Genomic DNA, 57,671 nt, shown 5'->3' with positions numbered 1-57,671 from the left:
AGCTTGGCCCGGTCGGTGTTCCACGAGTCGAAGACGGCCCGTACGGCGAGGTCCATCTGCTCGCGCGGGTCCTGCGGGAAGTCGCGGCCGGTCTCCTTGGCCACGATGCCCTTGAACTCGTCCACCAGCTTCTTCAGGTCGCCGGCGTCGAGGTCCACGTCGACGGTGACGCCCTTGGCGTGCTTGGCGCCCTCCAGCGCCTCCTCGAAGAGCTCGCCGTCCACGCCGAGGACGGTCTTGCCGAACATCTGGATGAGGCGGCGGTAGGAGTCCCACGCGAACCGCTCGTCACCGGCTTGGCCTGCGAGGCCGGTCACCGAGGCGTCGGAGAGCCCGATGTTGAGGACGGTGTCCATCATGCCGGGCATGGAGAACTTGGCGCCGGAGCGCACCGAGACCAGCAGCGGGTCGTCCGCCTGGCCGAGCTTCTTGCCCATGGTGGCTTCGAGGGCGGAGAGGTGCGCACTCACCTCGTCCCGCAGCGCCGACGGCTCCTCGCCACTGTCGAGGTAGACCTTGCACGCCTCGGTGGTGATGGTGAACCCGGGAGGGACGGGCAGACCGAGGTTGGTCATCTCGGCCAGGTTCGCGCCCTTGCCGCCCAGCAGATCCTTCAGGTCCTTGTTGCCCTCGGTGAAGTCGTAGACGAACTTCTGGGACTCAGGCTGTACGTGGGGATCGTTGTTTTCCGACACGGTTCTCGACACCTCGCTGAGGTACCCCCGGACGTGGGTCCGGGGGACGGCTGCCCTGACGGCGGGGAGCGTACCCAGATCGAAGGTTCATGGGTATGTCCACTCTCCGGTCATTCGGCCGTAACTGGGTGGCCGCCACGAGATCGAAAGTGATCCACACCACGAGACCTGTGATCCATCGATAAGTTGACGTTCCGGAACGCGCCTTCAGACTCCGAAGACACGGTGTCCGTATGGCCCGATTTTCGGCACGTACGGCGACGCCCCGCAAGCGGAGCGCAGCCACGCGTACGACTGTCGAACCCATCAAGGGTGGCACTGAGTGCCACGCATTGGAGAGGTGTGAGCGCTCAGAAGCACAACTGGATCAACAAATGAGCGTGCTCATTTGAGCAAACCATCGATCACACGTGGCGAGAATCACGCCCCTGGCGGACCGGAAATCACCCGCCAGACGTATCCAGCTCGGCCTCGGCACCCACGAAGGCAGCGTCGTAGGGATCATTGAGCCAGCCGTCGGGCAGAACCACGCGGTTTCGGCCAGATGTCCGACCGCGCGGGCCGTCAGCACCCGCAGGCCAGGGCTGGTCGAGGTCCAGATCGCTCATCAGAGCGGCCAGTTCGTCCAGCGATGAGGCGACCGCGAGCCGCTTCCGCATCTCTGAACCCACCGCAAAGCCCTTGGTGTACCAGGCGACGTGCTTACGGAAGTCGATGACGCCCCGCGCCTCGTCCTCAAGCCACTCGCCGAGCAGCTCGGCGTGGCGCAGCATCACCCGCGTGACCTGGCGCAATGTGGGCGCGGCGAACCCGGTGGGGCCGCTCGGGAGCGCCTCCCAGGCACGGCCTGCACCGGCTCCGGAAGCCGGCCGCACCCCGCCGTCGCCGCCCTGGGTGGCACCGGGTGTCGCCTGCTGGCCGAAGGCGGCCACCAGATCGCCGAACAGCCAGGGCCGGCCGAGGCAGCCGCGCCCCACCACGACCCCGTCGCAGCCGGTCTTGCGCACCATCCGCAGGGCGTCCTCGGCCGACCAGATGTCCCCGTTGCCGAGCACGGGAATCTCCGGTACGGCCTCCTTCAGCCGGGCGATCGCCGACCAGTCGGCCTCGCCCCCGTAGTGCTGGGCGGCGGTCCGACCGTGCAGCGCGATGGCCCGTACGCCCTCCTCGACCGCGATCCGCCCGGCATCCAGGTAGGTGAGGTGGTCGTCGTCGATGCCCTTGCGCATCTTCATGGTCACCGGCAGCTCACCGGCGCCGGCGACCGCCTCGCGCAGGATCGCGCGCAGCAGGTGCCGCTTGTACGGCAGCGCGGAGCCGCCGCCCTTACGCGTCACCTTCGGCACCGGGCAGCCGAAGTTGAGGTCGATGTGGTCGGCCAGGTCCTCTTCCACGATCATGCGGACGGCCTTGCCGACGGTGACCGGGTCCACGCCGTACAACTGGAGGGAGCGGGGCTTCTCCGTACCGTCGAAGTGGATCAGCCGCATCGTCTTGGCGTCCCGCTCCACCAGCGCCCTGGTCGTGATCATCTCGCTGACGAACAGGCCCTGCCCACCGGAGAACTCCCGGCACAGGGTGCGGAAGGGCGCATTGGTGATGCCCGCCATGGGGGCGAGGATCACCGGGGGCACCACCGCGTGCGTACCGATGTACAGCGGCTGGGTCTCGACGGTCATCTGGGACGCGTCCCTTCCGAGTGTCAGGGGTGGGGGCAGACCTCCCATTGTCCCCCATCCGCGTGACGCGCTGCGGCGAGCGCGCCCGCCGCGACCGACGCCGCCCACCCGGCGGGGCTCGGCCGTACCGACTTCCGCCCTGTTCGCCTCCACCCCGCCCCGCTTCCGCCCCGCGCCGCTCCCGTGCCGCCTGCTTCCGTGCCTCGTGCCCGCGCCTCGGCCCCGTCTGCCTCCGTGTCGCACGTTGTCGCCGTGTTCGCGGCGGCTCGCTGGCGGCGCTGCTCGGCGGCGCTCTCCGGCGCGGCGCCGCTCCCCGCGTGCGTACGGCGCGATCGACCCGGCAGGCGCTCGGTAGGTACGGGTTACGCGTGCTGGTCGACCTCGGTACGGGTACGCGTCCTGGTCTACGCGGCCACGGGGCGGCGGGGCGGGGGTGGGGCTGGGGCTGGTTTGGGGTCAGGTGGGGTCGCGAGCCGGTGACGTACGGCAGCGGGGCCGGCGGGACGGGGCCACAGAGCGGTGGGGTGAATCGCGGGGTCGCGAGACGGTGAGGCGGGCGGGCTCGCGGGCGGGGCCGCGAGGTCGGCGGTCTGGTGGTGCGGGGTACGGGCAGCGCTCACACTCCGGCCGGCTCGGCGGGGGCGCCCGCGGTGATCATTTCCTGGAGTCGTTCGAGGCGGTGCCTGGACTCATCGTCCGAAGGCACGTAGACGATCATGCGCGGCCCGGGGCGTGGGCCGAGCCAGGACACCTGGTAGTCGAGGTGCAGCAGCCCGACGTGGGTATTGAGGAAGCGCTTGGTGCGCTCGGGCGCCACCCGCATCACCTCGTGCCGGTCCCAGATCTCGCGGAACTCCGGCGACGCCTGCTGGAGCCGGCCCAGCATGTGCTTCCACGCCGGCTCCGTGATGTGCTCGGCCATCGCGGAACGGAACTTGGCCGCCATCGCCCGAATCACCTTGTCCCGGTCGACCAGCCCCCTCTTCCACTCCGGATGGGTGAAGGCCAACCACATGCAGTTGCGTTCGTGCAGCTCCAGGGCGTCCATGTCGCACAGCAGGTTGCCGTAGGTGCTGTTGTACGCCAGCAGGTCGTACCGGCTGTTCTGGACGCAGGCCGGGAACGGCTCCAACTGCCGCATCATCACCCGGACCGGCTCGGTGACCGTCGAGCAGCGCGCGCCGGGCGCCGGATCGACCACCCCGGCGAGCGTGAACAGATGGGTGCGCTCGTTGCGGTCCAGGAGCAGCGCCCGTGCAATCGCGTCGAGCACCTGCGCCGACACGTGGATGTCCCGCGCCTGCTCCAACCACGTGTACCAGGTGACGCCGACCGCCGAGAGCTGCGCGACCTCCTCACGGCGCAGCCCGGGCGTACGCCGCCGGACGCCGCGCGGCAGGCCCACCTGCTCAGGCGCTATGCGCTCGCGCCGGCTACGCAGGAACGCAGCCAGCTCGTTGCGTCGCACAGCACTCTCGGGCCCATAGGTGGTCATCGTCATGCTCCTAGAGTGCGCGATGCGCCATCCCGTTTCCAGGTACTCCTGATACCAGGATAAGAAGACTCTGGTACCCCTCTGCGCCACGCAGGATCGTCAACCACGTGAACCAGACCCGAGTGCGATCCACCACCACACGCCCCTCATCCCCCGCAGCCCCCCGGCCCGCCGCCGACGGCCCCGCCGCCACCGCGTCCGAGCCCGCGACCACCGGCGCCCCACCCGGCGCCGCCGCCTCCGCGCTCAGCGGACTCGGGCTGTTCACCGTCCTGCTCGGCGCGGCCCTGCCGCTGATCGACTTCTTCATCGTCAACGTCGCCCTGTCAGCGATGGACCGCGACCTCCACGCCGGCCCCGCCGTCCTGGAACTGGTCGTCGCCGGGTACGGGGTGGCCTACGCCGTCCTGCTGGTGCTCGGCGGCCGACTCGGCGACATGCTCGGCCGCCGCAGGCTCTTCCTGATCGGCATGGCCGCCTTCGGACTGACGTCGCTGGCCTGCGGCCTCGCCCCGACCGCCTGGACCCTGGTGGCCGCCCGCGTCACCCAGGGCGCCGCCGCCGCGTTCATGCTGCCGCAGGTCCTCGCCACCATCCACGCCACCACCACCGGCCCCCGCCGCGCCCGCGCCATCGGCCTGTACGGGGCGACGGCGGGCCTGTCCATGGTCGCCGGGCAGATCCTGGGCGGCGTCCTGGTCGCCGCCGACCTCTGGGGCACCGGCTGGCGCTCCGTTTTCCTCGTCAACGTGCCGGTCGCACTGATCGGCCTCCTGCTGGCGCTGCGCACCGTCCCCGAGACCCGTTCCGACCGCCCCACCGACGTGGACATACCCGGCACCCTGCTGCTGGCCGTCTCACTGATCACGCTGCTCCTCCCGCTGACCGAGGGTCGAGCCGCCGGCTGGCCGCTGTGGACCTGGCTGCTGCTGGGCGCGTTCCCGATCGCAACCATCGCCTTCTACCTCGTGGAACACCGCGCGGAACGGGCCGGCCGCGTGCCGCTGGTGCCGCCGAGCCTGTTCGCCCTGATCGGCCTGCGCCGCGGCCTGCTCCTGGTGCTGCCGTTCTCCATCGGCTTCGGCGGCTTCATGTTCGTCATCGCCGTCGCCCTCCAACAGGGCATGGACTACGGGCCCGTCGCCGCCGGCCTGGCCCTCGTCCCCATGGCCGTGGCGTTCTTCCTGGTGTCCCTGGCCGGCCCGCGGATCGTGGCCAAGTTCGGCAGCCGGGTCGTCGCGGTGGGCGCCCTGATCCAGGGCGTCGGCATGACGATCGTGCTGCTGACCGTGGTCCACGGCTGGCCCGACCTCGGCGTACCGGCCCTGGCCCCCGGCGTGGCCCTCGCCGGCATAGGCCAGGCCCTGCAACTGCCGGTCCTCTACCGGATCGTCCTCGCCGACGTCCCCGCCGACCGAGCCGGCGTCGGCAGCGGCGTCATGGTCACCACCCAACAATCAGCCCTGGCCCTGGGCGTGGCCACCCTCGGCACGCTCTTCCTCTCCCGCACCACGGCGGTGGGCATGCGCGAAGCACTGATCACCACCCTGGCAGCCCAACTCGCCATCATCGCCCTCACCGGCCTACTGAGCCTGCGACTGCCCCGCACGGTGCGGTGAGGGAGTGCGTGGGTTGGCGGGTCAGTGGGCGGGGTGGGGTGGCTGTGTGAGGTGGTTGGGGGGGGTGGGGCGGGTGAGTGGCGCGTGGGTGGGGCGAGCGGGCATGGGGGGACTGTGTGGAGTGGCTGGGGGTGGGGTGGGTGTGCATGGGGCGGCTGCGTGGAGGGGTGGCGGTGGGGGGCGGGGAGGGAGGGGAGTGGAGTGGAGTGCCTGTGGGTGGTTTGTACGTGGGACGGGCGGTCCGTGTGCTGAATGGCAGGGGTGAAGGGGTGAGTTGAGAAAGGTGGGGTGGGGGGTGGAGGGGGAGGGGGGCAGGGGGCGGGGCGGGGGCAGGGGGGACAAGTAGGGAGAGGTGTAAGGGCAGGCCCGCGCGGTGGGGCGCGGTATCTGAAGTGACGCGGCGCACTGAGGCGCGGCGCGACGAGAAGCAGCGGGAGGGCGGGGGCCAGGGGGGCTGAGTTGAGGCTGGGGATGAGGAGAGGGGGGTGAGGGAGGCTCGTGCGCGTAGAGGGGACAGCGCGGCAGGCGGCAGCGCGAGCGTGACCGACCCTCCCCGCTACTCCGCGGGCACACAGGCACACGGGCAACACGAATTCATTGGGCGCGCAGACAAGCGGGCTCCCGGAGCCGCCGAGCGCGCGGAATCGTCAGCCGCGTCGGCAGACTGCGCGGGGCAATGCAACGCCCCAGGTCCCCCTCGCCCCCACCCCATCGAGTGACAGATATTGAAATCTGTCATCTCGCTATGCATACTCGATAGCAATGGCAAGCCGCCGCCCCTCCCCTGGGGCCGTCGAGCTTTCCGATCTCTCCTGCCTCCCTCGAACCTCCCCTGGAGTAGCGCCATGCGTTCCACCTCCCTCGGCACCGCCGGCCCTCAGGTCTCCGCGCTCGGTCTCGGCTGCATGGGCATGTCCGCCCTGTACGGCGGCCCCGTCGACCGCACCGAGGCCATCAGCACCATCCACGCCGCCTTAGAGGCAGGCATCAACCTGCTCGACACCGGCGACTTCTACGGCATGGGCCACAACGAGCTGCTGATCCGCGACGCCCTCGCCGCCCGCCCCGGCTCCCGCGAACAGGCAGTGCTGAGCGTGAAGTTCGGCGCCCTACTGGGCCCGGACGGCGCGTTCCTGAGCCAGGACGGCCGCCCCGACGCTGTCCGTAACTTCCTGACCTACTCGCTCCAACGCCTCGGCACCGACCACATCGACGTCTACCGCATCGCCCGACTCGACCCGAACGTCCCCATCGAGGAGACCGTGGGGGCCATCGCCGAGTTGGTCAAGGAGGGGTACGTACGCCACATCGGGCTGTCCGAGGTCGGCGCGGACACCCTCCGCCGCGCCGCGGCCGTCGCCCCCATCAGTGACCTTCAGATCGAGTACTCGCTGCTCTCCCGCGGCATCGAGGACGCCATCCTGCCCACCTGTAGCGAGCTGGGCATTGGCATCACGGCGTACGGGGTCCTCTCCCGCGGCCTCATCAGCGGCCACTGGCAGCAGGACCGCAAGCTGTCCGCCAAAGACTTCCGCGCCACCAACCCCCGCTTCACCGGGGCCAACCTCGCCCGCAACCTGCACCTCGTCGAAGCACTGCGCGCCCTCGCCCGGGCCAAGGGCGTGAGCGTGGCCCAGATCGCCATCGCCTGGGTGCTCGCCCAGGCCCCGCGGCACGGCGCGCACATCGTCCCCCTGATCGGGGCGCGCAGCAGGGCACGACTCGCAGAATCGCTGGGGGCTCTAGACGTTAGGCTCAGCCCTGACGATCTGAGCGCCATCGAGCAGGCCATACCCGCCGGAGCCGCTGCCGGCGAACGCTACTCGGCCCACCAGATGGCGTACCTCGACAGCGAAAAGTAGGGACCCCATGCCGCCAGCCCCGCGCGAGCAGGAGCCGCTGACTCCGGACCGCATCCTCGCCGCCGCCGAGGACGTGCTGCGTCGCTACGGGCCGGCGAAAGCCACGGTGGTGGACGTGGCACGGGCTCTCGGCGTCAGCCACGGCAGTGTCTACCGGCACTTCCCGAGCAAGGCGGCACTCCGCGAGGCGGTCACGCAACGCTGGCTGAACCGGGCCACCGCAACGCTGGACTCCATCGCCAACGAAGGGGGCCCGGCCAGGACCCGGCTGGAGCGGTGGCTGGAGACCCTGTTCGAGGCGAAGCGGCACAAGGCGGGGGACGATCCGGAGCTCTTCGCCACGTACATGGTGCTGACCGGCGAGAACAGCAATGTGGTGGACCAACACGTCGACGACCTGGTGGGCCAGCTCTCCAAGATCCTCCAAGCGGGTCACGACCAGGGCGAGTTCGCACCCCCCGAGACGGACTACTCAATAACGGCCCGAGCGGTCTTCCACGCCACCGACCGCTTCCACAACCCGTCGTACGCCGCCGAGTGGGCCCGCCCCGGCATCGATGCGGACTTCGCGGCGGTCAGGGATCTGGTGGTGCGGGGGTTGGCGCCGTAGACGTCAGACGGGCAGTGGCAACGCCAGTCCACTCTCACTCTTGCGCGACGCGGCAAGAGCAAGCCCACGGAGACAGGCTGGCTGCCCCAAGTTTCTGGGGCAGCAGACGGTCAGGCGCCTTGTAGCGGAACTGTGTTCCCTCTACGCGACCGCCACCAAGGCAATCACTGTAGGTTTTGGGCGCCAAGGCTTATCGCTACCTCACATGTGCGTTGAGGAGTGATAAGCCGCCCAATCCTGCTTGAAGCCCCTGCAACATGGGCGATCTCAGGAATGCTTCCTCTCGGACGTACATCGGGATGAAGGCCGCCTGCCGCATGACCTCACGATCCACCGCAGACCACAGAACACTCGCTTCCTCGACGGTCTTTGCGCTTATGGCGGCGTCGATCGCCGTATCGACATCGGCGCTGCGGAGCTGCGCCATATTCATCACAAATGGCGGCCCTCGGCGACCATCAAAGAGATGGTAGAAGCTGGCAGAGGAGACGGGCAGAAAATATCCACCGATAGGCATGGCAAACATATCGAAGTCACCATCTTGCGGAAATGGAAGCTCACTACCGTTGAACCGCTTCACAAGCACCTGGAATCCGGCATTTTCCAGACTGTTCTTGACAACCTCTTCGACCGGGCCGATATCGACACTTCCAAGGGAAATCCGGAAACCAACCTTTCCGGCATCCCGAAGAATCCCTCGCGCCTTTTCCGGATCGCCTCGAAGGCCAGCCCCGTAGATGTCGAATGGCCGACTTCCCTTTAGTCCGGGCGGCATGAGATGGTGGGCGACTTTCCCACGCTCCCCGCTCGCCTGGAGCACCTCCTGTGCGGGCATCGCAGTGGCGATGGCCCTACGAACGGCTACGTCCTGGACTCGATCCGTATTGATCACATAGGACTCCACACGCGCAGCCGGAACCTCAGGGGTCCAGACGAGCGAGCCCAACTCCCCATCTGTTGCTTGTTGAGCAAACGGGGTACTGGGGGCCGCAATCGCCTCCCGCTCGGCAGCATTCGCCACGCGAGAGCGCACATCGTTCGAACTCACGCCCTCTTCGATCTCGAAGCGGTCAGGATACGCGGTACGCAATGGATCGGAGTCGGCTCGCCACTCTCGGTTGCGGACGAGGGAGACCCCTTCGGGATGTCGCGCGGCAATCTTGTACGGTCCGGTCGCCGGAACCTCTCTCCCGTTCCGCACTTCCGGAAGAGGGCTCAGATCCGACATGAGGACATTGAAGTCGGCACAAGGGTACTCAAGGTGAAACGTGATAGTCAGACTGTCGGAAGATTCGAAGGTTCCCGCATCAAGCGCACCATCGAACTCCACTCCAAGCAACCTGTTGAGAATTCCTTGGCTCCCCCTATTGTCCGCCTGTAGCGCCTTCTCCACTGCCAGCCGAAAATCAGCCGGGCGCACCGCGGAGCCATCTTCGTACGTAAGATTCGGCTTGAGCTTAAACGTCCACGTTCGGCCGCTATCGGACGAACTACCGGAGTCCCGGGCCATGTCGCCGACGAGTTTTACAGTGCCGTCAGGTTCGGTCTTGAGCCCCGTGAGTGTTCGGTAGACGAGCCGCGTAGTCGAACTCAGAGTTTCCCCGAACGGCCTACCCCTCCCTAACAGGAACGGTTCCCACTTCTCCAATACCCGCACCACTCCCCCGGCGCGGGCATCGGTGACCGGGCGGGCTGGGCCCTGGGAGTCGGTGGCGTTGCCTATCGTGAAGGAGGACGTTTTGGCTACGTCGGCCACCGGTGCCGGCTTCTGGCGGCTCTTTCGATCGGCGGGTGCTCCCTGGCCCGCCCCGCCGCCCCCGGTGCCGCTGTCGTCGCCGAAGGGGTCAAGGACCATCAGGGCGGCGATCAGGGCCGCGACGGCCGTGACCGCGACGGCCCCGAACCACCAGCGGCGCCGCGGGCGTTCGACGGCCGCCGGGGCGGCTGCGATGACCGGCGCAGCGCCCGGCCCAGCAATGGGTGCGCCGATCGGCTCAGCAGGCGCGACGGCCGGGGTTTCTGCCGAGGTCGGCGCGGCAGCCGCCGGTGTAGCTACCGGCGGCGCAGGAACGGCCGGCGCGGGGACGGGCGGTACAGGGGCCGGCGGCTGGCCCCACGCCCCAGCCCTGGCCTCAGCCACAGTCCCAGCCGGCGAAGCCGAAGGCGAGGGGGGCTCCCGGTCAGCGGCCGACGGTTCGGCCGCCGCATCGGCGCCGGGGTCCGAGGTGGGTGCCACCGACGGCACCGTCGATGGCGGTGCCGAACATGGCGCCGAAGACGGCGGCGGTGGCAGCGGCGGACGGGGCGGAGTGGTGCCGGGTGCCGGTTCGACGGGCGCCGATGGTTCCGTCAGCGCCTCGAACGCCCGGCACGCCTCCTCGGCAGTGGGGCGGAGTTCCGGAGGTTTCGCCAGCATGTGGGCCACCAGTTCGTCCCACTGCGCGCCGGTGCGGGGGCGGCGCCCGGAGAGGGGTGGCGCGGGTTCGTACACGTGGTCGTGCATGAGGGCGACGGCGGACGCCGCGTCGAACGGGGGCGCGCCGGTGAGCATCTCGTACACCATGCAGCCCAGCGAGTACACGTCCGCCGGCCGGTCGTCGCCGCGGCGGGTGAAGCGTTCCGGGGCCATGTACTGGAGGGTGCCGACGGGTGAGTCGGAGGTTCCGGTGAGGTATCCGCCGTCGGTCGCGGCGCCGATGAACTTGGCGATGCCGAAGTCCAGGACCTTGACGGTGCCCTCGGTGGTCAGCATGACGTTGGCGGGTTTGATGTCGCGGTGGATGATTCCGGCGCGGTGGGCGAAGGCGAGGGCGCGGCAGATCTGGCCGGCGATGTCCGCGGTGCGCCGCGGCGGTAGCGGCCCTTCGGCGGCGAGGAGTTCCCGCACCGTCCGCCCGGCGAGCAGCGGCATCACCAGGTACGGGGCGTCGTCCGCCCGGCCGTGGTCGAAGACCGGAACGATGTACGAGCTGTCGAGGGACGCCGCGGCGCGCGCCTCGCGGAGGAACATGGCGAGCAGCCGTTCCCGCTGGGGGCCGCTCGCGCTGGTGGGCAGGGTCAGGAGCTTGACGGCGACGTCGCGGGCGAGCCGTTCGTCCCGGGCCCGCCAGACCTCGCCCATGCCGCCCGCGCCGATGCGCCCGATGAGTGTGTACCGGCCGTCAAGGACCGCACCCAGCATCCTCGGGTCCTCCTATTGGACGTCAGGACGTTCAGGGGCTCAACGTACCGGGATCGGGGGCGGGTTGGTCGTACGATGCGGCCGGCCGCCCGAGTCACCCCGTTTCGCCGGTGATGCGCACCCCCTGCACGGGGCTGCCCACCCCCGCGGGGTCGCCCCCACCCCACGGGCCGGGAGCGCGCGCCATCCGGGTGGCCCGGCACCGTCGACACGGCCGTACCACCGGATGCGAAGGCGCCACCGGACGCAGCGGCGCCGCCGGCTGCGAAGGCACGGCGGATGCGGGGGGGGAGGCGTAGCAACGCAGGCGCGGCGGGGGCAAGGGTGGCGGGGCGCCCCACCGGGTGCAATGCCCCACCGGGCAGCGCCTCCCGGAATGCGAAACGCCGGGCCGATGCGCCATCGGCCCGGCGTCTCCTAGCCGGGAATCAGGTGGTGCCGGTGGGCCACTAGCAGCCCAGCAGGCGCCCGCCCAGGTAGCTCTGGATCTGGTCCAGGGAGACCCGTTCCTGCTTCATCGTGTCGCGCTCGCGCACGGTCACCGCGTTGTCTTCGAGGGTGTCGAAGTCGACGGTGACGCAGAACGGGGTGCCGATCTCGTCCTGGCGGCGGTAGCGGCGACCGATGGCGCCGGCGTCGTCGAACTCGATGTTCCAGTTCTTACGCAGGTCGGTGGCGAGCCCCTTGGCCTTCGGGGAGAGCTGCGGGTTGCGGGACAGCGGCAGGACCGCGACCTTGACCGGCGCGAGACGCGGGTCGAGCCGCATCACGGTGCGCTTCTCCAGTTTGCCCTTGGCGTTGGGCGCCTCGTCCTCCACGTACGCGTCGAGCATGAAGGCGAGCATGGCGCGGTTGACACCGGCCGCCGGCTCGATGACGTACGGGGTCCAGCGCTCGCCGGCCTCCTGGTCGAAGTACGACAGGTCCTGGCCGGACGCCTTCGAGTGGGCCTTGAGGTCGTAGTCGGTGCGGTTGGCCACGCCCTCAAGCTCGGAGAACTCGGTGCCACCGAAGTTGAACCGGTACTCGATGTCAGCGGTGCGCTTCGAGTAGTGGGAAAGCTTCTCCGCCGGGTGCTCGAACCACCGAATGTTCTCCTCGCGAATACCGAGGTCGGTGTACCAGTTCCAGCGCTGCTCCATCCAGTATTCCTGCCACTGCTCGTCCTCGCCCGGCTTGACGAAGAACTCCATCTCCATCTGCTCGAACTCACGCGTACGGAAGATGAAGTTTCCGGGCGTGATCTCGTTGCGGAAGGACTTGCCGAGCTGGGCGATGCCGAACGGCGGCTTCTTGCGCGAAGTCTGCTGCACGGCGGCGAAGTTGGTGAAGATGCCCTGCGCGGTCTCGGGGCGCAGGTAGGCGAGGGAGCCCGCGTCCTGGGTGGGGCCGAGGTGGGTGGAGAGCAGGCCGGAGAAGAGCTTGGGCTCGGTGAAGCCGCCCTTGTTGCCGCAGTGCGGGCAGTTGATGTCGGCGAGGCCGTTCGCCGGCAGGTGGCCGTGCTTGGCCTCGTACGCCTCCTCCAGGTGGTCCGCGCGGAAGCGCTTGTGGCAGGAGGTGCACTCGGTCAGCGGGTCGGTGAAGGTGGCGACGTGACCCGACGCCTCCCAGACCTCACGGGCGAGGATCACGGACGAGTCGAGACCAACGACGTCGTCGCGCGAGGTGACCATCGAGCGCCACCACTGGCGCTTGATGTTCTCCTTCAGCTCCACGCCGAGCGGTCCGTAGTCCCAGGCGGCTCGCTGGCCGCCGTAGATCTCGCTGCACGGATAGACGAAGCCACGGCGCTTGCTCAGGCTGACGATGGTGTCGATCTTGTCGGCGGCCACGGTGCTCTCTTCATTACGACGACGAAGCGGTCAGTGTGGGGTCCGCCGGGTACTCGCCCGCGCGGCCCTGCGAATGCCCCAGATTACCGGCGGCGGCACCCCTGGGATCAAATCGGTTCCAGTGATGACAGCCTTCAACCAACCTTGTTGACAATCGTTTCCACTTTAGTTGAAAATGACTGTCATGAACGTACGACGCCTCATACCCGCCACCGCGATGGTCGGGGCCACCGCGCTCGCGCTGGTCACGCTCTCCGCCTGCTCCGACAAAGCCAGCAAGGACGGAAAGCCGCAGGTCGTGGCGTCGTTCTATCCGATGGAGTTCCTGGCCAAGCAGATCGGTGGCGAGCATGTGCACGTCAGCACCCTCACCAAGCCGGGCGTCGAACCGCACGACCTGGAGCTCAAACCGCGCCAGGTGGCCGAACTGAGCGAGGCCGACCTCGTCGTCTACCTGAAGGGGCTCCAACCCTCCGTCGACAAGGCCGTCAGCCAGTCCGAGGCCAAGCACAAGGTCGACGCGGCCGAGCTGACCTCGCTGGAGAAGCACGGCGCCGGCGGGCATGACCACGACCACGGCACCGAGGAGCACGACCACGAGGGCGGACACGACCACGGCGACGAGGCCGGCGGCGACCCGCACATTTGGCTCGACCCGACGAAGTACGCCGAGGTCGCCAAGGGCCTCGGCAAGAAGCTCGCCGAGGCCGACCCGGACCACAAGGCCGACTACCAGAAGAACACCGACGCGCTGGTCGGCAAGCTCACGGCGCTCGACAAGGAGTTTTCGGCCGGCCTGAAGAACCGCACCACGGACACCTTCATCACCACCCACTCGGCGTTCGGCTACCTGGCCGAGCGGTACGGACTGGACCAGGAGGGGATCTCCGGCATCTCCCCCGAGGCCGAGGCCAGCCCGGCCCGGATCAAGGACATCCAGCAGATCGCCAAGAAGGAGAAGGTGAGCACGGTCTTCTTCGAGACCCTGGCCAGCAACAAGGGGGCGAAGACCGTCGCCGAGGACACCGGCCTCAAGACCGGCGTCCTCGACCCGCTGGAGGGCATCACCGACAAGTCCAAGGGCGACGACTACTTCGCGGTGATGCGGGCCAACCTCGCCGCGCTGCAAGAGGCGCTCGGTGCCAAGTGACTCGCCGTGAGTGACCACCTCGGGTGATCCGAGGCGGGTGGCCCACCTCGGGTGATCCGGCACCGGGTATCGGTCCGAGCGGTGAACCCCGGCCGACCGGCCTCCGGCGGTCAGGTCCGCACGACCCGCCCGGGGCCCGTGCCCGAGCGATCGTTTTCGGTCACCGGCGGGCCCGCTCGGCGGCGAGACGGTGGCCGGGAAGGGGAACCGGGTTCCGGGAGTTGTCCTCGGTGGCGGCCAGGCGTCTCGCTCGGCGCGCCGGCGCCCGCGGGGCGTACGGGACGGTGGCCGGCGCCCCTGCCCAACCGTTGAGGCGGCCTGCGGCACCACCGCCCCGACGGCTCTGCCCCCCACGGCAGTCAGAGCAGGTCAGAGCAGGCCACAACACTTCACAGCAGTTCTCAGCACCCGTAACACCCACAGCACTCACAACACCCGAAACAACAGGCGAGAAGACCAGCGAGCATGGCGGAGGCAGGCGTGGCGAGCGAGCGAAGCGAGGGGCCCGCCGGGGGCATACCCGACGCGTCCGGACGAGGTACGGCCAAGGCCCCGGAGCCGGACGTGGTGGCACCCGACGCGCCCGAAGCGGCCTCCACCGGACCCGCACCCGCGAGCGACGCCGCCCCCCAAGGGGCGGCCAAGCAGGAGAAGCCAGTCCTGGTGGTGCGCGGGGCGCGCGCCTCGCTGGGCTCACGCCCGGTGTTGCGCGGGGTGGACCTCACGGTGCGTAGCGGCGAGGTGGTGGCACTGCTCGGAGCGAACGGTTCCGGGAAGTCCACGCTGGTCCGCGCGCTGGTCGGGCAGGTGCCGCTGACCGGCGGTGAGCTGGAGCTCTTCGGGACGCCGCGGCGCAAGTTCCGCCAGTGGGCACGCGTCGGGTACATGCCGCAGCGCACCACGGCCGCCAGTGGCGTGCCGGCGACGGTGCGCGAGGTGGTCTCGGCCGGCCGACTGGCCCGTACGAAGCTGCGGTGGCCGGGGCGGGAGGACCGGGCGGCCGTGCACCGGGCGTTGGAGCTGGTGGGCATGGCCGACCGGGCCAAGGACTCGGTCAACGCGCTCTCCGGCGGCCAGCACCAGCGGGTGCTGATCGCCCGGGCGCTCGCCGGCGAGCCGGAGCTGTTGATCATGGATGAGCCGATGGCCGGCGTGGACCTGACCAGTCAGCAGGTGCTCGCGGACGCGCTGCGGCAGCAGGTCGCGCGGGGCGTGACGGTGCTGCTCGTGCTGCACGAGCTCGGCCCCCTCGAACCGCTCATCGACCGGGCGGTGGTGCTCCGCGACGGCTGCGTGCTGCACGACGGGCCGCCGCCGCAGGCCGTCGGCCAGCACGCGCTGCCGGGCCACGACCACATCCACCCGCATGCCGCGGACGCCGCGGAGCCGATCCGGACGGGGCTGTTGATCTGATGGAAATGCTCGACTACGCCTTCATGCAGCGGGCGCTGCTCGCTGCCGTGCTCGTGGGCATCACGGCCCCCGCGGTCGGCATCTACCTCGTCCAGCGCCGCCAGGCGATCATGGGTGACGGCATCGGCCACGTCGCACTGACCGGCGTCGCGCTGGGCTTTCTGACCGGCAACAACCCGGTGTGGACCGCGGTGGGCGTGGCGGCGCTCGGTGCGGTGCTGATGGAGCTGATCCGCTGGTACGGGAAGGCCCGCGGGGACCTCGCGCTGGCGATGCTGTTCTACGGCGGCATGGCGGGTGGCGTGTTGCTGATCAACATGTCGGACACCGGTTCCAACGCCAACCTCACCTCGTACCTCTTCGGGTCGATCACCACGGTCTCGGAGGAGGACGTGCGGACGATCTGCGTGCTGGCCGCCTTCGTCGTACTGATCACGCTGGGCCTGCGCCGGCAGTTGTTCGCCATCTGCCAGGACGAGGAGTTCGCCCGGGTGACGGGGCTGCCGGTCCGCTTCCTGAACCTGCTGTTGGCCGTCACGGCGGCGGTCACCGTCACGGTGGCGATGCGGGTGGTCGGGTTGCTGCTGGTGAGTGCGTTGATGGTGGTGCCGGTCGCGGCGGCGCAGCAGGCCACCCGCAGCTTCGGGATGACGATGGCGCTTTCGGTCACGATCGGGGTGCTGGTGACGCTCTCCGGAACCAGCTATTCCTACTACCAGGACGTGCCGCCCGGCGCCAGTATCGTCGTCCTGGCGATCGCCGTCTTCGCCGTGATCACGGTGCTGGCAACGCCCCTTGCACGCCGCCGGGCGCGGCGGTTGGCACAGGCGGAGGAAGGGTGCTCTTTGGAGGGCCCCACCAGTCCCGTACCGGTCAGCAGCGAGGCGCGGGTGTGACGAGCGGGGCGGGAAGGCATCTTCGTGTCGGCCACGTCACCTGGCAGACTGGCACGAGGTCCGGCCGGACGCCGGGCGGGTGACGAGCAGGCAACCGAGGAGGAAGCTGTGGCGACCGCGGGTCCCCCAGTACGCGGCCGGGCTACCAAGCAACGCGCCGCGGTGGCGGCGGCGCTGGACGAGGTGGACGAGTTCCGCAGTGCGCAGGAGCTGCACGACATGCTCAAGCACCGCGGCGACTCGGTCGGCCTGACCACGGTCTACCGCACCCTCCAGTCGCTCGCCGACGCCGGCGAGGTCGACGTGTTGCGCACCGACGAGGGCGAGTCGGTCTACCGCCGGTGCAGCACCGACGACCACCATCACCATCTGGTCTGCCGCACCTGCGGCAAGGCCGTCGAGGTCGAGGGCCCGGCCGTGGAGAAGTGGGCGGACTCGATCGCCACGGAGCACGGGTTCGTGGACGTGGCGCACACGATCGAGATCTTCGGTACGTGCGGCGAGTGCGCCGCCGCGAAGGGCTGACCTGGGCGTACGGGCCCGGTCCGGCCCCGGGGTGAGTCCAGCTCCTCTCCCCGGGGGCCCAGTGTGGCCCCGGACCGACCTGGCCGCGGCCGGGCCGGTGCTGACCCGTTCGGCACCGGCCTGATCGGTTCGGCATCGCCATCGCCGCCAGACCCGCTGGAATCTGCCGGGTTCTGCCGGCTCCTGCCGGGTTCTGCACGGTTTACGAATGGGTCGATTCCCGTTCGACGGCGTGGGCGCCGACCGGCCGAAAGTGGCCGGCCGGCGCCCACGTTCCGTACGCGACGAGGGCTGGTCGGAGCGGCGACGGGAGCGGGGCGCAGACGGGGCTTCGGGCGGGCCGGGGCCCTGCCGGGGGTCAGGCGCTCGGTTCGCCCGTGGTGGTGGGCGCGTCCTTGGCCGGTAGGTTCGGCAGTGCGCCGCCGAAGCGCCGGTCGCGCTGGGCGAACTCCAGGCAGGCGCGCCATAGGTCACGCCGGTCGAAGTCGGGCCACAGGACGTCCTGGAAGACCATTTCCGCGTACGCGCTCTGCCAGATGAGGTAGTTGGAGGTGCGCTGCTCGCCCGACGGCCGTACGAACAGGTCGACGTCCGGCATGTCCGGGTAGTACAGGTACTTCGCGAGCGTCTTCTCGTTCACCTTCGACGGGTCGAGCCGGCCGGCGGCCACGTCGGCCGCCAGCGCCGCGGCGGCGTCGGCGATCTCCGCACGCCCCCCGTAGTTCAGGCAGAAGTACATGGTCATGGCGTCGTTGTCCTTGGTCTGCTCCTGCGCGACCTGGAGCTCCTTGGCCACCGACTTCCACAGCTTGGGCATGCGTCCGGCCCATCGGATGCGGATGCCCAGCTCGTCCATCTCGTCGCGGCGGCGGCGGATGACCTCGCGGTTGAAGTTCATCAGGAACCGCACCTCGTCGGGCGAGCGCTTCCAGTTCTCGGTGGAGAAGGCGTACAGGGAGAGGTTCTTGACGCCCATCTCCAGGCATCCCTTGAGCACGTCGAGGACCACGCCCTCGCCGACCTTGTGCCCCTCGGTGCGCGGCAGTCCGCGCTCCTTGGCCCAGCGGCCGTTGCCGTCCATGACGATGGCGACGTGCTTGGGGACCAGCTCACCGGGGATCTTCGGCGGCTGCGCACCGGACGGATGCGGGTCCGGAGTCCGGTACTCGCGCCGTGCCCGGCCCATGAATCCGCGTCGTGCCATGCCTGCCACGTCTTCCCCATCTCGCTCTGGACGGCGCCGTTGCGCCGTCGTTCTCACTCTGCGGCGCCGGTGCTGGACGCCGTGTTCGGCCGCTGCCGGGTGCGGCCGAACGTGTTTCGGCAGCTTTCGGCAGTGTCTTCGGTCAGGCATGTCGCTGACGTATGCCGTTGAAATTTTCGGCCACCGGGGCGCCGCGTCCTGCGCCGCACCCGGCCGGCGCGACGCCCCTGGTGGGGCCCGTGTCCGGGGCTCACTTCTCCACGTACCGCAGCGAGCGCAGCCCCCGCTCCAGGTGCCAGTGCAGGTACGCGGCGACCAGGCCGCTGCCCTCGCGCACATGGCGTGCCTCGCAGGCGTCGGCAGTGGCCCAGTCGCCGGTCAGCAGCGCCCCGAGGAGCGTCAGCGACTCCGGCGAGGGTACGACGCTGCCCGGCACCCGGCAGTCCGCGCAGACCACGCCGCCGGCGCCGACCGAAAAGAATCGGTTGGGACCGGGCATGCCGCACTTGGCGCAGTTCTCGAAGCTGGGTGCGTAGCCGTTGACGGCGAGCGAGCGCAGCAGGAAGGCGTCGAGCACCAGGTGCGGTTCGTGTTCGCCGGCGGCGAGCGTGCGCAGACCGCCGACGAGCAGCAGGTACTGCTGTACGGCGGGCTCGCCCTCGTGGTCGGTGAACCGCTCGGCGGTCTCCAGCATCGCGGTGCCTGCGGTGTACCGCGCGTAGTCGGTGACGATGCCGCTGCCGTACGGGGCGATGGTCTCGCTCTGCGTGCACAGCGGCAGGCCGCGGCCGATCAGCTCGCTGCCACGGGCGAAGAACTGCACGTCGACGTGGGAGAACGGCTCCAGCCTGGCGCCGAACTTCGACTTCGTCCGCCGCACCCCGCGGGCCACCGCCCGCACCCGGCCGTGGCCCCGGGTCAGCAGGGTGATGATCCGGTCCGCCTCTCCCAGCTTCTGGGTGCGCAGCACGATGCCGTCGTCGCGGAACAGACTCATGTGTCCATTGTCCCGTACGTGTGAGGCCCGCCGATCCGGGGTACGCGCCCCGCGCCCCACCCCGCGCGAGCGGCCCGGAGCCGCCCTCGATGCCGCAGGTCGCGGGGGTGCGGGCCGGGGCCGGGCCGGCCCCGGCCCAGTGCAGCGCCGCGGACGGTGACGAAGTGGGCACCGAGCGCGTCGGTGGCGATCGCCCCCACGCCGCCGGCCTCGACGGGGCGGCCGGCCGGGAGCGCTGGCGTGCAGGGTCGGACAGCCGGCCGGCTCGACGGCGACGGCCCGTACGCCGTGCACGGGGCCCGTACGCCGTGCACGGGTGCGGCAGCGGCCACCCGGCGAACAGCCCACCACCGCCGCAGGCGACGATCACGGTGTCCAGGTCCGGCCCGGCGCGGCGGAACTCCTCGAAGGGGGTCGCCGGTCGCCCGTCACGCTGATCAGTCGCCGTACACACCACCCAGCAGCGCCAGTACGGCGGTCAACAGGCCGAGCGTCGCACCGAAGGCGGCCCCTGCGCGGGCCGTCGCCGCGGGCAAGGTCGCGCCGTCCACGGACGCCAGGACCCCGGCGACGGCCGCCACCAGCAGCGACAACAGCGCCGCCGCCACGAATCCGACGGCGAGCAGGGTCAGTTTCGTGCTTCCCGTCACGGTCAACACCCTTTCGGTCGACGATGGTCCGGTGCCCGCGTGGGAGCACCGCGCCCGACTGATCGGGCGGTGTCCACCGTGGGCGGCCGGCTGTTCGGCGGCGTTCGGGTGGACGGAACTGAACGACGACGAACGCGGCGAACACCATGAACACGCTGAGCACGACGCAGACGACGGAGCGGGTGTACGGGCGGCGATGACCACGGACAACGAGACGACCGACGCCGCGGGAGCGGGACCCGCGCGGGAGATGACGCCCGGCGCCGGGGGCGCACCACTGGAGCGGCTGGTCGACACCCTGCGCACGGCGCGCCTGCGGCGTCGGATGACCATGGCCGCGGTGACGACGCGCTCCGGGCTCGGCCGTACCACGGTCAGCCAGGCGTTCAACGGCCGTTCCCTGCCCAGTGCGGAGACGCTGGTGGCGCTGGCGGGCGCGCTGGGGCTGGCGGCGGACGGACTGCTCGACCTGCGCTCGGCGTGCCTACGGCGCCCCGCCGCGGACCCGCACGCCCCTCCTCACCTCCCTGCCACTGGCCGCGTACGGAACGCGGAACTCCGCCCCCCTGAGCCTGAGCCCGAAGCCGGCTCCGCCGACCTCACCTTCGAGTCCCGCTACCGCAGCTACCTGCGCGAACGCCACGGCCACCTCACCGTCGTCGGACTCGACCTGCGCGGCGCCGCCCAGGCGTGGTGGCCGCTGGACGCCGCCTATCTCAGCCTGGAGCTGGCCGATCGCCGCGCCGTACGCGTCAGCGAGGGTTTGGGCAGCGGGCAGCAGCGTACGGAGCGGGCCGAGGTGGCGCTCGCCGGCCGGCAGCGCGTACTGGTCCGCGGGCTCGCCGGTAGCGGCAAGACCACCCTGGTGCAGTGGCTCGCCTGCGCCAGCGCCAGCGGTGACCTGCCCGAACCGCTGCGAGAGCTGCACGGGAAGGTCGCCTTCGTCCTGCCCATGCGGACGATCTCGCGGCGCGGCGAACTGCCCCGTCCGGCGGACTTCCTGGCCGCCGTCGGCTGCCCACTGGCCGAGGCCCAGCCGGACGGGTGGGCCGATCGCGTCCTGTCGTCCGGTCGCGGGCTGGTCCTGGTGGACGGCTTGGACGAGGTGCCGCGGGCGTTCCGCGACCGGGCCGGCGACTGGTTGCGGGAATTGACGGCGGCGTACGGCACGGCACGTGTGGTGGCCACCACACGGCCGACCGCGGTTCCCGAACGCTGGCTCCAGGAGGCGTCATTCAGCGAACTGGCGGTCCGCCCGATGACCGGCGCCGATGTGAGCGTCTTCATCTCCCGCTGGCACACGGCGGCGCGCGAGGGGGCGCCGAGCGCGGAGGCGCGCGCCCGGCTCGACGTACTGGAACGGGAACTACGCGAGAAGGTCCGGGCCAAGCGGGACCTCGCGCTGCTCACCACCACCCCACTGCTGTGCGCTCTGGTGTGCGCCCTGCACCGGGACCGCAGGGGCCAACTCCCGCACGATCGGGTGGAGATCTACGAGGCCGCGCTCTCCATGCTGCTGTACCGGCGCGACCAGGAACGCGAGGTGCACCGGCCGGAAGGGATCGCGCTCAGCGAGAAGGAGAGCATCCAACTCCTCCAGAAACTCGCCTACTGGCTGACGCTCAACGGCCAGACCGAACTGGTCGCGACGACGGCCACCTGGCTGATCGACGACGCGCTCAGCAGCATGGTGCCGGTGGCGGAACAGGGCGACGCGGCGGCGGTCCTCAACCACCTGGTCGGGCGGACCGGGCTGCTGCGCGCCCCGACGACGGACACGATCGACTTCGTACACCGCACGTTCCAGGACTTCCTGGGCGCGAAGGCGGCCGTCGAGGGCTACCACCTGCCGTTGATCGTCAAGAACGCCCATGACGAACAGTGGGAGGACGTGGTGCGCATGGCGGTCGCCCACGCGCGCCCCGACGAACGCGCCACGCTGCTGCGCGGCATCGTCGAACGCGCCGACCGCGAACAGCAGCACCGCACCCGGTTACGACTCCTCGCCCTCGCCTGCCTCCAGCACGCGACGGAGCTGGACGCCACGATCCGCTCCGAGATCGAGGCCGGTGCAGCCGCGCTGATACCGCCGCGTTCCGTGCACGAGGCGGACGCGCTGGCTCAAGTGGGACCCGTCGTTCTCGACTTGTTGCCACATCCGTCGGAGCTGGCGGAGGACGAGAAGGTGGCGGCCATCCGTACGGCACAAATGATCGCGGGTGACGCGGCCTTGGCCTATCTGGCGTCGTTCGCGGGGCCGCAGAGCGAGATCGTGTATGAGGCTCTCGCCGACAACTGGAGGAGTTTTGATGCTGAGCAGTACGTGACGGAGGTGCTGGCGCCGGTCCCCGGTCAGGTGTACGTCACCCTCGTTGACGCGCGGCAACTGGCGGCCATCAGCAGCTTGGATGTGAACGGAATCTCCTACCTAGGCGACCTGACCGGCACCCAGTTGGCGCGTCTTCCCCAGGCACCCGACCTGCGCGAAATGTCCTTGATCGGCAACGCCGCCATCACCGACCTGGGGTGGGCCACCGCGTTCCCCGCGCTGAAGTCCCTGTCCCTCATCGATTGCACGAGGCTCCGCAGCCTGGACGGGCTCCAGCGCACCGAGGTCAGTCACCTCATCCTGGAGATTCTCGACGACAACCTCGACGTGGGAGCCCTGGAGCACCTGCCCACCCTGCATCACCTCGAACTGGCCACCGAGTTGCCCGACCGGGGACTCATCGAACTTCCCGCCTGCGATGAGCTCGCGAACCTATGGCTGGACCCGATCTTCTTCGAGAGTGCGGATCTCAACGGGCTGGCGCGCTGGCGCAAGTTGACCACACTGGCGCTGCCGAGCCAGCCCTTCGTGGAGGAGTTCGTCGAGGTCTGGGACCTGCCAAGGCTGACGACCCTGTGCATCTGGGACGTCAATCTCACCCCCGGCACACCGCTGGCCGAGGTTCCGCCGCTGCCGGGCATCACTGCGGCAAGGCTGACGACCGCTTCCCGGAACTGCGACCTGGCTCAGGTCGCACGACTCTTCCCGGGAGCCCGCACCATCTCACTGACCTCGTTCACCAGTGGCGCATCGATCGACCTCACTCCCCTGTCCACCCTGCCCCACCTGCAACGCCTGGCGCTCACCGACTTCACCACCATCACCGGGGCCGAGCACTTCGGCCCCGACGTGGTCCAGATCTCGCCACGCCCCCGACACTGACCCACCGCCCCGCGCGCCCACACCTCGCTGGCTCCTCTCCCGGCTCCCACCTGCACATCCCACCCCATCGGGCCACCAGTCGACCACGCCCACCCCCAAGACGGAACCGATTGGTACCATCTGAAGGTCGCAGGTGCTCAACGGGTGCCCATCCGCGCCCTGAACGAGGGGACTTCACGATGAGCCGCTACGCGCATCTGGCCTACACCGGCAGCGTTCTGCGCATGCAGCGGGAGGAGGGGAGCGCCGCCAGCGGGGCCCGCGCCCTGGCGCACGGCGATACGCCGGAGCCCATCGGAACCCGCGAAGCGGCCTTCATCGCCTCACGGGACGGCTTCTACCTGGGCTCGGTCAGCGAGACGGGCTGGCCCTACGTGCAGTACCGCGGCGGCCCGCCCGGCTTCCTGCACGTCCTGGACGAGTGGACCCTCGGGTACGCCGACGTACGGGGCAACCGGCAGTACATCTCCACCGGCAACGTGCGGGCCGACGGGCGCGTCGCGCTGTTCCTGATGGACTACGCGCGACAGGCCAGGCTCAAGTTCTTCGGGCGCGCCGAGGTCAAGTCGCTCGGCGACCACCCGGAGTTGGCCGAACGGCTCGACCGGATACGGACCGACGGTCGGGTGGAACGACTCGTGACGATCCGGATCGAAGGGTTCAACTGGAACTGCCCCCAGCACATCACCCCGCGGTTCACCCAGTACGAACTGTCCGCCGCCCTGCCCGCGGTGCGCGCCCACATCGCCGAGGTGGAGTCGGAGAACGCGCGACTGCGCTCGTCCCGGGCCGAACTGGCCGACCGCAACACCACCCAGGAACAGCGGCTGGCCGCGCTCACGCGACACACCACCGACCTGGAACAGGCCAATGTGGCGTTGGAGGAGGAGGTTCGTCGCCTCCGCACGCTGGTGGCGGCCGGCGGCTGACCCCTACGGCCGACGGGCCCGCTCCCGCTCCGCCACGCTCCCGCCCCCGTCACCGTCACCGTCACCGTCACCCTGCCGATGATGTGCCAAGCCGCGACGGCGGGGCGCCCGGCTGGGCAGCGGATCGAAAAGGGCGCGGGTTGGTGGCCCGGCAGGGTGGCGGCCGGCCAGGGCAGTGGGTGGACAGGGTGGTAGTGGGCGCACAAGGTGGCGGGCCGGGGGCAGCCGATCGTCGGTCGGCGCGCGTTCACCCCAGCAGTCGCCGTGCGATCTCCCGGGCCCGGAGGGCCGCCGCCGGGGTGCGTTCGTACATCGTGGTGACCGTCGCCCCGTCCATCAGCAGGACGAACTGTTCCGCCAGCGTCTCGTGCCGCTCGTACCCTGCTTCCTCGATCAACTGCCCGACGTAGCTGATGAGCCGGCGCTTGTGGGCCTCGGCCAACCGGTACACCTCGCTGGTCGGATCGGCCGTCTCGGCCATCGCGTTGATGAACGCACAGCCGTGGAACCCCTGGTCCTGCGCCCGGTCCGCCAGTGCGTCGAACACGGCGAGCGGCCCGCCCCCGTGCGCGGCCACGGCGCCCTTCAACCATGCCGTCCAGTGCTCGCCGCGGCGCACCAACACGGCCGCGACCAGTGCGTCCTTGCCGACGAAGTGCCGGTAGAAGGAGGCCCGCCCCACCCCGGAGACCGTCAGCAACCGCTCCACGCCGACCGCCTGGATGCCCTCGGTGTAGAACAGTTCCTCGGCGGTCTCCAACAGGCGGTCACGGGCACGCGTGGGCATGCCGCAACGTTAACCGATGCCGCTCCACCCCCTACTTCGCCACCTCCGTACGACCCGGCCGGCCCCTGGCCCATCTGCCCCGGCGCCCGCCGGCCCGTTCCACCCAACGCGCCCCGCGCCGGCCACTCCCCGAAACTCCCCGCGCTACCCCGTCGCGGCCCCCGTCCTGGTCGGTGTCACCAGGCCCGACTCGTACGCCAAAATCACGAGCTGTGCCCGGTCGCGGGCCATCAGCTTGCCCATGATGCGGCTGACGTGCGTCTTGGCGGTGAACGGGCTCAGGCCCAGCGCCTCGGCGATCTCCGCGTTGTTCAGGCCCCGGCCCACCAGGGTCAGGACCTGGCACTCGCGGTCGGAGAGCGCGGTCAGCGCCTCGGGTGGGGCGGCCGGTGAAGGGGTCGCCGGGAGGCGGAGGACCCGGGCGATGAGCCGGGCCGTGGGTCCCGGCGACAACAGGGCGTCGCCCGCCGCCACCGTACGGATCGCCTCCAGCAGCTCGGCCGGCTTGGTGTCCTTCACCAGGAACCCGGAGGCCCCGGCGCGCAGCGCGTCCACGATGTACTCGTCGGTGTCGTACGTGGTGAGCACCAGCACCTTCACGCCGGCCAGGTCGGCGTCGGCCGCGATGCGCCGGGTCGCTTCGATGCCGTCCAGCTCCGGCATGCGGATGTCCATCACCACCAGATCGGCGCCGACCGTACGGGCCAGTTCGACGGCCTCCCTGCCGTTCCCCGCCTGGCCGACCACCTCCATGTCGCGAGCCGACTCGACCAGCATCGCGAACGCGGCCCGCACCAGCGTCTGGTCATCGGCAAGCAGCACCCTGATGGGCTGCGGCGCACTCATCACGCGTCCCCCTCTCGTCCGTCCCGTGCCCCGGGCACATCCGCCCCCGCGGCACCGGGTCCCCCCTCGGCCGCCCCCGCGGCTTCGGCCACTTCGGCTATCTCGCCCTCTTCGGCTATGTCGCCCTCGCCCACCGGTCCACTCCTCGTCTCGCTGTCCGTCCGGTTCCTCACTCCGCACCGGTCCCCAGGCCGCCCTCCGGCCGCCGACTTCCCCGCGGCGACCGGCCGGCCCGCGGTCGGCGTCCCCTCTCCCACAGCAGTTGCCGTTCCTCCGGCCGGCTCGGCCGGCGGCGGTCCTGCCGCCGGTGGCTCGGCGGCGTCTTCGCGCTTCGGTGGCGCCCCGAGGCCACCGCGCGGGGCGGTGCCGAGTGGCAGGACCGCCCGTACGACGAAGCCCGGGCCGTCCGCACGCCAGCCGGCCGACACCGAACCGCCCACGCTCCGGGCGCGTTCGCGCATGCCGGCGATGCCGAAGCCGTCGACGTCACGCGGGCTCGCCACGATCGCCCCGCCCGGCAGGCCCAAGCCAGCACCCCCCGTACCCGAGCCGACAGCGCCCGTCCCCCCAGCACCCCGCCCGTACCCGCCACGCCCCGGCACGGGCCGCGGCGGCGCCGCCTGGCCACGGGGCGCACGGCTGCTGGCCGTACGGTCAGTGGCCGTACGGTCGTTGGTCGTACGGTCATTGGTTGGGCGGCCACTGGTCGCGCGGCCAGTGCTCAGGCGGTCGCCGGCGCCGCGGCCGGATGGGTCGGCACCGGCGCCGCGGCCGTCGGGCCCGGGCGCCGTGGGGCCGCGGCCCCCCCCCCCCACGCCGGCACCGACGCTCTGCCAGGCAGCCTCGCCGTCCGCCTCCGGCGGGGCCCCCGTGCAGTAGTGCTCGACGGCGGCTGCCGACGCGCCCGGTCGGCCGTCGCCCCCTGCCGGATGATCCCGGCTGTCGGCGACCCGGCCGTCCCACGCCGGCACTCCGACGGGCCCGGTGGGCCAGCACGCCACGGCATGTCCGAACTCCTCGCCCCCGCCCGGGGGTTCAGCAGTCCGGTCACGGCGGACGGCGGACGGCCTCGCCGGGCCGGCCGCAAGGGCCGGGCCGTCGTCGCATACCGTGACGTTCAACGCCTCGCCTTCCGCCCAGGGGAGTGACACCCGGCGGACCGTGGCGACCGTGCGGACGTCGGGGCCCGCGTGCCGGACCGCGTTGGTCAGCGCCTCCTGGACGATCCGGTAGGCCGCGGCCCCGACCGCCGGGGCTATCTCGGCGGCCGTCTCCGGGGTCAGGTCGAGCTCCAGGGTGACCCGGGCGCCCGCCATCTCAGCCGACCTGGCCAGGTCGGGCAGACCGGCCAGGCCCGGGGGCGGTCGGGTGGCGTCCGGGGCCGGCTCGGCCTCCCCGGCGCGCAACACCTGGAGCGTGGTGCGGAGTTCGGCCCGGGCGGCCCGGCAGGTGTCGGCTATCGAGTCCAACGCCTTGGACACCGCGTCCCGGTCAAGCCGGTCCGGGTCGGCGACCAGCACATGGGCGGCCACCGAGGTCTGCACACCGATCAACGTGATGCTGTGGGCCAACAGGTCATGCAGGTCCCGGGCGATCCGCAGCCGCTCTTCGGCCACCCGGCGCGCAGCCTCCTCCTCCCTGGTGCGCTCGGCCCGCTCGGCCCGCTCGACGATGGCGGCCACGTAGTTGCGGTGCGTACGCAGCGCTATTCCGATCACCACCACGGCCAGCAGCCAGCCCGAACTGCGCAGCATCTCCCCCAGCGCCTGGTGGTCCGGGGAGTTGGACATCACCACCGCCATCACCGCCACGATGATGGCGAGCGCCCACAGCGACCGTCGGGCCGGAGCACCGACCGCCAGGGCGTACAGCGCCACTATCCCGGCGGGCACCGTGGCGAGGTGGGCGTAGTCGAGCGAGTGGTATGGGCCCACGGCGAGGACCACCACGACCGTCGTGGCCGTGGGGGCCGTACGGCGGGAGACCAGGGCCAGGGCGCTGATGACGAGCAGGATCCAGCCGAGGAGGTCGGGCCGGCTTCCGTCGTTCGTGACGCTGATGGCCAGCGCAGTCTGCACGGCGAGCACCACCAGGGCGAGCGCGACGTCGAGCCCCGTGGGCCGGGGCGGCGCGGCCACCGTGGGTGGATGCCGTACGCCGCGCAACGCGGCGGTGAATTCGCTCATCTGCACGGTCCCATCGTGCGCTACGGCTCTGACTTTCGGGCAGGGCCGCCCGCGCCCTGTGGATAACTATCCAGCGGCGCCGCCCTGGCTGCCCGGTACTTGTCCCCGGGGCCCTGGGGCCCTCCCCCTTCCCCCCTCCCCCTCCTCCCGCCCCGCCCTCTCCCACACCCCGGCCCCCGGCCCCTCCTCCGCACCCGCACAGGCACCCGCACAGGCACCAGCACCGGCACCGGCACCAGGTTCATACCGGTTCAAGCCGGATTCTTCGGCCCGTACCACGCCGGGTTCGCCCGTCGCGCGGCTGCCCGCCACGGCAGCCTCACCCCGCGCCCGCGGCAACCCACGACAGCGGCTCGCCCTGCCCCAGCGGCAGCGACCTGCCTCCCCGGGCGAACGGCCTCCCATCAAGCAAGCCGCACCGCAACGTGCCGCACCGGCAGAAGCTCCGTTCTGCCCCGGCCAGCGGCTCGCGCCCCGCGCGCCGGCCGGCGCCGTGGTGGGCGCGAGGTCGGCGGGCGGGGCGCCCAGCGGTGGGCTTCGGTCACCCCACGCGCTCGGCCGTCGTCAGCTCGCCCGCGCTGGCCGGGCCGGTCGGTATCTGTGCGGACTGGCGGCGGAAGAGCTTGCCCGGCCACCAGACCCAGCGGTTGAGGAGCAGGCTCGCCGAGGTCACCAGGTAGGTGCGGACCAGGAAGGTGTCGAGCAGGACGCCCACCGCGATGATGAAGCCCAACTCCAGCATCATCGCCATCGGCATGGTTGCGAGCACCGCGAAGGTCGCGGCGAGTACCAGGCCCGCGGAGGCGATGACGCCTCCCGTGGTGTGCAGTGCGGTCAGGGCCGCCTGCGGCGTGCTCGCCCCCTTGACTGCCTCCTCACGCATGCGGTGCATCAGGAAGATGCCGTAGTCGACGCCCAGTGCGACCAGGAAGACGAAAGTGATCAGTGGCAGCCCGGGGTCGATGCCCTCCAGCCCGAAGGCCGATTCGAAGAGAAGCCCGCCCAGGCCCGTGGCCGCTCCCCAGACCGCGACCACGGCGCCCACCAGCATCGCCGAGGCGACCAGGCTGCGCAGCAGTGCTATCAGGATCAGCAACACCGCCAGCATCACCAGCGGGATGACCACCTTGCGGTCGTCGGCGTTGGTCTTCTCCAGGTCGATCTGTTCCGCGCTGGCGCCGCCGACCAGGGCCTCGCCACCGTCGAGGTCGGTGAGTGCGGAGCGCAGTCGCTTGATGGTGCGGACCTCGCCGGACGACTCGGGGGCGTCCTTGGCGAAGGCGCTGATCTCGGTCCAGCCTGCTCCGGTTCGGCCACGCTCCGCGCTGGCTATCCCCTCCTGAGACCGCACGGTGCTCAGTACGGCGTCCGCGCTGCCCGTGGGGGCCATGATGGTCAGAGGCTGGGCGCCCTGCTCGGGGTACTTCTCGGCGAGGGTCTCCATCGCCGAGACCGATTCGGGCTTGTTGGTGAAGGTGTCCTCCTGCTTGAGGTCACCGGGGGCGTTCAACGTGCCGAGGGCCAGCGCCCCGAGCAGCACCAGGCCGCCCACCAGGAAGGTGACCGGGCGGCGGCTGACCGAACCACCCATCGCCGCGAAGACGTTGCGCCGACCGCTCTGGGTGCTGCCGTACGCGGGGATCAGCGGCCAGAACACGCGGCGGCCGAGCAGCACCAGGATGGCGGGCAACAGCGTCATCATCGCCGCCAGGGCACACACCACGCCCGCCGCGCCCACCGGGCCGAGCCCCTTGCTGCTGCTCAGGTCGGCCGCGAGCAGGCACAGCAGGCCGGCCGCCACCGTCCCGGACGAGGCCAGCACCGCGGGGCCGCAGCCACGCACGGCGGCCACCATCGCGTCGTACGGGCGCGGGTGTCGGCGTAGTTCCTCGCGGTATCGGGCGACGAGGAGCAGGGCGTAGTCCGTGCCGGCGCCGAAGACCAGGACCGTCATGACGGCCGAGCTCATCCCGGTGATGGTCACGTCGAACGCCTGCGACAGCCCGTACACCACGGCCATCGCGGTGACCGTGGCGGCGCCGACGACGATCAGCGGCACCAGCCACAGGAAGGGGCTGCGGTAGGTGAGGATCAGCAGGACGGCGACGACCCCAGCGGTGGCGAACATCAGCGTGCCGTCCACGGTCTCGAAGACCTTGTTGGCGTCGGCGCCGAGGCCGCCGGAGCCGCCGACGTCCACGCTCAGCCCCTCGGGGTGGTCGTCGACGGCCTCCCTGATGTCGTCGACCGCCTTGTTCTGGTCCTCCTCGTCGGGCATGCCGCTGAGCGACACCCCGTACATCACCGTCGTGCCGTCCTTGGAGTCCACCGCCCGGGGCTGCTGGCCGCCACTGAACTCGTAGTCGTCGGCCAGCTTCGCCACGTGCGACCGGGCGCTGGCCCGGTCGGCTTCGGTGAGGCCGCTCTCGCGGTGGTAGACGAGGATCAGATCGGTGGTGTCGCCACCGGGCATCGCCGCCTGGAGCTCGGCCACGCGGGTCGAATCAGCGCTGGCGGGGAGGTAGTTGACCGCGGTGTCGTCCTGGACGCCGCTGAGCTTGCCGGCGAAGGGCATGGCCACTGCGAGGACGGCGATCCACAGGCCGATCAGGGACCACGGCACGCCCCGCCGCTGTCTCTTGCTCGCCACGGGGCCGGGCGCTCCCCTGGGCGCCATGTCGCCGCCGGCACCGTCTGGTCCGTCGCCGGCACCGCCCGGGCCATCGCCCGGCACCCCGCCCCCTCGTACGCCGTCCGATTCCCGCGCGGCCCCTGCGCCCGCGTCGCCCCTGGTGGTCCGTGTGACCGCCATGCGGGCCCCCCTTCTCTGCCTGGTGTGCTGACACATCCAGGTTTCCGGGCTCGGGGGTGGGAATCGTCGGCGCGGGGAGGGAGATGGGCGGTACTTCGACGGGGCTTAGTGGCCTGGTGTTACTCCCTGGGGAGTACTCCGTGCAGCGTCCTCGGCGGCTGGGGAGCCGGGAGCCGCAAGCCGCGCACCGGGAGTCCGGAGTCTGAAGCCGCAGGTCCAGGAGCCGGTCACGGCATCAGCTACCAGGGGGAGTACGCACCGCCCCGCCCGGCCGGACGGCCCAGCGGCCCAACGAAGAACTCCCCCGCCCCCGTAAGAACGCCCCCACTCCCCCCGTAAAAGCGCCACCCCCCGCACGTCCACCGGCCCGATCGCCCCGCCGGCCACCCACCAAACCACCCCCGTCGCACCACGCACCAGCCACCAGCCACGGCCACGGCCACGGCCAACGAGCAACGAGACTCCCCCAGCCGGGAAGCCACAGACAGACAGTCCCGTACGGGCAGTCACAGATGAGCAGGCGCAACCAGGAAGCCACGCGCGGAAGCCCCAAACGGGCAGCCACAGGCAGGAGTCCGCAACAGACGGCCGCGAAGCAGGGATCGTGTGCTTGCGGCCGGTCAGGACGCCGCGTGGGAGGCGGCGAGCAGCAGTCGTGCCGTGTCGTCGGGGTCGAGTGAGAGGGCGCGGCCGACCGTCTCCAGGACGGCGCGCTCGGCCGGGCAGTAGGTGCCGTCGGCCAGGGCGATGCGGGCGCCCTGGAGCAGGATGCTCTCGCGGCCCGCGGGGGCCAGGTGGGGGGCTAACGGCTCCAGCGCCTCGTGCAGTTCGATGGCGAGCGCCGTGCTCGGGTCGCCCAGGCCGAAGGCGAGGGCGTCCTCGTCGCCCGCGATGCCGGGCAGTCGCCCGGTGTCGGCGACCAACGCGGCGATCAGATCGAGCAGTTGCTCTTCGTCGCAGTCCGCGTACCCGGCGGCGCGCACCGCGCCGACCGCAGCCTGGCGCACGGGGCGCGCCTCGGTGCCGCCGGCGGCGAGTACGGCGAGTGCGACGGTGTGGACGGCGTCCCTGAGCATGGCCGACAGCCGGGTGGTGGTGGGGTGGTCGAGGGCTTCGGTGCCGTAGCGGGAGCGGCAGGCCGAGCATTCGACGACCGGTGCCACGGGCCCGCGCGGCAGCAGGGGCAGGCCGAGCACGACGACTCTGCGACGCCCCGTCCGCCGCCGGTAGTTGCGGTCGCCGCCGCATCCGGTGCAGAAGAACTCGCCGTCGCCGACCGTGCGCCAGCTCGTGCGTACGCCGATGACGCACAGGCTCCGTTCGCGTGTCTCTCGCGCGTACATCGCGTGGCACCTCCCTGACGCTTCGCATCGCTCCGTTGCGTTGCTTCACCACGCCTCTGCACTTTTGTTACCCATCTGCAAGCAGAGCCGCCGCCTCGACGTGATGTTAGCCACATCTGAGACGCGGCGTCAGTACCCCGTACGGAGACAACTGTTGTTACTCCCCGGAGCGTCCTGCGGGCGTGGCGTCATCCTCGGGTGCCTCGCCTGCCGAAACGGCGGGGCGGGCTCCGTCGCGGTGCGGGCCGCGGGTGCCGGGAATCGACCGAGAATCCCACGTGCCGGCGGGGGCGGTGGGCCGTGCGCCCCTGCCGGCCAGGCCAACCCCACCCAGCCGCGCTCCGCCCCGCGCCGGCGCACGCACCCCAAGCCGCCCCGCTTCAAGTCGCCCCGCTCCAACGCCCCGTCCTAAGCCCGCACCACGCCACGCTCACCACGCGCCACCACGCGACGCGTCCCCCGATGACGTGCCGACCGAAAACAACGCGTCCCCGGCCGGAGTCCAGCCCGGCCGGGGACGCGGAGTCGTGGTCAGCGGGCCGCGCGGTTGACGGCCGAGACGACCGCCTTGAGCGAGGCGCGCGTGGTGTTGGCGTCGATGCCGATGCCCCACAGCACCTTTCCGTCGATGGCGCACTCGATGTAGGAGGCGGCCTGGGCGCTGGCGCCCTCACTCATCGTGTGCTCCTGGTAGTCCAGCAGGCGTACGTCGATGCCGATGGACTGGAGCGCGTGGAAGAACGCGGAGATGGGGCCGTTGCCCGAGCCGGTGAGCGCGGTCGGGGTGCCGTCCACGACCGCCTCGACGGTCAGCGTGTCGGTGCCGTCCTTGTCGGTCGTGCTCTGGCCGTTGCGGAGTTGGATGCGGCCCCACGGGCGCTGGTCGGAGCCGGGCTCGGTGGGCAGGTACTCGTCCTGGAAGACGGCCCAGATCTGGTCCGGGGTGACCTCGCCGCCCTCGGCGTCGGTCTTGGTCTGGATGATCTTCGAGAACTCGATCTGCATCCGGCGCGGCAGGTCCAGTTTGTGGTCGTTCTTCAGGACGTAAGCGACGCCGCCCTTGCCGGACTGCGAGTTGACCCGGATGACCGCCTCGTACGAGCGGCCCACGTCCTTGGGGTCGATGGGCAGGTACGGGACCTCCCAGACCAGGTCGTCCACCGTGGTGCCGCGCTCGGCCGCGGTGGCTTCCATGGCCTCGAAGCCCTTCTTGATGGCGTCCTGGTGGGAGCCGGAGAAGGCGGTGTAGACGAGGTCGCCCGCGTACGGGTGGCGGGGGTGGACCTCCATCTGGTTGCAGTACTCGGCGGTCCTGCGGACCTCGTCGATCTGCGAGAAGTCGATCTGCGGGTCCACGCCCTGGCTGAACAGGTTCATGCCCAGGGTCACCAGGTCCACGTTGCCGGTCCGCTCGCCCTGGCCGAACAGGCAGCCCTCCACCCGGTCCGCGCCCGCCATGACGGCCAGTTCGGCGGCGGCGACGGCGGTGCCGCGGTCGTTGTGCGGATGGGTGGACAGGCAGATGTACGCGCGCCGGGACAGGTGGCGGCTCATCCACTCGAAGCGGTCGGCGTGCGTGCTGGGCGTGGAGCGTTCGACCGTGGCGGGCAGGTTGAGGATGATCTCGCGGCCGTCCTCGGGCTGCCAGACGTCCATGACGCCCTCGCAGACCTCCAGCGCGAAGTCCAGTTCGGTGTCGGTGAAGATCTCCGGGCTGTACTGGTAGCCGAAGACGGTGTCGTCGCCGAGGATCTTCTCGGCGTACTCGACGACCAGCCGGGTGCCGTCCACCGCGATCTGCTTGACCTGCTCGCGGCTGCCGCGGAAGACCACCCGGCGGAAGACCGGCGCGGTCGCGTTGTACAGGTGCACGGTGGCGCGGCGGGCGCCGCGCAGCGACTCCACGGTGCGTTCGATCAGCTCTTCGCGGCCCTGGGTGAGGACGGAGATCGTCACGTCGTCGGGGATCGCGTCCTCTTCGATGATCGAGCGGACGAAGTCGAAGTCGGTCTGTCCGGAAGAGGGGAAGCCGACCTCGATCTCCTTGTAGCCCATGCGGACCAGCAGGTCGAACATCTCCCGCTTGCGGGCCGGCGACATGGGGTCGATCAGCGCCTGGTTGCCGTCCCTCAGGTCGGTGGAGAGCCAGCGGGGGGCGGTCGTGATGCGCCGCTCGGGCCAGGTCCGGTCGGGGATGTCCACGGCCTCGTACGGGCGGTAGCGGTGCACGGGCAGGGCGGACGGCTGCTGGGTGCGGGTGGCGGCGGTGAGCGGGGTGGGGCGGCCGACGGGGCGCGGGGCGCCGGCGGGCCGGTCGCCCGCTGCGGTGCTGGAGGGTGCGGTGCTGGTCGCGGCGTGCGGCGGGTTCGATGCGTTCGACATGGTGCGCGGGGCTCCTCGGGGTCCGCTGGGGCCGGCCGACGGGGCGGAACGTCCGCATCACCGAACTCCGCGGGGAGGGGGTCGGCCTACGACTACAGGCCCTCGCCGCGGCAGCTAAGGAGAAGCAGCCCAAAACGCATGATGTGGAGCAGCGTAACCGAGCAGCGAGAGAATGCCGTACCCCGTATCACTATGCGGGATGGGGGGCCGTCACGCGCCTGCCGGGGTCAACCACTCGTTTTTGGTAATCCCCTCGGCCAGTCATGACAGGTCCCGGGGCCGGTGCCACATTGCCTCCCATGGACGACTCACGCACCCACCAGCACCGGTCCCCCGCCGCACCGGCGGGCGCACCCCCCACCGACCGTCCGGCCGCGCAGCGGCCCGACCGACCGGCCGCAGCTCGGGCCGGCGTCTTCTGCACCATCGTCCCGCCGCACGTCCTGGACAAGCTGGCCAGGGCGGAGGACCCGGCGCTCCACGAGCCGGCCCGCCGCACCCTGGAGCGGGACGCGCTCCAGCGGACCAGGCGGCGCATCACCACGGTGCGCGGCGTGCGCGCCACGGCTGCCGGCCGGCAGCCGTCCGACCAGCCGCAGCGCACCATCTACGACGCCGGCAACCGGGAGGAGCTGCCCGGCGAGCAGGTCCGCGCCGAGGGCGAGGAGCCCGGCAGGGACGCCAGCGTCAACCGCGCCTACGCGGGGCTCGGCGCCACCTTCGACCTGTACCTGAAGGTTTACGGCCGCAGCTCGATCGACGGCAGCGGGCTGCCGCTGGACGCCACCGTGCACTACGGCCAGGACTACGGGAACGCGTTCTGGGACGGCGAACGCATGGTCTTCGGCGACGGTGACGACGAGGTCTTCCGCGATTTCACGCTGCCGCTCGACGTCATCGGCCACGAGCTCACGCACGGCGTCACCCAGTACACGGCCAACCTGGAGTACTTCAGCCAGTCGGGCGCGCTCAACGAGTCGATCTCGGACGTCTTCGGCTCGCTGATCAAGCAGTACGCGCTGGGGCAGACCGCCGACCAGGCCGACTGGCTGATCGGGGCCGAGCTGCTGACCGACCGGGTCACCGGGGTGGCGCTGCGTTCGATGAAGGCGCCGGGCACCGCGTACGACGACGACGTGCTGGGCAAGGACCCGCAGCCGGCGACGATGGACGACTACGTGCGCACCGGCGACGACAACGGCGGTGTGCACATCAACTCGGGCATCCCCAACCACGCCTTCTACCTGGCCGCGACCGATCTCGGCGGCCCGGCCTGGGAGCGTGCGGGGCAGGTCTGGTACGACGTGCTGACCGGCGGTGAGCTCGCCTCGGACGCCAATTTCGCGGACTTCGCGCGGCTGACCCTGGCCGCCGCCGAGTCCCGGTTCGGGGTCGGCGACGAACATCGGGCGCTGGAGAAGGCGTGGTCGCGGGTGGGCGTGCCGACCGGCGCCTGAAGCACTCGGGCGCGGGCGGACCCGGGCCGGTGGCGCCGGCTCGGACCCGCCCGCTCCTCGGCGCGGGTAGCCAGCCGGGCCGCCGGCCCGGTAGAGAGGGACCATGCGGATTACCGTCACCAGGACCGGCGGTTTCGCCGGCATCACGCGCCGGGCCGAGCTGGAGAGCGCCGGTCGGCCCGATGCGGCGCGCCTTGAGGAGTTGGCCCGTGCGGCGCTCGGCGAGGGGTCGCGGTCCGCCCCGGTGGGCGTCGCCGACGGCTTCCAGTACCGGATCGAGGTCGACGGCGCCCCGGTGTACTGCGCCGATCCGAAACTCACCGAGGGGTTGCGGGAGCTGATCCGTACGGTGCTCAAGGAAGGGGCGTGAGGGCGCGCGGGGCGGCTGCCGGCGGTATCGGCTGAGGCGCCGGGGCTCGCCGGCGCCCCCTCAAAACCCAGTGGCCCGGCGCACCGACGTGTTGCTTGGATCGCAGCATGACCCCTCACCGCCCCCTGCTGGCCCGCCTGGAACGGTTCTATGACGCGGTGTCACGTCCCGTCGCCCGGGCCGAGGACATCGGGCCGCTGACCTTGTTCGTACGCGAGGGGACCGGCTGGCCGCTGTACGCGCGGCCCGCGCTCGGGTCGACCGGGCCGGTGCGCGCGGACGACGTGGACCGGGTGCGGGAGCGGCAGCGGGCGCTCGGGCTGCCGGAGAGCTTCGAATGGGTGGCGGAGACCACGCCGACCCTGCGGGCGGCCGTGGAACGCTCGGGCCTCGCGGTGCGCGAACACCCCCTGTTGGTGCTGGGGCCCGGCGCGCTGCTGCCGATGGTGCGGCACCGGCCCGACGGCATCACCGTACGGATGGTCGCGCCGGCCGATCCCGCGCTGCCCGGTGCGTTGACGGTGCCGCACCTGGCCTTCGCCGACCCCGGCACCCGGGTCGGCTCAGCGGGCCCGGCGGAACTGGTGGCGGCGCTCCCCCGGTACGGCACGCCGGATGCGGTACGGGCCGCCGCCGACGGCATCCGGGCGGGGCGGACGGCGGTGGCGGCTGCCGTGGACGACGCCAGCGGGCTGGCGCTCTGTGCGGGGCAGCGGCTGGTCGTCGCCGACGTCAGCGAGATCGTCGGGGTGGGCACGCTGCCCGCGGCCCGGCGCCGCGGGCTCGCCCTGGCAGTGACCGCGGCCCTGGCCGCCGACGCCCGCACGCGCGGGGTACGCACCGTCTTCCTGTCCGCGTCGGACGAGGAGGTGGCGCGCCTGTACGGGCAGATCGGCTTCGTCCGGGTGGGGACGGCGCTGATCGCGGGGGCGGTGGAGTAGGGGCTGGTGGGGCGGCTGAGCGGCCCCACCCGGCCCGGGTGGTACGAACCTGCCCCGGGGCCGGGTCCGGCTGCTCGGCCCACCCGGCGGTAGGCGCCGCTGGCAGGGCACCGGCGGTACGCGGCGCTGTCAGGCCACCGGGCGGTACGCGCCGTCGTCGGCCCGGGCGGTGAGACGCGGGGCCGCCCGCCCGGTCTGGGTCAGAAGCCGAGCTTGCGGAGTTGCTTCGGGTCGCGCTGCCAGTCCTTGGCGACCTTGACGTGCAGGTCGAGGAAGACGGGGGTGCCGAGCAGCGCCTCGATGTGCTTGCGCGACTTCATGCCGACCTCCTTCAGCCGGGCGCCCTTCGGGCCGATGATGATGCCCTTCTGGCTCGGCCGCTCGATGTAGACGTTGGCGTGCACGTCGAGCAGTGGCTTGTCCTTGGGGCGGTCGGCCCGCGGGATCATCTCCTCGACCACGACCGCGATGGAGTGCGGCAGTTCGTCGCGTACGCCCTCCAGGGCCGCCTCGCGGATCAGCTCGGCCACCATGACCTGCTCGGGCTCGTCGGTGAGGTCGCCCTCGGGGTAGAGCGGGGGGCTGGTCGGGAGCAGCGGGACGAGCAGGTCGGCCAGCAGGTGCACCTGGGTGTCGGCCACCGCGGACACCGGGACGATCTCGGCCCACTCGATGCCCAGGTCGCGGCCGAGGCGGTCGATGGCGATGAGTTGCTCGGCCAGTTGCTTGGAGTCCACCAGGTCGGTCTTGGTGACGACCGCGACCTTGGGCGTCTTCTTGATCTCGGCCAGTTCGGCGGCGATGTACCGGTCGCCGGGGCCCAGCTTCTGATCGGCGGGCAGGCAGAAACCGATCACGTCGACCTCGGCCCAGGTGGTGCGCACCACGTCGTTGAGCCGCTCGCCGAGCAGGGTGCGCGGCTTGTGCAGGCCGGGGGTGTCCACCAGGACGAGTTGCGCGTCGGGGCGGTGCACGATGCCGCGCACGGTGTGGCGGGTGGTCTGCGGCCGGTTGGAGGTGATGGCCACCTTGGTGCCGACCAGAGCGTTCGTCAGGGTGGACTTGCCCGCGTTGGGGCGACCGACGAAGCAGGCGAAGCCCGCGCGATGGGGGGCATCGGTGGAGGGGGTACGAGCGCTCATGTGCTCATTCTCCCCGATCGGGGCGGCGACCCGGACCATCCGGGGGTGCCACGGCGGCCCACCGGCTTCGGACCGGCCCGGGGGCGGGCGCCGCGTACGGGGTGGCTGGTGCGGGGCTGGCGACCCCGTACGGTGGCTGACGTGCGGCCCGACGGCCGGGGGCGGGGGGCGGTGCGCGCGGACGACGTGGACCGGGTACGGCGGGCCCAGCCGGTCGCAGTCGGTGTGGCGGTGGCGGTGGCGGGCCCGGTCACCGGCTCGGGGTCAGTCGACGGAAGAGCCAGACCACTCCGCCGAGCGTCATCAGCACGGTGGCGGCGAGCACGAGCCAGTGGGTGCCGTTGCCGCTGGCCCAGTCGTAGATCAGACCGGCCCAACAGATCACGGCGGCCACCACCGCACCGCCGACCATGAGCGGGTCCGTCTTGTCGGCCCGCCGGGTGTCACCGCGCCCGAGGTGGACCTTGCGCACGGCCTCGGGCAACAGGATCAGCACCCAGGCCAGCGTGAACCAGGCGAAACCGTCCCCGGACACCGCATCCACCGCCACGCTGACCAGCAACAACGTGCCACAGACCAACAGCGCCCAGCCCACCGCCGAGCCCTCGCCCCGCGGTGCGGGGGCGCTTCGCGGTGCGGGGGTGCGCCCGGGTGCGGGGGCGGTGGGCTTGGTGGCCGGGTCGGTGGCGGGTTCAGCGACCGGGCCCGTGACCGGATCGGGGGCCGGGGCCGGTTCGGCGACCACGCCAGGGGCGGAGCCGGTGGCGGGTCCGGGGACTGGATGCGTCGTGGCGGGATGCGTCGTGGCGGCCGGCCCGGTCGTGGCCCGCGGGCCGGCCGCGTCCTTCCCGTCGGCGCCGTGCGCGTCGGGTGCGGTCGCGGACCCGGCGGCCTGTGCGGTGCCCCGCCCGGGCAGGTCGCCGGCGGTCATCCCGCGGCCACGGTGGCCCGCGGCGCGCCGTCGGGACCGGCGAGGATCACCGGGGTCTGCGGGCCGCCGAGGTCCCGTACGGCCGCCAGGTCCTCCGCCGCCACCGCGGTGGCCTCGCTCACCACGGCAGCCGCCTCCAGTGACGTCGCACCACTGGCCACGGCCATCGCGACGGCCGTCTGCAACGCGCTCAACTGGAGGGACGGCAGGGCGACGGTGCCGGCGACATAGGTACGGCCGGTCTCATCGCGCACGGCGGCGCCCTCCGGCACACCGTTGCGCGCCCGGGTGGACCGGGCGAGCGTGATGATCTTCTGGTCTTCCGGGCCCAAAGCCACCGTTTCGCTCATGTGCACGAGGATACGGCGCCGCCGCTACCGGCTGAAGGTGCAGGTGGGGAGGGGTGCCGCGAGCCGGGGCGGGGCGCGGCGGGGCCCGGGAGCCTCACTGCCCCGGCGGCTTGGGGAAGCCGTCGGGCCAGACCATGGCGCCCCCTGCGGTGCTGCCGCCGTCGACCGCGACCGAGGCGCCCGTCATGAAGGAGAACCGGTCGGACGCAAGGCCGAGCACCGCGTCCGCGATCTCCGTCGGCTCCGCCATCCGGCGCAGCCCCGGCACGTTGAGCGGACCCCACGCCTTCTTGAACGCCTGCCACTGGTCGTCGCTCAGGCCCGGCGGGCGGACCAGCGGGGTGTCCGTCGTACCGGGCAGGACGGCATTGATGCGGATACCGTGCGCGCCGTAGTCCAGCGCGGCCGACCTGACGATGCCCTCGATGCCGCGCTTGCTGGCCGCGTAACCCGCGTGGGCCGGGCGGACGCGCTCGGCGCCGCTGGAGGACGTGCAGATGATGACGCCGCCGCCGCGCTCGATCAGGTGCGGGATCTCGTACTTCATGGCGAGGAAGACCCCGCGTTCGTTGGTGCGGGTGATGTCGTCCCACTCGGCGACGCTCGTTTCGTGCAGCGGGCGGGAGAACTCGATGCCGGCGTTGTTGAAGGCGATGTCGAGGCCCCCGTAGCGCTGCGTGACCCGCTCGACGAACTCCGCCACCTGGTCGGCCTCGCGCACGTCCGCGCGCACGTAGCTGGCCTCACCGCCGGCGGCGCGGATCTCGCGCTCCACGGTGCGGCCCAGCTCGGTACGGCGCCCGCAGAAGCCGACGCGTGCGCCCTCGGCGGCGAACGCCTTGGCGGTGGCCCGGCCGATACCGGAGGTGGCGCCCGTGATGAGGACGACCTTTCCGGCGAACCGCCCCTTGCCCGCGCGTCGTTGCGCGGTCGGCCCGGTGTCGCGGCTACCGGCAGCGGCGGCAGGCCCGGCCTGGGCGGCCGAGAGCCCGGCCACCCCCGCGGCCCCGGCGAGCACCCCGTGCAGCACACCCCTGCGGCGGAACGTCGAACGGCCTTCGGGTGGAGTGGTGTTCATGGTGTTGGTCTCCTTTGGTGGGGTGGGTGCGGTGGTGGGGTGGGGTGGGTGCGGTGTGGTGGTTGTTTGTGGTGGGTTCGTCGCGGCGATGAGTTGTGTGTTCGTCGCACTAGTCGTGGGGGCTGTGGATGACCGTGCGCGGCTGGTTGCTGGGCGTGGTGCACTGAGTTGGCGGGGCGGTCGTGGGGGTGAGGCGGTCGTGGGAGGTGGCTCTGGTAGAGCGTGACGGGCTGGGTGGCGGAGCGTGGGGCGGTTGTGGCTATGGCTCGTGCGCGTGGTGGGGAGGAGGGGGTGGGGCCGGGGGCGGGGGGGGCGGGGCCCCCGGGATTCCGGCTCAGCCGCGTACCGAGCATCCACCGCCGAAGCACGGCCGAGCATCTGTCACATCGACTGGTCCGCACGGCGGGTTAGCCTCTGCCCATGGATGAGCCCCGGGCCCAGGTCATCGCGTTGTACGGGCGCGAGCGCGAACGGGCGGTGGTCCGCCGACTGGTCGCGGACGCCTGCGCGGGGCGGGGCGGGGCGCTGCTCGTACGGGGCGAGGCCGGCATCGGAAAGACGGCGCTACTCCGGTACGCGCTGGGCCACGCCCGTCGGGGTAGCGCGGGCCCGGCCACGGTGTGCTGCACCGGGATCGAGTCGGAGGTCACTTTGGCCTTCAGTGGCCTCCAGCAACTCCTCACGCCACTGCTGCACCACGCCGACGCACTACCCGAACCCCAGCGGGCGGCCCTGCACGGCGCACTCGGATTGGCCGCGCACCCCGCCACCGACCTCATGGTGTGCGGCGCGACTCTGGCACTCCTCGAACTGGCCGCGCGCGACCGGCCCTTGTTGCTCGCCGTGGACGACCTCCAGTGGCTCGACCCGGCAACGCAGACGGTGGTGCTGTACGCCGCCCGCCGGCTGCCGGGCCTGGGCGCGCCGGTGGCCGCACTGATCGCCGTACGGGACGACGGAGGCGGGTACGGGGACGGGGCCGGGGCCGGCACGTCGTACGCGGACGTCGCGGTGGCCCCCGTCGACGCCACCGGCCGGAGCCCTGCCGCACCCTTCGGCGCGGTGGGCGGCGCCTCGTTCGGTGCGGCTGGTGGGGCTTTGTTCGGTACTGCCGACAACGATCCGTTCGGCACGGCTGGCGGCGCCCTGTTCGGCGCCCCGCCCATCGCCCCGCCCGGCTCTCCGCCCGCCGTCCTCCGCGGAGCTCCGGTCGATGGCCGGCCGGCGTCCGGTGGGACCGCCGCGCCCCCTGGGGTCGGCGCGCTGGCCGCGCTCGACCTGCGCGGGTTGGCCGCCGCGGACGCCGCGGCGCTGTTGGCGGAGCACGGTAGGGCGCTGTCCGGCCCGGAGTTGGCCGCCCTGCTCGACGCCACCGGCGGCAACCCGCTCGCCCTCATCGAGCTCGCCGCCCCCCACACCGAGGCAAGGCCAGAGGCACAAGCAGGGCCAGACAAGGCAGCGATCACAGCCGAAGACGCAACAGACGGCACCCCCACGGACCGCACCCCCCACGCACGCGCGCGTACGGACCACGCACAGGCGCGCACAGACCGCAGGCGCGCGCGTACGGACCGCCCCCACACCCGTACCGACCCCGCAGCAGCCCCCCGTACAGGCTCAGTTGGAGGGCGAACGCCCTGGGAGCCGGAGGGCGCCGGGGCGCGGCTGCCGGGGGCCAGGCTGCGGGCCGCCTTCACCGACCGGGTCCGCCGGCTGCCGGCAGCCGAACGCACGTTGCTGCTGGTCGCCGCGGCCGACGACGGGGGATGCACCGACGTCGTACTGGCCGCGGCGGCCCGCTTGCAGGTGCCCCGCGCGGCCCTGAACTCGGTCGAGCAGGCCGGACTGCTGCACGTCGAGGGCGCCGCCCTGCGCTTCCGGCACCCGCTGGTGCGCTCCTGCCTGTACGCCGACGCGCCGTTCCTGGAGCGCCGGGCGGCGCACCTGGCCATCGCCGAGGAGTGGGCGGACCGCGCCGCACCACACCGCCCTGCCGACGGCAGGGCGCAGCACCCCGGGGTCCCGCCCGGCGACCCGGCCGCCGGCCACCTCGCCCACTGGCACCGCGCGCTGGCCGCCACCGGGCCGGACGAGGCGCTGGCGGCGGCGCTGGAGCGGGACGCCGGGGAGTTCGCGGCGCGCGGCGGGCTGGCCGCTGTGGCGGCGGCGCTGGCCCGGGCCGCCGAGTTGAGCCAGACGCCACAGGGCCGGGAACGGCGGCTGGCCGAGGCGGCGCACGCGGCGTGGAAGTCGGGGCGGGCGGACACCGCCAGGCGTCTGGTGGCAACGTCCGCCGTCGGCCCCGCCGCCACTGCCGCCGGGCCCGATGGCGAGCCGCCGGCGCTGGTCAGGCTCCGCGGTCTGTTGGCCCATGCCGGTGGGCCGCAGGACGCGGCCCACGACGAGTTGGTCCGTGCCGCCGACGCGCTGGCCGGCCGCTCCCCCGCCGGCGCAGCCGCGCTGCTCTTCATGGCCTGCGACGCCGCCGAACACGCCGGGCTCGACGCGGCGGCCCGGCGGTGCGCGCTGCGCATCGCCACGCTCGACGGCGCGCCCGGTTACCACCGTTACGGCCGCTGGCTCGCCGCCTCGCTCGCCGGGGACACCGCCGCCAGCGGGGCCGACCCGTGGCAGCTCCTGCGGCAGGCCCCGCAGGAGCTCGGCACCAGCAGCGCGCACCGCCTGCTGTGGCCGCTCGCCATCACGCGCGATGGGCCCGCGCCCCGGCTGGCCTGGGAGTTCGCGGAGGCGGCCGGGGCTTCGCTGCGGGCGTCGGGCACGCTCGCGCTGTTGGCCCTGCCGTTGGTGTGGCAGGCCGGCCTGGCGTACGACATCGGCCGGGTCGGGGAGGGGCGGGAGCTCGCCGCGGAGGCGGTGCGGCTGGGCCGGGACATGGACCAGCCGGTGCGGCGGGCCGACGCGCTCGCTGTGCTCGCCAGGTTCGCGGCGCTCGCGGGTGAGGACGAGGACTGTGCGGCGTACGCGCGCGAGGCGCTCGCCCTCGCCCTGCCCCTGCGCAACCGTGCCGCCGCGGCCGAGGCGCGCTGGGCGCTGGCGTCGGCGGCGCTGGCGCGCGGTGCGTACGGCGAGGCCGACGAGCACCTGACCGACGTCCACCGGCCGCACTCGCCCTACGCGCACTCCCGGATCGCCCGCCGCAGCACGGCCGATCTCGTCGAGGCGCGCCTCGCCGGGGGCGACCGGGCGGGGGCTGAGCGGTTGGCAGCGGAGTTCCTGGCCTGGGCCGGGCGGAGCGGGCTGGCGTGGGCCCGGGCGGACGCCGATCGCTGCCGGTTGCTGGGCGCCGCGCCGATGGGGCCGCCGGCCGTACGCGCGGAGCCACGGTCGGAGACGGAACCGGTGTGGCAGTGCGGGCCGCAGCCCGCTCTGGACACCGCGCCGGCAGAGCCACGGCCGATGCCGATGCCCCGGTCGGAGCTGGTGTCGGAGACGGAGACGGAGCTGGAGACGGTGCCGCGATCGGGGCCGGTGTCGGGGTCGCAAAGCGACCATCCGTACGTCCGTGCACGGCACGCCCTCGCGCGCGGGGAGCAGTTGCGGCGGGCGCGGCGCCCCGCGCAGGCACGGCCGGCGCTGCGGGAGGCCGCGGACCTCTTCGCCGCGCTGGGCGCCGCCCCGTGGCAGGAGCGGGCGGCGGGCCAGCTCCGGGCAGCCGGCGGGGCGGTACGGCGCCGGGCCGCGGACGCGCCGGGCCGGCTGACCGAGCAGGAGGCGCGGGTGGCCCGGTTGGCGGCGCGCGGGCTGACCAACCGGGAGATCGCGGCCCGGCTGACGATGAGCCCGCGCACCGTGGGCTACCACCTGTACAAGATCTTCCCCAAGCTGGGCGTCACGGCCCGCGGCCAACTCCGCGACCTGCCGGCCCTGCGCGGGGACGGCTGACGCCCCCGCCATCCCGCGCGCACCCGCGCGTACGCATCACGGCCGGGGCCCAAACCCGCCAGCCGAAGCCCGCCAACCAGCCCGCGCCTGCCCACACACCCACCCACGCCTACGCCCACGCCACCGCAGGTCAGACGCCCCCACGACCGCCGAACTCCGGGCCCCGGCTTCCGGGCCCACGGGCCCCCTGGCCCTCGGCCGCCAGGCTCCGCCCATTCGCGCCTAGTGGTCGCTCGTCGCGTCCTTGGCCCCGGGCGCCTCGTCCGCAGGGTGCGTCAGGTGCCCGGCGGCCCGTACCGGCTCGACCAGGACCGTGACGATGCGGTTGCGGCGGCCGGTCGGTGATTCGGCGGTCAGTCGCAGGGCGTGCAGGTCGGGGTCGGTGGTGTCCTCGCTGAGGTCCACGTCGGCGACGGCGCCGGCGATCGGGACCCGGCCGAGCGACTTGGCCAGCAGTCCGCCGACCGTCTCCACGTCCTCGTCGTCGAGGCGCAGCCCGTACAGCTCGCCGAGGGTTCCGATGTCGAGCCGGGCGGTGACCCGGTAGCGGTCTTCGCCCAGCGGTTCGACGGGCGGCAACTCCCGGTCGTACTCGTCGGTGATCTCGCCGACGATCTCCTCCAGGATGTCCTCGATGGTGACGATGCCGGCGGTGCCGCCGTACTCGTCGACGACCACGGCCACGTGGTTGCGCTGCTGCTGCATTTCGCGCAGTAGGTCGCCGGCGTTCTTGGTGTCGGGCACGAACGTGGCGGGCCGCATGGTGGTGGAGACCAGGTCGTTTTCGGAGTCCCGGTTGACGTGCGTCTTACGGACCAGGTCCTTGAGGTAGACGATGCCGACGACGTCGTCTTCGTTGTCGCCGGTGACCGGCATGCGGGAGAACCCGGAGCGCAGTGCGAGGGTCAGGGCCTGGCGGATGGTCTTGAAGCGCTCGATGGCCACCAGGTCGGTGCGCGGCACCATCACCTCGCGGACGAGGGTGTCCCCGAGTTCGAAGACGGAGTGCACCATGCGGCGTTCTTCGTCCTCGATCAGCGATTCTTGTTCGGCCAGGTCGACCATGGCGCGCAGTTCGGCCTCGGAGGCGAACGGGCCCTTGCGGAAGCCCTTGCCGGGGGTGAGCGCGTTGCCGATGAGGATGAGGAGTTGGGGGATCGGGCCCATCACGCGGGCCAGGGGCAGCAGCACGTACGCCGCTGCGGTGGCCGTGTTCAGTGGGTGCTGGCGGCCGATCGTACGGGGCGAGACGCCGACCGCGACGTAGGAGACGAGGACCATCACGCCGATCGCGATGGCCAGTGCCTCCCAGGTCTCGTCGTACGCGCGCACGCACGCGTAGGTGACGACGGCGCCGGCCGCGACCTCGCAGGCGACGCGGACGAGCAGGGCGACGTTCAGATAGCGGGTGGGGTCTTCGGCGACGGCCATCAGCTTGGCGCTGCCGCGCCGGCCGGAGCGCACCGCTTCCTGGGCCCGGAACCGTGTGGTGCGGGCCAGTCCCGCCTCGGCGCAGGCGGCCAGCCAGGCGACGACGACCAGCAGTACCGCCGCGGTGATCAGTTGTGCGTTCATCGGGCGCCGCTCACCGGGTGGTGGGGGCGGGGGACGGTCCCTCGATGCCGCGTTCGGCGCGCCAGTCGTCGACGATCGCCTTCTGGAGGGCGAACATCTCGGCGCGCTCGTCCGGCTCCTCGTGGTCGTATCCGAGGAGGTGCAGGCAGCCGTGGACGGTGAGCAACTGGAGTTCCTCGTCCATGCTGTGCTGGGTGGGGGCCTGGGCGCCCTGTTCCTTGGCCACCTCGGGGCAGAGCACGATGTCGCCGAGGAGTCCCTGTGGCGGTTCGTCGTCGTCCTTGCCGGGCGGGCGCAGTTCGTCCATCGGGAAGGACATCACGTCCGTGGGGCCCGGCAGGTCCATCCACTGGAGGTGGAGCTGCTCCATGGCGTCGGCGTCGACGACGATGACGGAGAGTTCGGAGAGTGGGTGGATGCGCATCCGGGCCAGGGCGTACCGGGCGATGTCCAGTACCGCCTGTTCGTCGATGTCGGTGCCGGATTCGTTGTTGACGTCGATGGCCATGGGGCTGCTGGTCTCTCCGAGGGTGCCGGTGTGCGGTGGGCTCGTCGGCCGCACCCGGCGTACCCGCCGCGACCGGTGGTCGGTCGCGGCGGGTCACCCGGTCGCCGGCCTGGTCAGGCCGACTTTCCGGTGCGGCTGTCGTACTGCTCGTACGCGTCGACAATACGGCCGACGAGCTTGTGTCGGACGACATCGGTGCTCGTGAGGCGGGAGAAGTGCACGTCCGGCACGCCTTCCAGGATGTCCTGCACCTGGCGCAGGCCGCTCTTGGTGCCCCCCGGCAGGTCGATCTGGGTGACGTCGCCGGTGATCACGATCTTGGATTCGAAGCCGAGCCGGGTGAGGAACATCTTCATCTGCTCGGGGTTCGTGTTCTGTGCCTCGTCCAGGATGATGAAGGCGTCGTTCAGCGTCCGGCCGCGCATGTACGCGAGCGGGGCCACCTCGATCGTGCCCGCGGCCATCAGGCGCGGGATGGAGTCGGGGTCGAGCATGTCGTGCAGGGCGTCGTAGAGCGGACGCAGATAGGGGTCGATCTTCTCGTACAGCGTCCCGGGCAGGAAGCCGAGCCGCTCGCCCGCCTCGACCGCGGGCCGGGTCAGGATGATCCGGGTGACCTGCTTGGACTGGAGCGCCTGCACGGCCTTGGCCATGGCCAGGTAGGTCTTGCCGGTGCCGGCGGGGCCGATACCGAAGACGATCGTGTGCTTGTCGATGGCGTCGACGTAGCGCTTCTGGTTCAGGGTCTTGGGCCGGATCGTGCGCCCACGGTTGGAGAGGATGTTCTGCGTCAGCACCTCGGCGGGGGTCTCCGCCTGTTCGCCGCCGTTCTCCGCCGCGCGCAGCATGGCGATCGAACGCTCCACCGCATCCTCCGTCATCGGTTGTCCGGTGCGCAGCACCAGCATCATTTCGTCGAAAAGGCGCTGGATCAGGGCGACTTCCTGTGGGTCGCCGACCGCGCTGATCTGGTTGCCCCGGACGTGGATGTCGGTCGCGGGGAACGCGTTCTCGATCACGCGCAGCAGGGAGTCGCCTGAGCCGAGGACCGTGACCATGGGGTGCTTGGCCGGAACGGTGAAGTGGGCGCGTGCCTGCCCCGGGACGGGGCTCTGGGCTGTGGATGTCTGCGTCATGGGCCGGCTCTGGGGCCTGCTCATCCCTCTTTCCGTGGTTCAGCGGCTTGGGATACCCAGCGTACGACGACACACCGACAAGGCCCGAGGCTTTTATCGGGGCCGGGTCCGGCCGCGGCTGCACAGGGTGTAACAACCGGGGTCGGCCGGGCCTTCCCCGGTGGGTCTTCCCCGCGGGGTGCCTGGCGGGTGCGCGGTGGGGTGGCCGGGCCCGGCGCCCCGGCTTGGTGTTCGGCCTGGTGGCGGCCCGGTGTCCGGCGCGCTGCCCCTGCCGGGTGCCCGGCCCGGCGTCTGGTCGGTGTCAGGCCTGGTGCCGGCCCCGTGCTCGGCGCGGTGCGCGGCAGGGGCGGGCAAGGCGCCCGGCCCGCGGCCCGGCGGGGACCCCGCTCGGCCCAGGGCCCCCGCCCCGCCCTCGCCTCAGGGCTGGCGGAAGCCGATCGTGGGCACCGCGCGGCGCAGCGGCCAGGAGGGCGGGGCCGAGGGCAGCAGGTCGTCCAGGAAGGCGTACCGGCGCAGCGCGCTGCCGTGCCCGGCGACCAGGCTCTGGTCGTCGAACGCCTGCACGTGCTGCCACCAGGCGGCGATCTCCACCCAGCCGGGCGCGGAGAGTGAGCCGCCGAATTCCTGCACCGAGAGGGCGGCGGTCAGGCCGGCGAAGGCGAGCCGGTCAGCCAGTGGCCAGCCGGCCAGGGTGCCGGTGATGAACCCGGCTACGAAGACGTCGCCGGCGCCGGTCGGGTCCATCGCCTCGACCGCGATGGCGGGCACCTCGGCGCTCTCGCCGGTGCGCCCGTCGACGGCGTAGGCGCCCTCGGCGCCCAGCGTCACCACGGCCACCGGCACCTTCTCGGTCAGCGCGCGGGCGGCGGCGCGCGGGCAGTCGGTCCTGGTGTAGCGCATCGCCTCGGCCGCGTTGGGCAGGAACGCCTCGCAGTGCTCCAGGTCGGCGAGGTCGGCCGGGTCCCAGCGGCCGGTGTCGTCCCAGCCGACGTCGGCGAAGATCCGGCTGCCCTTGCGGGCGGCGTGTGCGATCCACTCCTCGCGGCTGCCGGGTTCGAGCGAGGCCACGCAGGCGCGGGCGAGCGGCGGGCACTCCGGCGCGGTCTCGCCGTCGAAGGCGCCCTCGACGGGTGAGGCGGCCCGGGTCGGCGGCGCCTCGTGGCCGTGCGAGACCATGGTCCGCTCGCCCTCGTACGCCATGGATACGGTGACCGGCGAGTGCCAGCCGGGCACCGTGCGCGACAGTGACAGGTCGATGCCCTCGCCGCGGTCGAGGGCGTCCCGGCAGTAGTCGCCGTACATGTCGTCGCCGAAGGCGGCGGCCAGTGAGGTGCGCAGGCCGAGCCTGGCCAGGGCGGTCGCCATGTTGGCGACGCCGCCGGGGCTCGAACCCATGCCGCGGGCCCAGGACTCGGTGCCGCGCACCGGGGCCGAGTCCAGGCCGGTGAAGATGATGTCGAGGAAGACGGGCCCGGTCAGGTACACGTCGCAGGCGGGGTCGTCGGGGCCGCGCACCTGCGCGAGGGGGTCGAGTACGGGGCGGGCGGGGCCGCCCGAAAAGCCGGGCTGGCCGAGCGCGGGGCGGCTCTTGCCGGCGGTGCCGGGCCGCTCCTCGCGCGCGCCCGCGGGCGCGTGGTCCGCGTCGTCGAGATCGCCGTAGGCCGCGCCCTGTCGTGCGGAGCGCGCCGCGCCCCGTCCGCCGGGCCGGCCGCCGCTCGCCGGGGTGGTGCCGTCTCCGTCTCGCCGTGTCACGGTGTGCTCCCTTGCCGTACCTCGCCGTACTGCCTTGCACCCCAGACGCCCGGGCGTGCGGCTACCGCCGACGCGCACCCGGCGCAGGTGGGGCCTAGTGTGCCCGATCGAGCGCCCCGCCCGTCCCGCCCTTCCCGCCCGTCCCACTCCCCGGACGCCCGCTCGGCGCCCGCCACTTGGGGTGGCGCGGTGGGCGCGTTCGGGCGGCGCGGTGGGGGCGCGCCGGGCGCGGGTGGCTAGGCTCGCGTGCGCGCCTCGACCCCCTGCCCGGTGTTGACGGAACCGGAGGGTCGAAACTAGCTGGACCAGTGGAAACCAGCCGGACGCGCCGTAGCCGTCGGATCAGCCGGGTCAGTCGGGTCGGGCCGGCCCCGCGGCGTCGCCGGCGTTCACGATCGCAAGGAGCACAGCGTGCAGCAGGCCCCCGTGACACCCGAAGGCGATCTGATGCGGTGGGTGGAGTTTCCCGGGCGCGGGCCCGCGCGCGTGTACGTGCACGGGTTGGGCGCCAGCTCGCCCGCGTACTTCGCCGAGGTCGCCGTCCATCCGCTGCTTTCCGGCCACCGCTCGCTGCTCGTGGACCTGTTGGGGCACGGTCTCAGTGACCGCCCGCAGGGCTTCGACTACTCGCTCCAGGCCCATGCCGATGCCCTGGCCGCCTCTCTGACCTGGGCGGACGTCTCCGGTGCCGAGGTGATCGCGCACAGCATGGGCGGCTCGATCGCCCTGGTTCTGGCGGCCCGCCACCCGCATCTGGTCTCCCGTCTGGTGCTGGTCGACGCCAACCTGGACGCGCTGACGCCCGATCCGGACGCCGGTGGCAGTCGGGGCATCGCGGCCCAGTCGGAAGCGGAGTTTCTCGCCGGTGGCTGGGAGCGGGTGCGGGACCTGGCCGGGGCGCACTGGTGGGCCACGATGCGGCTGACCGACCGCGTCGCGTTGCACCGCAGCGCGGTCCATCTCGTCCGGGACACCCGGCCGTCGCTGCGCACCTTGCTGACCGAGTTGCCGGTGCCGCGCGGCTTCCTCTGGCCGGCAGCCGACGGCCCGCTGCCGGGTGCGGAGGCGCTGGCCGCGGCCGGTGTCCACCTCGCCGGCGTCCCCGACTGCGGGCACAACATCATGTTGGACAACCCGGAGGGCTTCGCCCGCGCCACGGCCGCGGCCCTCGCCCAGTGACCGAAACCCCACGGCTCCCTCCCTCCCCGGGCCCCGGGCCCCGGGCCCCGGGGCCCGGGGCCCGGGGCCACGCTGGCACGCGGCGCGTGCACGGGTGCGTCCGCTGGCCCGCGGCAGTGCACGGGCGCGGGCGCGTCCGGCGCGGCGCGAGTGGCCCGGCCCGGGCACGGAGGTCTCGGGCCTTCCGTCACCGGGCCAGGACGGCGAATCCGGCGGGTTCAGGCGCGCTTGGGCACGGCGATGCGCTGGAGGTCGCTGGCGACGACGAGTTCGCCCGTGAAGCCCGCAGCGCGGGCCTGCCGCTCGAACTCGGCGGGGTCGCCGTAGCGCTGGGAGAAGTGGGTGAGCACCAACTGCCGCACGCCCGCCGCGGTGGCCACCTGCGCCGCCTGGCCGGCCGTCAGATGGCCGTGCTCGGTGGCCAGTACCACGTCCTCGTCGAGGAACGTCGACTCGATGACGAGTTGATCGCAGCCGTCGGCGAGCGCGTACACCCCATCGCACAGCCTGGTGTCCATCACGAACGCGAATCGCTGCCCGCGTCTGACCTCGCTGACCTCTTCCAGCGCGACGGTCCGCCCGGCCACCCGCACCGCGCCCTCCCGCTGCACCGTGCCGACCAATGGCCCGGCGATGCCGTGCGCCGCGAGCCGTTCGGGGAGCATCCGCCGGCCGTCCGGCTCGACCAGGCGGTAGCCGTAGGACTCGACCGGGTGCGACAGCCGGCGCGCGCTCAGCGTGTACGCGTCCGTGACGGCGAGCGTGCCGCCGTCGCCGCCCACCGGCTGCTGGCCGATCTGGACGCTCTCGCGGTACGCCGTCGCGTACCGCAGCCGGTCGAAGAACTGCTGGCCGCTGGCCGGGTAGTGGGCGACCACCGGATGCGGCACCCGGTCCAGGTTGATGCGCTGGATGACGCCGGGCAGACCGAGCGAGTGGTCGCCGTGGAAGTGGGTGACGCAGATGCGGTGCAGGTCGTGCGCGGCGACCCCGGCGCGCAGCATCTGCCGCTGGGTGCCCTCGCCGGGGTCGAAGAGCAGGCCCTGGCCGTCCCAGCGCAGCAGATAGCCGTTGTGGTTGCGGTGCCGGGTGGGCACCTGGCTCGCCGTGCCGAGGACGACCAGTTCACGTACGGACAACTGGCTTACCCGGGGGGCCAGTTGAGGCCACGGCCGCCGAGGACGTGGGCATGCGCGTGGAAGACGGTCTGGCCGGCGCCGCTGCCGGTGTTGAACACGATCCGGTACCCCGTCTCGCCGAGCCCCTCACCGACGGCGACCTCGCCCGCCTCGCGCAGCACGTCGCCCGCGATCTGCGGCTCGGCGGCGGCGAGCGCCGCGGCGTCCGCGTAGTGGGCCTTGGGGATGACCAGCACGTGCGTCGGCGCCTGCGGGTTTATGTCGCGGAAGGCCAGCGTCGTCTCGCTCTCGCTGACCACGGTCGCCGGCACCTCCTTCGCCACGATCTTGCAGAACAGGCAGTCGGCCTGCGGTTCTCCCGCCATCGCCCAGGTCTCCTTGTGCGCCGTCCGGTGAGGGTTGAGATACCTGGCATGCTAGCGGCCCCCTCTGACACTCCGGGTGACTGCCCCGACCGCAACGGCCCCATCCGCACCGCCGTGCGCCGGAGTTGCCCGCCCGTCCCCCGCGACGCCATCCACGGGACGGCCGAGGGCCACCCGCGCCACGTGTGGGCGCCTACCGCCCCGCCTTCCCCGTGTCTCCGCCCACACGGCCCGTGTTCCGCTCGCCGCGCGCCCGGCGCTCTCGCGTGCTCCGTGCTGCGAGGCCCGCGCCCTGTCCGTACGCCGCTGCGGATACGTCGCTACGTGCGCGGGGCGGGCCTCCCGAGGAAGACCCGCCCCGCGCACGTCGTCAGTGGCTCGACGGGCCGCTCTGCTGCCCGGCCACCGGCCTACCGCCCCTGGCCGCTGTCGCTGCTACCAGCCTTGTCGTCGGACTTGGCGCCGTTCTTGCTGCCGTTCTTGCTGCTGCCGGTCGGGCTCGGCGGGGCAGGCGGCGCGGTGGGGGCTGCGGTGGGTGGTGGTGTGCTGGGTGCCGCCGTGGGCCGGGCCGTGGTGGGGTGCGGCGGGGGCGGCTCGTGGGTGCGCGGCGCGGTCGGCCGCGGTGGGGTGGTCGGGCGGGGCCGGGCTGTGGGCGGTGGCCGGTGGGACGGCGGATGGTGCGGCGGCTTGGCGGTGGGCCGGTGGCTGATGTGCTGGGCGGGTTGGCCGCCCCCGCACTCGCCGATCAGCCCGGCCCTGAAGACCTCCCGGTTCGCCAACGTGCCCACCAGTGAGCCCCGTACGCAACGGTCCTCGCGCACGTAGGTGACGGTCCCGGTGATCTCCAGGTCCTGCCCGCCCTTGGTCTTGCCGCGGCACGAGACCTGCGACTTGCCGGTCGGCTTCGGCTTGCCCGTCGGGCCGTCCTTCGCGCGTTTGAGCTGCGCCGTGCAGGTCAGCCACTGCACGTCGATCCCGCCGCGCTCCAGCGCGCGGGTGCCCACCTTGTCCGTGGTGATCGCGACGGTCGAGGCCCGTAGCCCGCCCTCGACGTCGTCGCAGGCCGCCAGTGTGCTCAGCGCGACGGCTGCCGCGCCCAGTGCGATGGCCGTGTTCCGCCACCGCCTTGCTCGTGTTGTTGCCCCCATGTACGGAAGCCTGCCACCGCCTCCCACGTGCGCGGAAGGGCTCCCTCAGCCAGTCGTCCGCACGCCCGCGGGCCGCGCCGCGAACCCCCCGGTCCGCTCCCCCTGCCACTCGGTCACTCGGTCACCACGGCCGCCCGGCAGCCACACCGGCCCACCAGCGACCCGCGACCGGCGACCACACCGGCCCACCGCCCGGCCGCCGACGGCGCCCGGCCCCCGCCGCGCGCCGTCGCGCTCACGCCCAACGCGCCGTGCGGCCGAGCAGCAGCGCGAGGGCGGCCGTGCCCGCCGTCGAGGTGCGCAGCACGCTGGGCCCGAGCCGGTAGGGCTGGGCGCCGGCCGCCGCGAAGGCCGCCAACTCCTCGGGGGCCACGCCGCCTTCGGGCCCGACGACCAGCACGATGTCGCCCTGGGCTGGCAGTTCCGCGGTGGCCAGCGGCAGGGCGCCACTCTCGTGCAGTACGGCCGCGAAGGCGGCCCCGGCCAGCACCTCGGCCACCTCGCGCGTGGTCATCGCCGCGGTCACCTCGGGGAAGCGCAGCCGGCGCGACTGCTTGCCGGCCTCGCGCGCGGTGGCCCGCCACTTCGCCAGTGCCTTCGCGCCGCGCTCGGCCCGCCACTGGGTGACGCAGCGCGCCGCCGTCCACGGCACGATCGCGTCGACGCCGGTCTCCGTCATGGTCTCCACGGCGAGTTCGCCCCGGTCGCCCTTGGGCAGCGCCTGGACGACGGTGATCCGGGGCTGCGCCGCCGGCTCCTCGCGCACCTCGGCCACCTGCACGGTGAGCCGGTCCTTGCCCTCGACGGCCACCACCGCGCCGCTGACGCCGCGCCCCGCCCCGTCGGTCAGCACGACCTCCTCGCCGATGCGCAGTCGGCGTACCGAGACCGCGTGCCGGCCCTCGGGGCCGTCCAGCGCCACCGTGCCGCCCGGGGCGGCGCCGGCCAGCGTGTCGGCGATGAAGACGGGGGCCGTCACGCGGCGCCACCCGGGCCCGGCTGGGGCGCCGCCTGGCGCCCGGTGTCCGCGGCGAGCCCGGCGCGCGCCGCGTCGACCTCGGCCATCAGCAGTTCCACCAGTTCGCCCGCGGGCAGTTCGCGCGCCAGCCGGTGCCCCTGCCCGGCCCACAGGGCCATGCCCTGCGGGTCGCCGGCAGCAGCGGCGGCCTTGCGCAGCCCGGAGGTGAGGTAGTGCACCTGCGGGTAGGCGGCGGGCGCGTACGGGCCGTGCTCGCGCACGAAGCGGTTGACCAGGCCGCGGGCGGGCCGCCCGGAGAAGGCCCGGGTCAGCTCGGTGCGGGTGAACGTGGTGTCGGTCAGGGCCTGCTTGTGCACGGCGCTGGCGCCGGACTCGGGGCAGACCAGGAACGCGGTGCCGAGTTGGGCGGCGCTGGCGCCGGCCGCGAGCACCGCGGCGATCTGCGCGCCGCGCATCAGCCCGCCGGCGGCGATCACCGGCAGCGGCACCGCCTCGCGCACCAACTGGATGAGGGCGAGCAGCCCGAGGCCCTGGCCACCGCCCTGGACGTGCGGGTCATCGCGGTGGGTGCCCTGGTGGCCGCCCGCCTCGATGCCCTGCACGCAGAGCGCGGAGGCGCCGGCCGCGTGGGCGGCGAGCGCTTCGTCGACGGAGGTGACGGTCACCACCGTCACCGTCCCGACCCTGGCGAACGCCTCGCACACCGCGCGCGTGGGGCAGCCGAAGGTGAAGGAGACCAGCGGCACCGGGTCGTCCAGCAGGATGGCGAGTTTGGCGTCGTAGGCGTCGTCGGTGGCCGTGTCGCAGTCGCCGAGCGGCGTCTCGTACCAGGCGACCTCGCCGGCGAGCTGTTCGCCGTAGACGGCGACGGCCGACGGGTCGCTGGTCGCGGGCTGCGGCATGAAGAGGTTGACGCCGAACGGCATGTCGCCCCGGGCCCGCAGGTGCTTGATTTCCTCGTACATCGCCGCCGGCGTCTTGTACCCGGCGGCGAGGAAGCCGAGCCCTCCGGCCGCGCCCACGGCGGCGGCGAGCTGCGGGCGCGAGGCGCCACCCGCCATGGGGGCTTGCACGATGGGATACCGGTAGAGATCGGTCAACGGGGAGGACATGGCCACATCGTGCCACGCCCCGTGCGGCCCCGGGCAACACCCCCGGGCGTCCACACCGTGGACCTCCACCACACTCTCCGCACCGCTGCGGCACGCCCCGTTCACCCGCCCCGTACGGCAGTGCCCGGGCCTGGAGCAGCGGTCCGTACGCCCGGCTCGGACCGGAGCGGGCAACCCGTGCACCGCGTTCGGACCCGTGCCGCGCCCAGCCAGGGGCCCGGCCCCGTCCCACGGCCCTTTTCCGATGCGCGGGACGCCCCCACCACCCAGTGGCCTGCCAGCACAAGCGAAGAAGCGGAAGACGCAGAGGGCGCCGCCCCCGTACGCAACGGGGTCGGCGCCCTCCGGTCAGTGCTGGGGCCCGCGCGGGGCGGGCCCGCCCTCACCGGCCGTTGAAGGCGTCCTTCAGCCGGGAGAACAGCCCCTGCTGACCTGGCTTGAATTCGCCCGTCGGGCGTTCCTCGCCGCGCAACTTGGCGAGCCGGCGCAGCAGTTCTTCCTGCTCGGGGTCGAGCTTGCTCGGCGTGGTGACCTCGACGTGCACGATCAACTGGCCGCGGCCACCGCCCCGCAGGTGCGTGATGCCGCGCCCGTGCAGCGGGACCGACTGGCCGGACTGGGTGCCCGGCCTGATGTCGATCTCCTCCAGGCCGTCCAGCGTCTCCAGCGGCACCTTGGTGCCGAGGGACGCCGCCGTCATCGGGATGGTGACCGTGCAGTGCAGGTCGTCCCCGCGGCGCTGGAAGACCGGGTGCTGGGCCTCGTGGATCTCCACGTACAGGTCGCCGGCGGGGCCGCCGCCGGGGCCGACCTCGCCTTCGCCCGCGAGTTGGATGCGGGTGCCGTTGTCGACGCCCGCGGGGATCTTGACGGTCAGCGTGCGCCGCGAGCGCACCCGCCCGTCGCCCGCGCACTCCGGGCACGGGGTCGGCACCACGGTGCCGAAGCCCTGGCATTGCGGGCACGGCCGCGAGGTCATGACCTGGCCTAGGAAGGAGCGGGTGACTTGGGACACCTCGCCGCGACCGCGGCACATGTCACAGGTCTGCGCCGAGGTGCCGGGCGCCGCGCCCTCACCGCTACAGGTCGTGCACACGATGGCCGTGTCGACCTGGATCTCCTTGGTGGTGCCGAACGCCGCCTCGCTCAACTCGATGTCGAGCCGGATCATGGCGTCCTGGCCGCGGCGGGTGCGCGAGCGCGGGCCGCGCTGCGACGCGGTGCCGAAGAAGGCGTCCATGATGTCGGAGAAGTTGCCGAAGCCGGCTCCGAAACCGCCCTGGCCGCCGCCCGAGGCGTTGGAGAGCGGGTCGCCGCCGAGGTCGTAGACCTGCTTCTTCTGCGGGTCCGACAGGACCTCGTAGGCGGCGTTGATCTCCTTGAAGCGCTCTTGCGTCTTCGGGTCCGGGTTGACGTCCGGGTGCAGCTCACGCGCGAGCCTGCGGAACGCCTTCTTGATCTCGTCCTGGGAGGCATCGCGCCGCACGCCCAGGACGGCGTAGTAGTCCGTCGCCACTTACGACTCCGCCAGGATCTGTCCGACGTAACGTGCCACTGCGCGTACCGCTCCCATCGTTCCGGGGTAGTCCATGCGGGTCGGTCCGACCACGCCGAGTTTTGCGACTGCCTCGTCGCCCGAACCGTAGCCGACGGCGACCACGGATGTGGAGTTCAGGCCCTCGTGAGCGTTCTCATGACCGATTCGCACGGTCATGCCCGAGTCCTTGGCCTCGCCGAGCAGCTTGAGCAGGACGACCTGTTCCTCAAGGGCTTCGAGCACCGGCCTGATGGTCAGCGGGAAGTCGTGCCCGAACCGGGTGAGATTGGCGGTGCCGCCGATCATCAGCCGCTCTTCGGTCTCCTCGACCAGCGTCTCCAGCAGGGTCGCCAGCACCGTGGAGACCGTGCCCCGGTCCTCAAGCTCGAACGACTCCGGCAGGTCCTGCACGAGCTGCGGCACGTCCGCGAACCGCCGCCCTACGACCCGGCTGTTGAGCCGCGCCCGCAGATCGGCCAGCGCGGTCTCGCCGACCGGCGCGGGACAGTCCACCATCCGCTGCTCGACCCGACCGGTGTCGGTGATCAGCACCAGCATCACGCGCGCGGGCGCGAGTGCGAGCAACTCCACGTGCCGCACCGTCGACCGGGTCAACGACGGGTACTGCACCACCGCGACCTGCCGGGTGAGCTGCGCCAACAGCCGTACGGTGCGGCCCACCACGTCGTCCAGGTCCACCGCGCCGTCCAGGAAGTTCTGGATGGCGCGGCGCTCTGCGGGTGAGAGCGGCTTCACACCGGCGAG

Annotated in this window: 43 protein-coding genes (2 of these 43 cut by a window edge); 14 read left to right on the top strand and 29 right to left on the bottom strand. The window is 72.3% G+C overall.

Annotated elements, in window-relative coordinates; genetic code table 11:
* The 3 genes from ppdK to ACMA1D_RS03230 form a co-directional block, all read right to left on the bottom strand.
* Positions 1-695, bottom strand: partial view of a pyruvate, phosphate dikinase gene (gene ppdK, locus ACMA1D_RS03240; protein WP_414722316.1) — the start only. 2,038 nt of this gene lie to the left of the window's left edge; only the first 695 of its 2,733 coding nucleotides appear in the window; its start codon is at positions 693-695; the stop codon falls past the left edge of the window.
* 443 nt (positions 696-1,138) lie between these two features.
* Positions 1,139-2,374: a tRNA dihydrouridine synthase DusB gene (dusB, locus tag ACMA1D_RS03235; RefSeq protein WP_414722315.1), complete on the bottom strand. Its 1,236-nt coding sequence runs from the start codon at positions 2,372-2,374 to the stop codon at positions 1,139-1,141.
* Between the two features lie 616 nt (positions 2,375-2,990).
* Positions 2,991-3,869: a helix-turn-helix transcriptional regulator gene (locus tag ACMA1D_RS03230; RefSeq protein ID WP_414722314.1), complete on the bottom strand. Its 879-nt coding sequence runs from the start codon at positions 3,867-3,869 to the stop codon at positions 2,991-2,993.
* A gap of 107 nt (positions 3,870-3,976) precedes the next feature.
* Here ACMA1D_RS03230 and ACMA1D_RS03225 point away from each other — a divergent pair, with 107 nt between their 5' ends.
* The 3 genes from ACMA1D_RS03225 (at position 3,977) to ACMA1D_RS03215 (ending at position 7,960) form a co-directional block, all read left to right on the top strand.
* Positions 3,977-5,488, top strand: a complete 1,512-nt coding sequence (locus tag ACMA1D_RS03225; RefSeq protein WP_414722313.1) for an MFS transporter — start codon at positions 3,977-3,979, stop codon at positions 5,486-5,488.
* Between the two features lie 845 nt (positions 5,489-6,333).
* The gene (locus ACMA1D_RS03220) at positions 6,334-7,350 is read left to right on the top strand and encodes an aldo/keto reductase (RefSeq protein ID WP_414722312.1); all 1,017 of its coding nucleotides are present in this window, start codon (positions 6,334-6,336) and stop codon (positions 7,348-7,350) included.
* Positions 7,351-7,357: 7 nt separating this feature from the next.
* Positions 7,358-7,960, top strand: a complete 603-nt coding sequence (locus tag ACMA1D_RS03215; RefSeq protein WP_414722311.1) for a TetR/AcrR family transcriptional regulator — start codon at positions 7,358-7,360, stop codon at positions 7,958-7,960.
* 196 nt (positions 7,961-8,156) lie between these two features.
* Here ACMA1D_RS03215 and ACMA1D_RS03210 read toward each other — a convergent pair whose 3' ends face one another.
* Together ACMA1D_RS03210 and ACMA1D_RS03205 are read right to left on the bottom strand one after the other, a co-directional pair.
* Positions 8,157-11,141, bottom strand: a complete 2,985-nt coding sequence (locus ACMA1D_RS03210; RefSeq protein ID WP_414722310.1) for a protein kinase domain-containing protein — start codon at positions 11,139-11,141, stop codon at positions 8,157-8,159.
* 449 nt (positions 11,142-11,590) lie between these two features.
* Positions 11,591-12,973 carry a glycine--tRNA ligase gene (locus ACMA1D_RS03205; RefSeq protein WP_349993972.1) on the bottom strand — a complete coding sequence of 461 codons (1,383 nt, stop codon included), beginning with the start codon at positions 12,971-12,973 and terminating at the stop codon, positions 11,591-11,593.
* 184 nt (positions 12,974-13,157) lie between these two features.
* On the opposite strand from ACMA1D_RS03205, the gene ACMA1D_RS03200 reads away from it, so the two are divergent.
* The 4 genes from ACMA1D_RS03200 to ACMA1D_RS03185 all read left to right on the top strand — a co-directional run bounded on the left by ACMA1D_RS03200 (position 13,158) and on the right by ACMA1D_RS03185 (position 16,957).
* A complete protein-coding gene (locus ACMA1D_RS03200; RefSeq protein WP_414722309.1) occupies positions 13,158-14,123 on the top strand; it encodes a metal ABC transporter substrate-binding protein in 966 nt (321 codons plus the stop codon).
* A gap of 465 nt (positions 14,124-14,588) precedes the next feature.
* A complete protein-coding gene (locus ACMA1D_RS03195; RefSeq protein ID WP_414722308.1) occupies positions 14,589-15,536 on the top strand; it encodes a metal ABC transporter ATP-binding protein in 948 nt (315 codons plus the stop codon).
* Positions 15,536-16,432: a metal ABC transporter permease gene (locus ACMA1D_RS03190; protein WP_414722307.1), complete on the top strand. Its 897-nt coding sequence runs from the start codon at positions 15,536-15,538 to the stop codon at positions 16,430-16,432. Before ACMA1D_RS03195 ends, ACMA1D_RS03190 begins: the two co-directional genes overlap by 1 nt.
* 108 nt (positions 16,433-16,540) lie before the next feature.
* On the top strand, positions 16,541-16,957 hold the full coding sequence (locus ACMA1D_RS03185; RefSeq protein ID WP_349993975.1) for a transcriptional repressor: 417 nt from the start codon (positions 16,541-16,543) through the stop codon (positions 16,955-16,957).
* A gap of 358 nt (positions 16,958-17,315) precedes the next feature.
* On the opposite strand, the gene ACMA1D_RS03180 is transcribed toward ACMA1D_RS03185, so the two are convergent.
* From ACMA1D_RS03180 to ACMA1D_RS03170, 3 genes are all read right to left on the bottom strand, one after another.
* On the bottom strand, positions 17,316-18,161 hold the full coding sequence (locus ACMA1D_RS03180; protein WP_414722306.1) for an isoprenyl transferase: 846 nt from the start codon (positions 18,159-18,161) through the stop codon (positions 17,316-17,318).
* Positions 18,162-18,411: 250 nt separating this feature from the next.
* Complete coding sequence (recO, locus tag ACMA1D_RS03175; RefSeq protein ID WP_414722305.1) at positions 18,412-19,158, bottom strand: DNA repair protein RecO; 747 nt, start codon at positions 19,156-19,158, stop codon at positions 18,412-18,414.
* Positions 19,159-19,595: 437 nt separating this feature from the next.
* Complete coding sequence (locus ACMA1D_RS03170) at positions 19,596-19,808, bottom strand: hypothetical protein (RefSeq protein ID WP_414722304.1); 213 nt, start codon at positions 19,806-19,808, stop codon at positions 19,596-19,598.
* Between the two features lie 196 nt (positions 19,809-20,004).
* Here ACMA1D_RS03170 and ACMA1D_RS03165 point away from each other — a divergent pair, with 196 nt between their 5' ends.
* Complete coding sequence (locus ACMA1D_RS03165) at positions 20,005-23,019, top strand: NACHT domain-containing protein (RefSeq protein ID WP_414722303.1); 3,015 nt, start codon at positions 20,005-20,007, stop codon at positions 23,017-23,019.
* Between the two features lie 179 nt (positions 23,020-23,198).
* A complete protein-coding gene (locus ACMA1D_RS03160; protein WP_414722302.1) occupies positions 23,199-23,948 on the top strand; it encodes a pyridoxamine 5'-phosphate oxidase family protein in 750 nt (249 codons plus the stop codon).
* Between the two features lie 247 nt (positions 23,949-24,195).
* Here the strand turns inward: ACMA1D_RS03160 and ACMA1D_RS03155 are convergent, their stop codons facing one another.
* The 6 genes from ACMA1D_RS03155 to leuA all read right to left on the bottom strand — a co-directional run bounded on the left by ACMA1D_RS03155 (position 24,196) and on the right by leuA (position 34,304).
* The gene (locus ACMA1D_RS03155; protein WP_414722301.1) at positions 24,196-24,735 is read right to left on the bottom strand and encodes a TetR/AcrR family transcriptional regulator; all 540 of its coding nucleotides are present in this window, start codon (positions 24,733-24,735) and stop codon (positions 24,196-24,198) included.
* Between the two features lie 144 nt (positions 24,736-24,879).
* A complete protein-coding gene (locus ACMA1D_RS03150) occupies positions 24,880-25,581 on the bottom strand; it encodes a response regulator transcription factor (RefSeq protein WP_414722300.1) in 702 nt (233 codons plus the stop codon).
* Complete coding sequence (locus ACMA1D_RS03145) at positions 25,581-27,767, bottom strand: histidine kinase (RefSeq protein WP_414722509.1); 2,187 nt, start codon at positions 27,765-27,767, stop codon at positions 25,581-25,583. The genes ACMA1D_RS03150 and ACMA1D_RS03145 overlap by 1 nt, the downstream gene beginning before the upstream one ends.
* A gap of 541 nt (positions 27,768-28,308) precedes the next feature.
* A complete protein-coding gene (locus tag ACMA1D_RS03140; protein ID WP_414722299.1) occupies positions 28,309-30,444 on the bottom strand; it encodes an MMPL family transporter in 2,136 nt (711 codons plus the stop codon).
* 755 nt (positions 30,445-31,199) lie between these two features.
* Positions 31,200-31,922, bottom strand: coding sequence for a TerB family tellurite resistance protein (locus tag ACMA1D_RS03135; protein ID WP_414722298.1), 723 nt, complete (start codon positions 31,920-31,922; stop codon positions 31,200-31,202).
* 531 nt (positions 31,923-32,453) lie between these two features.
* The gene (gene leuA, locus ACMA1D_RS03130; RefSeq protein WP_414722297.1) at positions 32,454-34,304 is read right to left on the bottom strand and encodes a 2-isopropylmalate synthase; all 1,851 of its coding nucleotides are present in this window, start codon (positions 34,302-34,304) and stop codon (positions 32,454-32,456) included.
* Between the two features lie 299 nt (positions 34,305-34,603).
* On the opposite strand from leuA, the gene ACMA1D_RS03125 reads away from it, so the two are divergent.
* The 3 genes from ACMA1D_RS03125 (at position 34,604) to ACMA1D_RS03115 (ending at position 37,072) form a co-directional block, all read left to right on the top strand.
* Complete coding sequence (locus ACMA1D_RS03125) at positions 34,604-35,761, top strand: M4 family metallopeptidase (RefSeq protein ID WP_414722296.1); 1,158 nt, start codon at positions 34,604-34,606, stop codon at positions 35,759-35,761.
* Positions 35,762-35,864: 103 nt separating this feature from the next.
* Positions 35,865-36,131, top strand: coding sequence for a protealysin inhibitor emfourin (locus tag ACMA1D_RS03120; protein ID WP_414722295.1), 267 nt, complete (start codon positions 35,865-35,867; stop codon positions 36,129-36,131).
* 107 nt (positions 36,132-36,238) lie between these two features.
* On the top strand, positions 36,239-37,072 hold the full coding sequence (locus ACMA1D_RS03115) for a GNAT family N-acetyltransferase (protein WP_414722294.1): 834 nt from the start codon (positions 36,239-36,241) through the stop codon (positions 37,070-37,072).
* 200 nt (positions 37,073-37,272) lie between these two features.
* Here the strand turns inward: ACMA1D_RS03115 and era are convergent, their stop codons facing one another.
* The 4 genes from era to ACMA1D_RS03095 all read right to left on the bottom strand — a co-directional run bounded on the left by era (position 37,273) and on the right by ACMA1D_RS03095 (position 40,573).
* Positions 37,273-38,214 carry a GTPase Era gene (gene era, locus ACMA1D_RS03110; protein ID WP_414722293.1) on the bottom strand — a complete coding sequence of 314 codons (942 nt, stop codon included), beginning with the start codon at positions 38,212-38,214 and terminating at the stop codon, positions 37,273-37,275.
* A 250-nt stretch (positions 38,215-38,464) separates the two neighbouring features.
* Positions 38,465-39,145 carry a hypothetical protein gene (locus tag ACMA1D_RS03105; protein WP_414722292.1) on the bottom strand — a complete coding sequence of 227 codons (681 nt, stop codon included), beginning with the start codon at positions 39,143-39,145 and terminating at the stop codon, positions 38,465-38,467.
* A complete protein-coding gene (locus tag ACMA1D_RS03100) occupies positions 39,142-39,495 on the bottom strand; it encodes a cytidine deaminase (protein ID WP_414722291.1) in 354 nt (117 codons plus the stop codon). Before ACMA1D_RS03100 ends, ACMA1D_RS03105 begins: the two co-directional genes overlap by 4 nt.
* A gap of 94 nt (positions 39,496-39,589) precedes the next feature.
* Positions 39,590-40,573, bottom strand: a complete 984-nt coding sequence (locus tag ACMA1D_RS03095; RefSeq protein WP_414722290.1) for an SDR family NAD(P)-dependent oxidoreductase — start codon at positions 40,571-40,573, stop codon at positions 39,590-39,592.
* Positions 40,574-40,993: 420 nt separating this feature from the next.
* On the opposite strand from ACMA1D_RS03095, the gene ACMA1D_RS03090 reads away from it, so the two are divergent.
* Positions 40,994-44,476 carry an AAA family ATPase gene (locus tag ACMA1D_RS03090; protein WP_414722289.1) on the top strand — a complete coding sequence of 1,161 codons (3,483 nt, stop codon included), beginning with the start codon at positions 40,994-40,996 and terminating at the stop codon, positions 44,474-44,476.
* A gap of 222 nt (positions 44,477-44,698) precedes the next feature.
* On the opposite strand, the gene ACMA1D_RS03085 is transcribed toward ACMA1D_RS03090, so the two are convergent.
* The 4 genes from ACMA1D_RS03085 to ACMA1D_RS03070 all read right to left on the bottom strand — a co-directional run bounded on the left by ACMA1D_RS03085 (position 44,699) and on the right by ACMA1D_RS03070 (position 49,210).
* Complete coding sequence (locus tag ACMA1D_RS03085; RefSeq protein WP_414722288.1) at positions 44,699-46,051, bottom strand: hemolysin family protein; 1,353 nt, start codon at positions 46,049-46,051, stop codon at positions 44,699-44,701.
* A 10-nt stretch (positions 46,052-46,061) separates the two neighbouring features.
* Complete coding sequence (gene ybeY / locus ACMA1D_RS03080) at positions 46,062-46,559, bottom strand: rRNA maturation RNase YbeY (protein WP_414722287.1); 498 nt, start codon at positions 46,557-46,559, stop codon at positions 46,062-46,064.
* A 113-nt stretch (positions 46,560-46,672) separates the two neighbouring features.
* Positions 46,673-47,695: a PhoH family protein gene (locus ACMA1D_RS03075; protein WP_414722286.1), complete on the bottom strand. Its 1,023-nt coding sequence runs from the start codon at positions 47,693-47,695 to the stop codon at positions 46,673-46,675.
* Positions 47,696-48,112: 417 nt separating this feature from the next.
* On the bottom strand, positions 48,113-49,210 hold the full coding sequence (locus ACMA1D_RS03070; RefSeq protein WP_414722508.1) for a carbohydrate kinase family protein: 1,098 nt from the start codon (positions 49,208-49,210) through the stop codon (positions 48,113-48,115).
* 648 nt (positions 49,211-49,858) lie between these two features.
* Here ACMA1D_RS03070 and ACMA1D_RS03065 point away from each other — a divergent pair.
* On the top strand, positions 49,859-50,626 hold the full coding sequence (locus ACMA1D_RS03065) for an alpha/beta fold hydrolase (RefSeq protein ID WP_414722285.1): 768 nt from the start codon (positions 49,859-49,861) through the stop codon (positions 50,624-50,626).
* A gap of 218 nt (positions 50,627-50,844) precedes the next feature.
* Here the strand turns inward: ACMA1D_RS03065 and ACMA1D_RS03060 are convergent, their stop codons facing one another.
* From ACMA1D_RS03060 to hrcA, 7 genes are all read right to left on the bottom strand, one after another.
* Entirely contained in the window at positions 50,845-51,765 is a 921-nt protein-coding gene (locus ACMA1D_RS03060; protein ID WP_414722284.1) for a ribonuclease Z, read from the bottom strand.
* Positions 51,766-51,770: 5 nt separating this feature from the next.
* The gene (locus tag ACMA1D_RS03055; protein ID WP_414722283.1) at positions 51,771-52,130 is read right to left on the bottom strand and encodes a histidine triad nucleotide-binding protein; all 360 of its coding nucleotides are present in this window, start codon (positions 52,128-52,130) and stop codon (positions 51,771-51,773) included.
* Between the two features lie 410 nt (positions 52,131-52,540).
* On the bottom strand, positions 52,541-53,278 hold the full coding sequence (locus ACMA1D_RS03050; protein WP_414722282.1) for a hypothetical protein: 738 nt from the start codon (positions 53,276-53,278) through the stop codon (positions 52,541-52,543).
* A 235-nt stretch (positions 53,279-53,513) separates the two neighbouring features.
* Positions 53,514-54,257, bottom strand: a complete 744-nt coding sequence (locus ACMA1D_RS03045; protein ID WP_414722281.1) for a 16S rRNA (uracil(1498)-N(3))-methyltransferase — start codon at positions 54,255-54,257, stop codon at positions 53,514-53,516.
* Positions 54,254-55,369, bottom strand: a complete 1,116-nt coding sequence (locus tag ACMA1D_RS03040; RefSeq protein ID WP_414722280.1) for a nitronate monooxygenase — start codon at positions 55,367-55,369, stop codon at positions 54,254-54,256. The genes ACMA1D_RS03045 and ACMA1D_RS03040 overlap by 4 nt, the downstream gene beginning before the upstream one ends.
* A gap of 382 nt (positions 55,370-55,751) precedes the next feature.
* A complete protein-coding gene (gene dnaJ / locus ACMA1D_RS03035) occupies positions 55,752-56,885 on the bottom strand; it encodes a molecular chaperone DnaJ (protein ID WP_414722279.1) in 1,134 nt (377 codons plus the stop codon).
* Positions 56,886-57,671, bottom strand: the 3' portion of a protein-coding gene (gene hrcA / locus ACMA1D_RS03030) for a heat-inducible transcriptional repressor HrcA (protein WP_414722278.1). Its footprint extends 231 nt past the window's final position; 786 of the gene's 1,017 nt are visible here — the last part of the coding sequence; its start codon lies off the right edge, out of view; it ends in the stop codon at positions 56,886-56,888.

Origin of the sequence: Streptomyces sp. 796.1 (assembly GCF_047525675.1) — a bacterium.
In the GTDB taxonomy this organism is placed as follows: Bacteria; Actinomycetota; Actinomycetes; order Streptomycetales; family Streptomycetaceae; genus Streptomyces.
Note: the sequence above shows the minus strand (reverse complement) of the source record. Positions and strands in the feature narration are given on the sequence as shown.

Coding starts and splice junctions, on each gene's coding strand:
- dusB (WP_414722315.1), bottom strand. CDS start 2,374: ATGACCGTCGAGACCCAGCCGCTGTACATCGGTACGCACGCGGTGGTG.
- ACMA1D_RS03230 (WP_414722314.1), bottom strand. CDS start 3,869: ATGACCACCTATGGGCCCGAGAGTGCTGTGCGACGCAACGAGCTGGCT.
- ACMA1D_RS03220 (WP_414722312.1), top strand. CDS start 6,334: ATGCGTTCCACCTCCCTCGGCACCGCCGGCCCTCAGGTCTCCGCGCTC.
- ACMA1D_RS03215 (WP_414722311.1), top strand. CDS start 7,358: ATGCCGCCAGCCCCGCGCGAGCAGGAGCCGCTGACTCCGGACCGCATC.
- ACMA1D_RS03210 (WP_414722310.1), bottom strand. CDS start 11,141: ATGCTGGGTGCGGTCCTTGACGGCCGGTACACACTCATCGGGCGCATC.
- ACMA1D_RS03200 (WP_414722309.1), top strand. CDS start 13,158: ATGAACGTACGACGCCTCATACCCGCCACCGCGATGGTCGGGGCCACC.
- ACMA1D_RS03195 (WP_414722308.1), top strand. CDS start 14,589: ATGGCGGAGGCAGGCGTGGCGAGCGAGCGAAGCGAGGGGCCCGCCGGG.
- ACMA1D_RS03190 (WP_414722307.1), top strand. CDS start 15,536: ATGGAAATGCTCGACTACGCCTTCATGCAGCGGGCGCTGCTCGCTGCC.
- ACMA1D_RS03180 (WP_414722306.1), bottom strand. CDS start 18,161: ATGGCACGACGCGGATTCATGGGCCGGGCACGGCGCGAGTACCGGACT.
- recO (WP_414722305.1), bottom strand. CDS start 19,158: ATGAGTCTGTTCCGCGACGACGGCATCGTGCTGCGCACCCAGAAGCTG.
- ACMA1D_RS03165 (WP_414722303.1), top strand. CDS start 20,005: ATGACCACGGACAACGAGACGACCGACGCCGCGGGAGCGGGACCCGCG.
- ACMA1D_RS03160 (WP_414722302.1), top strand. CDS start 23,199: ATGAGCCGCTACGCGCATCTGGCCTACACCGGCAGCGTTCTGCGCATG.
- ACMA1D_RS03155 (WP_414722301.1), bottom strand. CDS start 24,735: ATGCCCACGCGTGCCCGTGACCGCCTGTTGGAGACCGCCGAGGAACTG.
- ACMA1D_RS03150 (WP_414722300.1), bottom strand. CDS start 25,581: ATGAGTGCGCCGCAGCCCATCAGGGTGCTGCTTGCCGATGACCAGACG.
- ACMA1D_RS03145 (WP_414722509.1), bottom strand. CDS start 27,767: ATGAGCGAATTCACCGCCGCGTTGCGCGGCGTACGGCATCCACCCACG.
- ACMA1D_RS03140 (WP_414722299.1), bottom strand. CDS start 30,444: ATGGCGCCCAGGGGAGCGCCCGGCCCCGTGGCGAGCAAGAGACAGCGG.
- ACMA1D_RS03135 (WP_414722298.1), bottom strand. CDS start 31,922: ATGTACGCGCGAGAGACACGCGAACGGAGCCTGTGCGTCATCGGCGTA.
- leuA (WP_414722297.1), bottom strand. CDS start 34,304: ATGTCGAACGCATCGAACCCGCCGCACGCCGCGACCAGCACCGCACCC.
- ACMA1D_RS03125 (WP_414722296.1), top strand. CDS start 34,604: ATGGACGACTCACGCACCCACCAGCACCGGTCCCCCGCCGCACCGGCG.
- ACMA1D_RS03120 (WP_414722295.1), top strand. CDS start 35,865: ATGCGGATTACCGTCACCAGGACCGGCGGTTTCGCCGGCATCACGCGC.
- ACMA1D_RS03115 (WP_414722294.1), top strand. CDS start 36,239: ATGACCCCTCACCGCCCCCTGCTGGCCCGCCTGGAACGGTTCTATGAC.
- era (WP_414722293.1), bottom strand. CDS start 38,214: ATGAGCGCTCGTACCCCCTCCACCGATGCCCCCCATCGCGCGGGCTTC.
- ACMA1D_RS03105 (WP_414722292.1), bottom strand. CDS start 39,145: ATGACCGCCGGCGACCTGCCCGGGCGGGGCACCGCACAGGCCGCCGGG.
- ACMA1D_RS03100 (WP_414722291.1), bottom strand. CDS start 39,495: ATGAGCGAAACGGTGGCTTTGGGCCCGGAAGACCAGAAGATCATCACG.
- ACMA1D_RS03095 (WP_414722290.1), bottom strand. CDS start 40,573: ATGAACACCACTCCACCCGAAGGCCGTTCGACGTTCCGCCGCAGGGGT.
- ACMA1D_RS03090 (WP_414722289.1), top strand. CDS start 40,994: ATGGATGAGCCCCGGGCCCAGGTCATCGCGTTGTACGGGCGCGAGCGC.
- ACMA1D_RS03085 (WP_414722288.1), bottom strand. CDS start 46,051: ATGAACGCACAACTGATCACCGCGGCGGTACTGCTGGTCGTCGTCGCC.
- ybeY (WP_414722287.1), bottom strand. CDS start 46,559: ATGGCCATCGACGTCAACAACGAATCCGGCACCGACATCGACGAACAG.
- ACMA1D_RS03075 (WP_414722286.1), bottom strand. CDS start 47,695: ATGACGCAGACATCCACAGCCCAGAGCCCCGTCCCGGGGCAGGCACGC.
- ACMA1D_RS03055 (WP_414722283.1), bottom strand. CDS start 52,130: ATGGCGGGAGAACCGCAGGCCGACTGCCTGTTCTGCAAGATCGTGGCG.
- ACMA1D_RS03050 (WP_414722282.1), bottom strand. CDS start 53,278: ATGGGGGCAACAACACGAGCAAGGCGGTGGCGGAACACGGCCATCGCA.
- ACMA1D_RS03040 (WP_414722280.1), bottom strand. CDS start 55,369: ATGTCCTCCCCGTTGACCGATCTCTACCGGTATCCCATCGTGCAAGCC.